At 27.9% G+C, this 55,653-nt stretch carries 64 protein-coding genes, 1 tRNA gene and 1 riboswitch (1 of these 66 running past the window's edge); of the genes, 39 read left to right on the forward strand and 26 right to left on the reverse strand.

The features are described 5' to 3' along the window. From ACNSOS_RS06115 to ACNSOS_RS06155, 9 genes are all read left to right on the forward strand, one after another. Nucleotides 1-452, forward strand: partial view of a branched-chain amino acid transaminase gene (locus ACNSOS_RS06115; protein ID WP_418184586.1) — the 3' end only. Its footprint begins 469 nt before the window's first position; 452 of the gene's 921 nt are visible here — the last part of the coding sequence; its start codon lies beyond the left edge, outside the window; the stop codon is at nucleotides 450-452. A gap of 45 nt (nucleotides 453-497) precedes the next feature. Beyond that, entirely contained in the window at nucleotides 498-1,583 is a 1,086-nt protein-coding gene (locus ACNSOS_RS06120; protein WP_113894812.1) for a prohibitin family protein, read from the forward strand. A 38-nt stretch (nucleotides 1,584-1,621) separates the two neighbouring features. Continuing rightward, nucleotides 1,622-1,888, forward strand: coding sequence for a hypothetical protein (locus ACNSOS_RS06125; RefSeq protein WP_113894813.1), 267 nt, complete (start codon nucleotides 1,622-1,624; stop codon nucleotides 1,886-1,888). Continuing rightward, nucleotides 1,888-2,568, forward strand: coding sequence for a bifunctional phosphoribosyl-AMP cyclohydrolase/phosphoribosyl-ATP diphosphatase HisIE (gene hisIE / locus ACNSOS_RS06130; protein WP_418184587.1), 681 nt, complete (start codon nucleotides 1,888-1,890; stop codon nucleotides 2,566-2,568). The genes ACNSOS_RS06125 and hisIE overlap by 1 nt, the downstream gene beginning before the upstream one ends. A gap of 91 nt (nucleotides 2,569-2,659) precedes the next feature. Next, nucleotides 2,660-2,917, forward strand: coding sequence for a DUF2116 family Zn-ribbon domain-containing protein (locus ACNSOS_RS06135; RefSeq protein ID WP_113894815.1), 258 nt, complete (start codon nucleotides 2,660-2,662; stop codon nucleotides 2,915-2,917). A 26-nt stretch (nucleotides 2,918-2,943) separates the two neighbouring features. Beyond that, nucleotides 2,944-3,288: a MerR family transcriptional regulator gene (locus ACNSOS_RS06140; RefSeq protein WP_418184588.1), complete on the forward strand. Its 345-nt coding sequence runs from the start codon at nucleotides 2,944-2,946 to the stop codon at nucleotides 3,286-3,288. Between the two features lie 183 nt (nucleotides 3,289-3,471). Then, nucleotides 3,472-3,951, forward strand: coding sequence for a diaminobutyrate acetyltransferase (ectA, locus tag ACNSOS_RS06145; RefSeq protein WP_418184589.1), 480 nt, complete (start codon nucleotides 3,472-3,474; stop codon nucleotides 3,949-3,951). Next, a complete protein-coding gene (gene ectB / locus ACNSOS_RS06150) occupies nucleotides 3,948-5,228 on the forward strand; it encodes a diaminobutyrate--2-oxoglutarate transaminase (protein ID WP_418184590.1) in 1,281 nt (426 codons plus the stop codon). Before ectA ends, ectB begins: the two co-directional genes overlap by 4 nt. A gap of 1 nt (nucleotide 5,229) precedes the next feature. After that, nucleotides 5,230-5,622, forward strand: a complete 393-nt coding sequence (locus tag ACNSOS_RS06155) for an ectoine synthase (protein ID WP_418184591.1) — start codon at nucleotides 5,230-5,232, stop codon at nucleotides 5,620-5,622. A gap of 32 nt (nucleotides 5,623-5,654) precedes the next feature. On the opposite strand, the gene ACNSOS_RS06160 is transcribed toward ACNSOS_RS06155, so the two are convergent. The 3 genes from ACNSOS_RS06160 to ACNSOS_RS06170 all read right to left on the reverse strand — a co-directional run bounded on the left by ACNSOS_RS06160 (nucleotide 5,655) and on the right by ACNSOS_RS06170 (nucleotide 8,801). Beyond that, nucleotides 5,655-6,827: a P-loop NTPase gene (locus tag ACNSOS_RS06160; RefSeq protein WP_418184592.1), complete on the reverse strand. Its 1,173-nt coding sequence runs from the start codon at nucleotides 6,825-6,827 to the stop codon at nucleotides 5,655-5,657. Between the two features lie 62 nt (nucleotides 6,828-6,889). Then, on the reverse strand, nucleotides 6,890-8,242 hold the full coding sequence (gene thiC, locus ACNSOS_RS06165; protein ID WP_418184593.1) for a phosphomethylpyrimidine synthase ThiC: 1,353 nt from the start codon (nucleotides 8,240-8,242) through the stop codon (nucleotides 6,890-6,892). 10 nt (nucleotides 8,243-8,252) lie between these two features. After that, nucleotides 8,253-8,801: a spermidine synthase gene (locus ACNSOS_RS06170; protein ID WP_418184594.1), complete on the reverse strand. Its 549-nt coding sequence runs from the start codon at nucleotides 8,799-8,801 to the stop codon at nucleotides 8,253-8,255. A 120-nt stretch (nucleotides 8,802-8,921) separates the two neighbouring features. Further along, a riboswitch (TPP riboswitch) is annotated at nucleotides 8,922-9,022 on the reverse strand. A 102-nt stretch (nucleotides 9,023-9,124) separates the two neighbouring features. Here ACNSOS_RS06170 and ACNSOS_RS06175 point away from each other — a divergent pair. The 4 genes from ACNSOS_RS06175 to ACNSOS_RS06190 are packed head-to-tail and all read left to right on the forward strand — an operon-like array spanning nucleotide 9,125 to nucleotide 12,495. Continuing rightward, entirely contained in the window at nucleotides 9,125-9,946 is an 822-nt protein-coding gene (locus ACNSOS_RS06175; protein WP_418184595.1) for an HDOD domain-containing protein, read from the forward strand. 58 nt (nucleotides 9,947-10,004) lie between these two features. Further along, complete coding sequence (locus tag ACNSOS_RS06180) at nucleotides 10,005-11,129, forward strand: bifunctional 2-C-methyl-D-erythritol 4-phosphate cytidylyltransferase/2-C-methyl-D-erythritol 2,4-cyclodiphosphate synthase (RefSeq protein WP_418184596.1); 1,125 nt, start codon at nucleotides 10,005-10,007, stop codon at nucleotides 11,127-11,129. Then, the gene (locus tag ACNSOS_RS06185) at nucleotides 11,126-12,016 is read left to right on the forward strand and encodes a response regulator transcription factor (RefSeq protein WP_113894824.1); all 891 of its coding nucleotides are present in this window, start codon (nucleotides 11,126-11,128) and stop codon (nucleotides 12,014-12,016) included. The genes ACNSOS_RS06180 and ACNSOS_RS06185 overlap by 4 nt, the downstream gene beginning before the upstream one ends. Nucleotides 12,017-12,018: 2 nt before the next feature. Further along, nucleotides 12,019-12,495: a phosphatidylglycerophosphatase A gene (locus ACNSOS_RS06190; RefSeq protein ID WP_418184597.1), complete on the forward strand. Its 477-nt coding sequence runs from the start codon at nucleotides 12,019-12,021 to the stop codon at nucleotides 12,493-12,495. A gap of 39 nt (nucleotides 12,496-12,534) precedes the next feature. Here the strand turns inward: ACNSOS_RS06190 and ACNSOS_RS06195 are convergent, their stop codons facing one another. The 5 genes from ACNSOS_RS06195 to ACNSOS_RS06215 are packed head-to-tail and all read right to left on the reverse strand — an operon-like array spanning nucleotide 12,535 to nucleotide 17,396. After that, nucleotides 12,535-13,632 carry a carbamoyl phosphate synthase small subunit gene (locus tag ACNSOS_RS06195; RefSeq protein ID WP_418184598.1) on the reverse strand — a complete coding sequence of 366 codons (1,098 nt, stop codon included), beginning with the start codon at nucleotides 13,630-13,632 and terminating at the stop codon, nucleotides 12,535-12,537. Next, on the reverse strand, nucleotides 13,632-14,183 hold the full coding sequence (locus ACNSOS_RS06200) for a DUF507 family protein (protein ID WP_113894832.1): 552 nt from the start codon (nucleotides 14,181-14,183) through the stop codon (nucleotides 13,632-13,634). The genes ACNSOS_RS06195 and ACNSOS_RS06200 overlap by 1 nt, the downstream gene beginning before the upstream one ends. Before the next feature lie 4 nt (nucleotides 14,184-14,187). Continuing rightward, nucleotides 14,188-15,438 (reverse strand): adenylosuccinate synthase, encoded by a 1,251-nt coding sequence (locus ACNSOS_RS06205; RefSeq protein ID WP_113909333.1) that lies wholly within the window; start codon nucleotides 15,436-15,438, stop codon nucleotides 14,188-14,190. Between the two features lies 1 nt (nucleotide 15,439). Continuing rightward, complete coding sequence (locus ACNSOS_RS06210; RefSeq protein WP_113894865.1) at nucleotides 15,440-16,285, reverse strand: ATP phosphoribosyltransferase regulatory subunit; 846 nt, start codon at nucleotides 16,283-16,285, stop codon at nucleotides 15,440-15,442. Nucleotides 16,286-16,289: 4 nt separating this feature from the next. Beyond that, on the reverse strand, nucleotides 16,290-17,396 hold the full coding sequence (locus ACNSOS_RS06215) for a pyridoxal-phosphate-dependent aminotransferase family protein (RefSeq protein ID WP_418184599.1): 1,107 nt from the start codon (nucleotides 17,394-17,396) through the stop codon (nucleotides 16,290-16,292). 125 nt (nucleotides 17,397-17,521) lie between these two features. On the opposite strand from ACNSOS_RS06215, the gene ACNSOS_RS06220 reads away from it, so the two are divergent. The 8 genes from ACNSOS_RS06220 (at nucleotide 17,522) to ACNSOS_RS06255 (ending at nucleotide 23,005) form a co-directional block, all read left to right on the forward strand. Next, complete coding sequence (locus tag ACNSOS_RS06220) at nucleotides 17,522-18,103, forward strand: YceI family protein (RefSeq protein WP_418184600.1); 582 nt, start codon at nucleotides 17,522-17,524, stop codon at nucleotides 18,101-18,103. A 65-nt stretch (nucleotides 18,104-18,168) separates the two neighbouring features. Continuing rightward, nucleotides 18,169-18,717, forward strand: a complete 549-nt coding sequence (locus tag ACNSOS_RS06225) for a YceI family protein (RefSeq protein WP_418184601.1) — start codon at nucleotides 18,169-18,171, stop codon at nucleotides 18,715-18,717. Between the two features lie 118 nt (nucleotides 18,718-18,835). Further along, the gene (locus ACNSOS_RS06230; RefSeq protein WP_418184602.1) at nucleotides 18,836-19,288 is read left to right on the forward strand and encodes a MarR family winged helix-turn-helix transcriptional regulator; all 453 of its coding nucleotides are present in this window, start codon (nucleotides 18,836-18,838) and stop codon (nucleotides 19,286-19,288) included. Between the two features lie 52 nt (nucleotides 19,289-19,340). After that, the gene (locus ACNSOS_RS06235) at nucleotides 19,341-19,907 is read left to right on the forward strand and encodes a YceI family protein (protein WP_113894838.1); all 567 of its coding nucleotides are present in this window, start codon (nucleotides 19,341-19,343) and stop codon (nucleotides 19,905-19,907) included. Nucleotides 19,908-19,930: 23 nt separating this feature from the next. After that, a complete protein-coding gene (locus ACNSOS_RS06240; protein WP_418184603.1) occupies nucleotides 19,931-20,701 on the forward strand; it encodes a DODA-type extradiol aromatic ring-opening family dioxygenase in 771 nt (256 codons plus the stop codon). Between the two features lie 17 nt (nucleotides 20,702-20,718). Then, nucleotides 20,719-21,222: an NADPH-dependent FMN reductase gene (locus tag ACNSOS_RS06245; RefSeq protein ID WP_418184604.1), complete on the forward strand. Its 504-nt coding sequence runs from the start codon at nucleotides 20,719-20,721 to the stop codon at nucleotides 21,220-21,222. 2 nt (nucleotides 21,223-21,224) lie between these two features. Further along, a complete protein-coding gene (locus ACNSOS_RS06250) occupies nucleotides 21,225-21,920 on the forward strand; it encodes a pirin family protein (protein ID WP_418184605.1) in 696 nt (231 codons plus the stop codon). Between the two features lie 59 nt (nucleotides 21,921-21,979). After that, nucleotides 21,980-23,005 (forward strand): glyceraldehyde 3-phosphate dehydrogenase NAD-binding domain-containing protein, encoded by a 1,026-nt coding sequence (locus ACNSOS_RS06255; protein WP_418184606.1) that lies wholly within the window; start codon nucleotides 21,980-21,982, stop codon nucleotides 23,003-23,005. 27 nt (nucleotides 23,006-23,032) lie between these two features. Here the strand turns inward: ACNSOS_RS06255 and ACNSOS_RS06260 are convergent, their stop codons facing one another. The 6 genes from ACNSOS_RS06260 to purM all read right to left on the reverse strand — a co-directional run bounded on the left by ACNSOS_RS06260 (nucleotide 23,033) and on the right by purM (nucleotide 28,373). Further along, nucleotides 23,033-23,386, reverse strand: a complete 354-nt coding sequence (locus tag ACNSOS_RS06260; protein ID WP_418184607.1) for a DUF1641 domain-containing protein — start codon at nucleotides 23,384-23,386, stop codon at nucleotides 23,033-23,035. Between the two features lie 9 nt (nucleotides 23,387-23,395). Continuing rightward, nucleotides 23,396-24,586 (reverse strand): NAD(P)/FAD-dependent oxidoreductase, encoded by a 1,191-nt coding sequence (locus ACNSOS_RS06265; protein WP_418184608.1) that lies wholly within the window; start codon nucleotides 24,584-24,586, stop codon nucleotides 23,396-23,398. An 89-nt stretch (nucleotides 24,587-24,675) separates the two neighbouring features. Continuing rightward, complete coding sequence (locus tag ACNSOS_RS06270; RefSeq protein WP_418184609.1) at nucleotides 24,676-25,359, reverse strand: response regulator transcription factor; 684 nt, start codon at nucleotides 25,357-25,359, stop codon at nucleotides 24,676-24,678. Nucleotides 25,360-25,361: 2 nt separating this feature from the next. Continuing rightward, entirely contained in the window at nucleotides 25,362-26,780 is a 1,419-nt protein-coding gene (locus ACNSOS_RS06275; protein ID WP_418184610.1) for a PAS domain-containing sensor histidine kinase, read from the reverse strand. Between the two features lie 61 nt (nucleotides 26,781-26,841). Further along, on the reverse strand, nucleotides 26,842-27,348 hold the full coding sequence (locus ACNSOS_RS06280) for a ClbS/DfsB family four-helix bundle protein (protein WP_418184611.1): 507 nt from the start codon (nucleotides 27,346-27,348) through the stop codon (nucleotides 26,842-26,844). Between the two features lie 29 nt (nucleotides 27,349-27,377). Further along, nucleotides 27,378-28,373 (reverse strand): phosphoribosylformylglycinamidine cyclo-ligase, encoded by a 996-nt coding sequence (gene purM, locus ACNSOS_RS06285; protein ID WP_418184612.1) that lies wholly within the window; start codon nucleotides 28,371-28,373, stop codon nucleotides 27,378-27,380. A gap of 83 nt (nucleotides 28,374-28,456) precedes the next feature. Here purM and coaE point away from each other — a divergent pair, with 83 nt between their 5' ends. Continuing rightward, on the forward strand, nucleotides 28,457-29,050 hold the full coding sequence (gene coaE, locus ACNSOS_RS06290) for a dephospho-CoA kinase (RefSeq protein WP_418184613.1): 594 nt from the start codon (nucleotides 28,457-28,459) through the stop codon (nucleotides 29,048-29,050). A 21-nt stretch (nucleotides 29,051-29,071) separates the two neighbouring features. Here coaE and ACNSOS_RS06295 read toward each other — a convergent pair whose 3' ends face one another. Then, the gene (locus ACNSOS_RS06295; protein ID WP_418184614.1) at nucleotides 29,072-30,091 is read right to left on the reverse strand and encodes a thioredoxin fold domain-containing protein; all 1,020 of its coding nucleotides are present in this window, start codon (nucleotides 30,089-30,091) and stop codon (nucleotides 29,072-29,074) included. Between the two features lie 176 nt (nucleotides 30,092-30,267). Here ACNSOS_RS06295 and ccoG point away from each other — a divergent pair, with 176 nt between their 5' ends. The 3 genes from ccoG (at nucleotide 30,268) to recJ (ending at nucleotide 34,939) form a co-directional block, all read left to right on the forward strand. After that, complete coding sequence (gene ccoG / locus ACNSOS_RS06300; RefSeq protein ID WP_113909325.1) at nucleotides 30,268-31,650, forward strand: cytochrome c oxidase accessory protein CcoG; 1,383 nt, start codon at nucleotides 30,268-30,270, stop codon at nucleotides 31,648-31,650. Nucleotides 31,651-31,757: 107 nt separating this feature from the next. Next, nucleotides 31,758-33,374 (forward strand): CTP synthase, encoded by a 1,617-nt coding sequence (locus ACNSOS_RS06305; RefSeq protein WP_113894847.1) that lies wholly within the window; start codon nucleotides 31,758-31,760, stop codon nucleotides 33,372-33,374. Beyond that, the gene (recJ, locus tag ACNSOS_RS06310; RefSeq protein WP_418184615.1) at nucleotides 33,374-34,939 is read left to right on the forward strand and encodes a single-stranded-DNA-specific exonuclease RecJ; all 1,566 of its coding nucleotides are present in this window, start codon (nucleotides 33,374-33,376) and stop codon (nucleotides 34,937-34,939) included. The genes ACNSOS_RS06305 and recJ overlap by 1 nt, the downstream gene beginning before the upstream one ends. On the opposite strand, the gene ACNSOS_RS06315 is transcribed toward recJ, so the two are convergent. Together ACNSOS_RS06315 and ACNSOS_RS06320 are read right to left on the reverse strand one after the other, a co-directional pair. Beyond that, nucleotides 34,934-35,536, reverse strand: a complete 603-nt coding sequence (locus ACNSOS_RS06315) for a FlgO family outer membrane protein (RefSeq protein WP_418184616.1) — start codon at nucleotides 35,534-35,536, stop codon at nucleotides 34,934-34,936. The two genes, recJ and ACNSOS_RS06315, sit on opposite strands and share 6 nt — an antisense overlap. A gap of 4 nt (nucleotides 35,537-35,540) precedes the next feature. Continuing rightward, complete coding sequence (locus ACNSOS_RS06320; RefSeq protein ID WP_113894849.1) at nucleotides 35,541-36,182, reverse strand: FlgO family outer membrane protein; 642 nt, start codon at nucleotides 36,180-36,182, stop codon at nucleotides 35,541-35,543. A gap of 115 nt (nucleotides 36,183-36,297) precedes the next feature. Here ACNSOS_RS06320 and ACNSOS_RS06325 point away from each other — a divergent pair, with 115 nt between their 5' ends. The 4 genes from ACNSOS_RS06325 (at nucleotide 36,298) to ACNSOS_RS06340 (ending at nucleotide 41,533) form a co-directional block, all read left to right on the forward strand. Beyond that, nucleotides 36,298-36,840, forward strand: coding sequence for a DJ-1 family glyoxalase III (locus ACNSOS_RS06325; RefSeq protein ID WP_418184617.1), 543 nt, complete (start codon nucleotides 36,298-36,300; stop codon nucleotides 36,838-36,840). Nucleotides 36,841-36,933: 93 nt separating this feature from the next. Continuing rightward, complete coding sequence (dnaE, locus tag ACNSOS_RS06330; RefSeq protein ID WP_418184618.1) at nucleotides 36,934-40,494, forward strand: DNA polymerase III subunit alpha; 3,561 nt, start codon at nucleotides 36,934-36,936, stop codon at nucleotides 40,492-40,494. Continuing rightward, nucleotides 40,469-41,257, forward strand: coding sequence for a 5'/3'-nucleotidase SurE (gene surE, locus ACNSOS_RS06335; protein ID WP_113894852.1), 789 nt, complete (start codon nucleotides 40,469-40,471; stop codon nucleotides 41,255-41,257). The genes dnaE and surE overlap by 26 nt, the downstream gene beginning before the upstream one ends. Before the next feature lie 12 nt (nucleotides 41,258-41,269). Beyond that, nucleotides 41,270-41,533: a hypothetical protein gene (locus ACNSOS_RS06340; protein WP_113894853.1), complete on the forward strand. Its 264-nt coding sequence runs from the start codon at nucleotides 41,270-41,272 to the stop codon at nucleotides 41,531-41,533. 6 nt (nucleotides 41,534-41,539) lie between these two features. On the opposite strand, the gene ACNSOS_RS06345 is transcribed toward ACNSOS_RS06340, so the two are convergent. After that, nucleotides 41,540-41,803 (reverse strand): YbeD family protein, encoded by a 264-nt coding sequence (locus ACNSOS_RS06345; RefSeq protein ID WP_113894854.1) that lies wholly within the window; start codon nucleotides 41,801-41,803, stop codon nucleotides 41,540-41,542. After that, the gene (gene moaC / locus ACNSOS_RS06350) at nucleotides 41,800-42,270 is read right to left on the reverse strand and encodes a cyclic pyranopterin monophosphate synthase MoaC (protein WP_418184619.1); all 471 of its coding nucleotides are present in this window, start codon (nucleotides 42,268-42,270) and stop codon (nucleotides 41,800-41,802) included. The genes ACNSOS_RS06345 and moaC overlap by 4 nt, the downstream gene beginning before the upstream one ends. 115 nt (nucleotides 42,271-42,385) lie before the next feature. Here moaC and rpsU point away from each other — a divergent pair, with 115 nt between their 5' ends. Then, nucleotides 42,386-42,598 carry a 30S ribosomal protein S21 gene (rpsU, locus tag ACNSOS_RS06355; protein ID WP_004511155.1) on the forward strand — a complete coding sequence of 71 codons (213 nt, stop codon included), beginning with the start codon at nucleotides 42,386-42,388 and terminating at the stop codon, nucleotides 42,596-42,598. Between the two features lie 74 nt (nucleotides 42,599-42,672). Then, complete coding sequence (locus ACNSOS_RS06360; RefSeq protein WP_113909319.1) at nucleotides 42,673-42,885, forward strand: PLDc N-terminal domain-containing protein; 213 nt, start codon at nucleotides 42,673-42,675, stop codon at nucleotides 42,883-42,885. 146 nt (nucleotides 42,886-43,031) lie between these two features. Here the strand turns inward: ACNSOS_RS06360 and ACNSOS_RS06365 are convergent, their stop codons facing one another. The 6 genes from ACNSOS_RS06365 to mqnP all read right to left on the reverse strand — a co-directional run bounded on the left by ACNSOS_RS06365 (nucleotide 43,032) and on the right by mqnP (nucleotide 48,149). Next, complete coding sequence (locus ACNSOS_RS06365) at nucleotides 43,032-44,897, reverse strand: TonB-dependent siderophore receptor (RefSeq protein ID WP_418184620.1); 1,866 nt, start codon at nucleotides 44,895-44,897, stop codon at nucleotides 43,032-43,034. Between the two features lie 280 nt (nucleotides 44,898-45,177). Then, nucleotides 45,178-45,384, reverse strand: a complete 207-nt coding sequence (locus tag ACNSOS_RS06370; protein WP_418184621.1) for a hypothetical protein — start codon at nucleotides 45,382-45,384, stop codon at nucleotides 45,178-45,180. Between the two features lie 156 nt (nucleotides 45,385-45,540). After that, nucleotides 45,541-46,500: a FecR family protein gene (locus ACNSOS_RS06375; protein WP_418184622.1), complete on the reverse strand. Its 960-nt coding sequence runs from the start codon at nucleotides 46,498-46,500 to the stop codon at nucleotides 45,541-45,543. Between the two features lies 1 nt (nucleotide 46,501). After that, nucleotides 46,502-46,978, reverse strand: coding sequence for an RNA polymerase sigma factor (locus ACNSOS_RS06380; RefSeq protein ID WP_113894618.1), 477 nt, complete (start codon nucleotides 46,976-46,978; stop codon nucleotides 46,502-46,504). Nucleotides 46,979-47,152: 174 nt separating this feature from the next. Further along, nucleotides 47,153-47,229 (reverse strand) — tRNA-Arg (locus ACNSOS_RS06385). Between the two features lie 44 nt (nucleotides 47,230-47,273). Next, complete coding sequence (gene mqnP, locus ACNSOS_RS06390) at nucleotides 47,274-48,149, reverse strand: menaquinone biosynthesis prenyltransferase MqnP (RefSeq protein WP_418184623.1); 876 nt, start codon at nucleotides 48,147-48,149, stop codon at nucleotides 47,274-47,276. 76 nt (nucleotides 48,150-48,225) lie between these two features. Between mqnP and ACNSOS_RS06395 the strand changes: the two genes are divergently transcribed. The 8 genes from ACNSOS_RS06395 (at nucleotide 48,226) to ACNSOS_RS06430 (ending at nucleotide 54,549) form a co-directional block, all read left to right on the forward strand. Further along, entirely contained in the window at nucleotides 48,226-48,423 is a 198-nt protein-coding gene (locus tag ACNSOS_RS06395) for a hypothetical protein (RefSeq protein ID WP_418184624.1), read from the forward strand. After that, nucleotides 48,420-49,295: a tRNA (adenosine(37)-N6)-dimethylallyltransferase MiaA gene (gene miaA / locus ACNSOS_RS06400; RefSeq protein ID WP_418184625.1), complete on the forward strand. Its 876-nt coding sequence runs from the start codon at nucleotides 48,420-48,422 to the stop codon at nucleotides 49,293-49,295. The genes ACNSOS_RS06395 and miaA overlap by 4 nt, the downstream gene beginning before the upstream one ends. Nucleotides 49,296-49,373: 78 nt before the next feature. Beyond that, complete coding sequence (gene rpmE, locus ACNSOS_RS06405) at nucleotides 49,374-49,577, forward strand: 50S ribosomal protein L31 (protein WP_113894602.1); 204 nt, start codon at nucleotides 49,374-49,376, stop codon at nucleotides 49,575-49,577. Between the two features lie 9 nt (nucleotides 49,578-49,586). Further along, nucleotides 49,587-50,408 carry a 16S rRNA (cytidine(1402)-2'-O)-methyltransferase gene (gene rsmI / locus ACNSOS_RS06410; protein WP_418184626.1) on the forward strand — a complete coding sequence of 274 codons (822 nt, stop codon included), beginning with the start codon at nucleotides 49,587-49,589 and terminating at the stop codon, nucleotides 50,406-50,408. After that, a complete protein-coding gene (rlmB, locus tag ACNSOS_RS06415; RefSeq protein WP_418184627.1) occupies nucleotides 50,405-51,094 on the forward strand; it encodes a 23S rRNA (guanosine(2251)-2'-O)-methyltransferase RlmB in 690 nt (229 codons plus the stop codon). Before rsmI ends, rlmB begins: the two co-directional genes overlap by 4 nt. Before the next feature lie 15 nt (nucleotides 51,095-51,109). Further along, nucleotides 51,110-51,916: a hypothetical protein gene (locus tag ACNSOS_RS06420; RefSeq protein ID WP_222718418.1), complete on the forward strand. Its 807-nt coding sequence runs from the start codon at nucleotides 51,110-51,112 to the stop codon at nucleotides 51,914-51,916. Between the two features lie 4 nt (nucleotides 51,917-51,920). Then, complete coding sequence (locus tag ACNSOS_RS06425; protein WP_418184628.1) at nucleotides 51,921-53,132, forward strand: LL-diaminopimelate aminotransferase; 1,212 nt, start codon at nucleotides 51,921-51,923, stop codon at nucleotides 53,130-53,132. A 154-nt stretch (nucleotides 53,133-53,286) separates the two neighbouring features. Beyond that, nucleotides 53,287-54,549 (forward strand): homoserine dehydrogenase, encoded by a 1,263-nt coding sequence (locus tag ACNSOS_RS06430; RefSeq protein WP_418184629.1) that lies wholly within the window; start codon nucleotides 53,287-53,289, stop codon nucleotides 54,547-54,549. Nucleotides 54,550-54,554: 5 nt separating this feature from the next. Here ACNSOS_RS06430 and ACNSOS_RS06435 read toward each other — a convergent pair whose 3' ends face one another. Next, the gene (locus ACNSOS_RS06435) at nucleotides 54,555-55,625 is read right to left on the reverse strand and encodes an isochorismatase family protein (protein ID WP_418184630.1); all 1,071 of its coding nucleotides are present in this window, start codon (nucleotides 55,623-55,625) and stop codon (nucleotides 54,555-54,557) included. Between the last annotated feature and the right edge of the window lie 28 nt (nucleotides 55,626-55,653).

Here is a 55,653-nt window from a genome sequence, read left to right on the forward strand (position 1 = left end):
AAGCAAAAGCTGTTGCAAACTATTTAAACTCTCAAATGGCAAAATATGAAGCAGTTGAAGCTGGATATGATGAAGCTTTACTAAGAGATGATCAAGGATATATTGCTGAAGCATCTGGAGCTTGTTTCTTTATAGTAAAAGATGGAAAACTTATAACTCCACCAAATGATAACTCTTTAGAGTCAATTACGCAAGCAACAGCTATTGAGTTAGCAAATGATTTAGGAATTGAAGTTGTTAGAAGAAGAATAACAAGAGAAGAAATTTATGTAGCTGATGAAGCATTTTTCACAGGAACTGCTGCTGAAATAACTCCAATTAGAGAAGTTGATGCAAGAGTTATTGGTTGTGGTTCAAGAGGTGAAATAACAGAAAAAATCCAATCTGCATATTTTGATGTAGTAACTGGTAAAAATCCAAAATATACAAAGTATTTAACATATATTAACTAATATAAATTATTATATACGACAAAAAATTTAATTTGAAGGAAAAATATGCCAATAGATAACGACTATTTTAAAAACAGGCAACAAGGTAATAAACCAAATAACGGAGGAAATGGTGGAGGTGGAAATTTCCAACCACCTTTTGAAACTCCAGAGTTCTTTAAAAATTTTGGGAAAAAAGCTGGAATGCTTTATGCTGTAATTATTATCATTGGAGCTTTATTTTTATTTAAGCCTTTTGTTATTATTGAATCTGGACAAGTTGGTATCAAGGCAACAACAGGAAAATATGATGAAACTCCATTAAACCCAGGGTTTCACTTCTATATTCCAGTAATACAAAAAGTTATTGTAGTTGATACAAAAGTAAGACTTTTAAACTATAGAAGTGTTGAAGAAATAAGTGGATTTGACCCAAGTATCAAAATAAATGGAGCAATTAGTGTTTTAGATAGTAGAGGTTTACCTGTTTCTATTGAATTAACAGTTCAATATAGACTTACAGCTTCTGGTGCACCTGCAACGATTGCAACTTGGGGACTTTCTTGGGAAGATAAAATTGTAAATCCAGTTGTAAGAAATGTTGTAAGAAATGTTGTTGGAGGATATAACGCTGAATCTTTACCAATGCAAAGAAATGAAGTAGCTTCGCAACTTGATACTTTAATAAAAGAACAAGTAAATGAACTAGCTGATGGTTCTGTTAGTATCGAATCTGTGCAATTAAGAGAAATTGTTTTACCTGAAAAAATCAAGGAACAAATTGAAAGAGTTCAAGTAGCAAATCAAGAGGCTGAAAGAGTAAGATATGAAGTTTTAAGAGCAAAACAAGAAGCTGAAAAAAGAGCTGCTCTTGCAAGTGGAGAAGCTGAAGCTAGAAGAATTGAAGCTCAAGGTAGAGCAGATGCAGTTACAATAGAAGCAAAAGCACAATCTGTTGCTAATAAAGTGATTGCAGATTCTTTAACACAAAACTTACTTCAAATGCAACAAATTGAAGTTCAAGGTAAATTCAATGAAGCTTTAAGAGAAAATAAAGATGCGAAGATATTCTTAACTCCAGGTGGTGCAACTCCAAATATTTGGGTTGATACAAAAGATAAACCTAGAGATACAATAATAAATCAAAAATAGATAAGAGCTTAAGCTCTCATCTATATGGAGAGTATAATATGAGATTTTATTCAATATTTTTTATAATTATTTTACTTTTTAGCTCTTTGTTTGCAAAAAATATAGAATCTGTCTTAAAAATAAAACCTCCTATAAAATATCATCTCAATCACAAATATAAAGAAATTTTCATATATAAAGATCCTAAGTTAGAAAAAGAAGAGAGTAAATATGATTTTGGTATTGATTTAGATATAAACAAAGAACTTATGACTATTGATAAACTAAAAATTGATGTAGGTACAAAATTTAAAGGAATAAACTAATGAAAGAACTTGAAATTGTAGATTGGAAAAAAATGAATAATTTAGTTCCTGTTATTACTCAAGATAGTACATCTAATAATGTTTTAATGCTTGGATATATGAACAAAGAAGCTTTAGAATTGACTCTTAAAACAAGGTATGCACACTATTTTAGTAGAAGTAAAAATAGAATTTGGAAAAAAGGTGAAAGTTCAAACCATACTCAAAAAGTTATTGATATTTTTTTAGATTGCGATAATGATACAATTTTACTAAAAGTCATTCAAGAAGGTGTTGCTTGTCATACTGGAAGAAAATCTTGTTTCTTTACAAAACTTGAAAATAACACGATAATTGAAGATATAAAAATAGATACTTCATCTGCCTATGGAGTTGTTGATACTTTATATCACACAATTCAAAGTAGAAAAAATGATGATATTGAAAAATCATACACAGCTAAACTTTTAAATGGTGAACAAAATTCTATGCTTAAAAAAATTGTTGAAGAAGCAGGAGAGTTTTGTTTTGCTATTAAAGATAACAATGAAAACGAAGCAATATACGAAGCTGCCGATGTTACATATCATATTTTAGTAGCACTTGCTAGTAAAAATATAAGCCCTGATAGAGTAAAACAAGAGTTAGCTAGAAGATTTAATATTTCTGGAATAGAAGAAAAGAATTCACGAAAAGTTTAGTAAATTATTAAAATTCCTTATGCAAATAAGTTGCATTTAATAATCACTTGTTATAATGCACCAATTTAAAACTTGCTTTAAAGGAGTTAAAATGACAAATACTTGTCAATACTGCTCTAAGAAAATACCAATTTCAAAGGTTTTCTGCTCTCCGACTTGCAAAGAAAGTTACTTTCAAAAAATTGCGATATCGGTACCAAAACCTTTTATAAAAAAATTGTACTTTTTTTGTACAAAAGAAGAAAAGGATTATGAGATTAAATCATTCGCCCAAAGACATAATTGGCATGAAGATCTTGTATTAGAAAAAGTTGAAGAGTTATTTCAAGAGTATTATAAGTGTGGGTAATTCCACACTTTTTTTAAAGTAAAAATATGGCACTTTTAAATAATCAAAAAAATGTTTTACCACTTAGTAGTATTTCTGAACTTTTAGATACAAAAACAAGAACTCTAAAAATATATGAAGAAAAATTGCTATTACCACAAAACCAAGATAAATCAATTAAAAAACTTTATTCAATAGATGATATACAAATGATTGCATTTGTCCATTATCTTGCAAGTATAAAAAAGATAAATTCCAATGGTATAAAATATATTTTAGAAATTCTTGAAGAAAATATGGATGATAACCATAAAAAAGAGTTTTTAAATATTATAGAAACAAAGCTAAAATCAATATCTACAAAAGATGTACAAGAACTAAGTAATTTCTAATTTCATAAAATAAATCCCTATAAATTCCACATATTATTGTAATAAATATCAAAATTCAATATGTATTGTATGCATTGTTAAGTTTTATTTAAAATTTTTATGTTAAATTACTACTCATTTTGTGTAAATATTTTACATATTATATGTAATATTTTTACATAATTTAATATTTAAAGGAGAATAATGCTGACCAATCTTATTTACAGAAAACCCGTCAAGAAAGACTCAAAAGATATAGTAAATATCATAAAAGAATGTAGAGTTTTAGACTTAAACTCAGAGTATTTATACTTACTTCAAACTACTCATTTTAAAGAAAGTTGTTGTGTTTTAGAATATAACAACAAAATTATAGGCTTTGTATCAGGATATTATCTTCCAGAAGACCCAAAAACACTTTTTATTTGGCAAGTTGCTGTTGATGAACAATATAGAGGTAAAAATCTTGCCTTTAGTATGATAAAGGATATCATAGATAGAAGAGAAATAGATTTTTTAATTTCTACTGTTTCTCCATCAAATACATCATCAACAAAAGTTTTTGAAAAAGTTGCACAATATTTTAATACAAAACTTGAAAAAAAAGCTCTATTTACACAAAATGACTTTTGTGAGTTTCATGAAGATGAAGTACAATTTACAATAAAAAAGGAGATATTATGAGAATATTTGAAAATTTTGAATCAGAGGTTCGTGGATATATAAGAAGTTTTCCAACAATATTTAAAAAAGCAAAAGGTTCTATTTTAACAGACGAACAAGGAATAGAATATATAGATTTTTTTGCAGGAGCAGGAACATTAAACTATGGACATAACAATGAACATATTTCTCAAGCTTTGATAGAATATATACAAAATGATGGTATTGTACATGGTCTTGATATGGCAACAACTGCAAAAAAAGAGTTTATTCAAACTTTTCATGAACTTATACTAAACCCTAGAAATTTAGAATATAAACTTCAATTTACAGGACCTACTGGAACAAATGCTGTTGAAACAGCATTAAAATTAGCACGTCTTGTAAAAAAAAGAAGTAATATTATTGCATTTACAAATGGTTACCATGGACTAAGCCAAGGAAGTTTAGCAGTAACAGGAAATAATCAATATAGAGATGAGAGTTATATTAGCAGAACAAATGCTACTTTTATGCCTTATGATGGCTATTTTGGAGATTTCAATACATTAAAATATCTTAGAAAATTTATAGAAGATAGTAGTAGTGGTGTTGATTTACCAGCTGCTATTATACTTGAGACAATACAAGGAGAAGGTGGTATAAATGTCGCTTCAAAAGAGTGGTTACAAGAACTTGATTCTATTTGCAAAGAGTTTGATATTTTACTAATAATAGATGATATTCAAGTTGGGAATGGAAGAAGTGGAGAATTCTTTTCATTTGAATTTGCTGGAATTAAACCAGATATGGTTACTTTATCAAAATCTATTGGTGGAGGGTTACCTATGGCTTTACTTTTATTCAAACCTGATTTAGACCAGTGGAAACCAGGAGAACATACAGGAACTTTTAGAGGAAATAATCTAGCTTTTGTTGCTTCAAAAGTATCTTTAGAACATTATTGGAAAAATGATGATTTATCAAATGCAGTAAAATATAAAGAGAATATTTTGAAAACAAAACTTGAAGAAATAGCAAATAAACATAGAGATATTTGTACAATAGATGTAAGAGGCAGAGGATTAGCTTATGGTTTTGAGATAAAAAATGATACAAATATTGCTGGAGAATTATCAAGTTATTGTTTTAATGAACAATTAATAATCGAAACTTGTGGTTCAGTAGGACAAGTTGTAAAATTTTTACCTCCACTTTTAATAAGTGAAGATTTACTAATAGAAGGTCTTAATAGATTTGAAAAGGCATTTGATAAACTACTAAAAGATAAAGCAAATAGATTAAATAAGGAGTATTAAAATGATAGTAAAAGATATAAAAAACATTATTCGTACTTCAAAAGAAATACATGCAAAAGATGGACAATGGTGTAGTAGAAGAATGCTTTTAAAAGATGATAAAATGGGGTTTTCTTTTCATGAAACAATCATAAAAGCAAATACAAAAACACACATTCACTATAAAAACCATCTTGAAGCTGTTTATTGTGTAGGAGGAAATGGAAAAATTGAAGATTTGAAAACAGGAACTATACACGATATTTATGATGGAATTATGTATGCTTTGAATAATAACGATGAACACTACTTATATGGTGGTAGTGTTGATATGAGGCTTATTTGTGTGTTTAATCCACCACTAGCTGGATTGGAAAATCATGACGAAAATGGTGTTTATTCACTAATAAATTAAATTTTGAATAGGAATCCCTATTCAAAATATTTTTAGTGACAACCACATCCAGTCCCACATCCACCACTTTTTTTAGCTTCATGTTCTGCTTTTATTTTTTGTCCTTCAGTTGAACAAGCACTAACACCTGCTGGCATAATTGGTTGAATATCAGCATTTGAAACCTCATCTTGGCTATCCAAAATAGAGATCAATTTATCTGCAGCTATCATATATCTTTTTGCTGTAATTGACTCTGGTTCAAAATAAACAATTGGTTTTCCACTATCTCCACCTTTTCTAATAGCTGGTTCTATAGGAAGATTTCCTAAAACTTGAGTATTGTACTCTTTTGCCAAATCTTCACAAGTTCCCATACCAAAAATATCACTTTCAGTATTACAATTTGGACAAATAAACCCACTCATATTCTCAACTATTCCAGCAACAGGAATATGAAGTTTTTGAAACATATCTAAACTTCTTCTACTATCATCAAGTGCAACATGTTGAGGAGTTGTTACATTTATTCCAACACTTACTGGGACACTTTGAGCTAAAGTTAGTTGAGCATCACCTGTTCCTGGAGGCATATCAATAAATAATATATCCAATTCTTCCCATAAAATATCTGTTAAAAGTTGCTGAATTGCTTTCATTATCATAGCTCCACGCCAAATAACAGCTTCTCCCTCTTTCATCAAAATACCCATTGACATAACATCAACACCATAGGCATTCAAAGGTTTTGCTTTATTCCCTAAAACTTCAACTTCCATCCCATTTACACCCATCATTCTAGGTATATTTGGACCATAAATATCAGCATCTAAAATACCAACTTTTTTACCTTGCATAGCACTAGCTACTGCTAAATTTACAGTTGTAGTTGATTTTCCAACTCCACCTTTTCCAGAACTCACCATAACAATTTTTTTAATCTGTGGAGCAATATTTTTTCCACTTACACTATTACTTTGTTGAGTTTGTTCTTTTGGTTTATTAAAATTTATTGTTAAATGTAAACCAAAAGAGTTTAAACAGGCTGAAATATCTTTTCTTAATTCTTCTTCAACATCTTTTGCAGTTGATGTAATATCCAACAAAATTGTACAATTTTTATCATCAAGTAAAATATCCTTTACAAATCCAAATTCAACAATTGATTTTGAAAAGTTAGGATATTTAACACTTTCTAAAGCTTTTTTAATATCTTCTATTCTCATTTTAAATCCTTTTTATTTGAAGCAAGGAATTATATTTTAATTAGGATAATTTTTGTCTTAAATTATCCTGCCATATTATCTATTGCTTCTCCATGAGTTTTTACAATCTTCTGTGTAATTTTATACGAACAAAACTTAGGACCACACATAGAACAAAACTCTGCTTCTTTAAATACATCTTGAGGTAATGTTTCATCATGGAACTCTCTTGCTCTATCAGGATCAAGTGCTAGTTCAAACTGTTTGTTCCAATCAAAAGCATATCTTGCATCACTCATCTCATCATCTATATCTCTTGCACCTTTTCGCCCTCTTGCAATATCAGCACTATGAGCAGCAATTTTATATGCAATTATTCCATTTCTTACATCTTCAGCATTAGGAAGTCCTAAATGCTCTTTTGGAGTAACATAACAAAGCATACTTGCCCCATGCCATCCACCAACAGCAGCACCTATTGCACTACTTATGTGGTCATATCCAGCACCAATATCTGTTGTAAGTGGCCCTAATATATAAAATGGAGCTTCGTGGCAATACTCTCGCTCTAATTTCATATTTCTTTCAATTTGATTTAAAGGAACATGTCCAGGACCTTCAATCATAACTTGAACATCTTTTTCCCAAGCTCTTAAAGTTAATTCTCCAAGAACTTTTAACTCTCTTAATTGTGCTTCATCACTAGCATCTGCTAAGCATCCAGGTCTTAAACTATCCCCTAAAGATAATGATACGTCATATTTTCTACAAATATCTAAAATATCATCAAAAGCTTCATAAAATGGATTCTCTTTATGATAGTGCATCATCCAAGCAGCCATTAAACTTCCACCTCGACTTACTATTCCCATTTTTCTTTTTGCAATATGTGGCATAAATTCCAATAAAAATCCTGCATGAATTGTAAAATATGAAACACCTTGTTGTGCTTGTTTTTCTATAACTTCAAGCATTTTCTCTATTGTTAAATCTTCAATCTTATCTTTTACATCATGTAGTATTTGATACATAGGAACAGTACCAATAGGAACTGTCGAGTGTTCGATTACAGCTCTTCTTATCATATCTAAATCACCACCCGTACTTAAATCCATAATAGTATCTGCACCATATTTCAAACAAACATCAACTTTCTCAATTTCTTTACTTACATCACTTGCCAATGCTGAGCTTCCAATATTTGCATTTATCTTACAAGATGATGCCATTCCAATAGCCATAGGAGTTAAATGTTTATGATTAACATTTGCTGGAATTATAAGTCTTCCACGAGCAATTTCAGCTCTTACAAGTTCTGGTTCAAGCTTTTCAACTTTTGCAACATATTCCATATCTGGAGTTATAATTCCCTGTTTTGCATAGTACATTTGTGTTCGTACTTTATCATTTTTGTTATTATCTAACCAAGTTCTCATATCTTTTCCTTTATCTTTTTGCTATACCAGTTAATTCTTTGTGTTCCTTTGCAGGGAAAACAAAAGATGCCATATGAATTTCAGAAGAGTAATACTCTAAATTATCCAATAAATCTGCTCTTTGTAAGTTTATATCAGCTGTTGGATGATATTTTTTAGATGCTATTATTGAAGTATTATGACCAAATCTAAATGGCATAGCTATCCAAAATTTCTCTCCTACAAGTTTTAAATCTGAAATTAATCTATCTTTATCTTTTGAAAATGCTTTTGTAGAAAAAGTAATAAGTGCATCATTTTTCAATACTCTTGAAATATTTGCTAAACTTTTTAAATCAAGTTTTACATCTGTAAAAATGATAGCATCAACTGATTTATCTTCTTTTGTAAATACAAAATCTAAATCCCCATACTCAATATTTGAAATTTTAGAGTGTTTATTTGCTTCTTGTTTTATAGCTTCATCAACTGTTCCAATAATCAAAACATTTTTAGCCTCTTGATGAGTGCAAAGAGAAATATGAACCATCATCTCTGCAAAAACATTACTATCTTTCATTGTTAAATCCTTTTTGATTGTTATGTTTTTTTATTGTTAGCTGGATTTTTGAGTAAAAAAAAGGGTACTTTCTTAAAGAAAGCACCCTTTTATATTAAATTTATTATCAAGTTTATTAAATTTAATTTTAAAATCGCTTCCTACTCTGGTGTTAACCAACAGGTTCAAAGGGTCAGGTTTTAACCTTCTCAACGCTAAATAGCGTCCCCCCGCAATAAAAAAAGTATTCTATCATAAACAATGTTTAAAAGTATAGTTTTTAAACTATAAGTTACAATTGCATATAATATTTAACAATTCATATTCAGGGATTCTAATTTAAGATGATAAAAAATTTAACAAAATATATAAATAATCTTCAAAAACTTCCAGATATTATTATTGAACTTGATAGTTTTAGAAAATCTAAAAATAAAAATTCTAAACATCTAGTAATGCTTATAAAAAAAGATAAAAATATTCATCAAGATATTCTAAAAATTATGAATTTTAATATTTTTGATTTTGGTACAAAACCACAAAATATTACAAATTTTATAGCTATTACAAATTTAGAATTTGTTACGACTTTGGCAACAGCCTTGTCAATTACAAAAAGCATAAATTTAAATTTATTTTCTTATGCTGTTACAATAGATGATTTTTTATATTCAAATGTTTTAGCAATGAGAATTACAGATATTTGGATAGGGAAAATTGATAAATCTTTAAAAAATGAACTTTTACTTTTAACTTTTTTACAAAATATTTCAAAGCCTATAATATCTTTAGCAGTTAGTGAAAATAAACTAACAGAAAAATTTTTAAATGATATTTCAAATAGTGATGATTTATCGCAAAGTGAAGAAAAATTTACTGGTTATAAAACAGGAAGAATAACTGCAAATATATTAAAACAATGGGATTTAAGCTATAAAATAATACTTCCTATTTTATTTGTACAAGATTTATTAAACTGCCCAGAAGAGTTTAGATTGAAAGCTGTGATTCTAAATGTAATAAACCAAATTTGTAATTTAAGAGACCCATTATGCGATAAAAATATACACAAAGCTTTAGAAGATTTAGCTTTATTTGATTTTGATATAGATATTTTTTTAGCTTCGATTGATGAAATAAAAAATATTATTAATAAGACAATTTAACTCTTCTATAAGTAACATTTAGTTAGAATCTGTAACTTTTTTACTCAAAGGAATGGTATTGTTAGATGTTACTTTAGTAGTTTTATGTGCTGGAAATTCCACAAGATTTGAAAAAATGTGTAAAAAGCAGTGGTTAAGAGTTGGTAATGAACCATTGTGGCTAAATGTTACAAAAAGATTAAGTTCTTACTCAAAATTTTCTAAAACAATTGTTGTATCTCATAAAGATGAACTAAACTATATGAAAAATTTTAGCGATTGCTACACTTTTGTTGAAGGTGGAGACACTAGACAAAACTCAATCAAAAATGCTTTAAAAAAAGTTGATACAAAATATGTAATGATTAGCGATGTTGCTAGAGCTTGTGTAAATAAAGACATCGTTTTAAACCTACTAGAGAATAAAGATAAAGCATCTTGTATCGTTCCTATTTTAGATGTAAGTGATACTGTTATTTTTGAAGAAAATACTATAAATCGTGACAAAGTAAAACTTATACAAACTCCTCAACTTTCAAATACACAAGTACTAAATAAAGCCCTTGATACACCTAGAGATTTTACAGATGAAAGTAGTGCTATAAAAGCTATTAGTGAAAAAATATTCTATATAAAAGGTAATATTGAAAGTAAAAAAATAACTTTTGGTAATGAAATAGAGCAAATCCCTTGTTTAAAAAAACCTTCAAACAATTTTTTTACAGGAACTGGTTTTGATATCCATGCTTTTGAAGAAAACAAAGAGATGTTTTTAGGTGGAATAAAACTTCCTTATGAATATGGGTTTAAAGCTCATAGTGATGGTGATGTACTAATACATTCTGTAATAGATGCTCTTTTAGGTGCTATTGGAGGAGGAGATATTGGAGAGTTTTTTCCTGACACTGATGAAAAATATAAAAATATTGACTCAAAAATATTGTTAGAGAATATTGTAAATTTTATTTACAATGTTGGGTATGAGATTGTAAATATAGATTTAACAATAATCGCTCAAAAACCAAAAATAAATCCATTTAAAATAGAAATAAAATCTTCTATGGCAAAACTTTTAAAACTTGAAAAACAGTTCATAAATGTAAAAGCAACAACTGCTGAGAAATTAGGATTTATTGGTCGTGCAGAAGGAGTTGCTGTACAAAGTATTGCTACACTAAAATATTATGATTGGACACAAAAATGAATATATTAATTATTGAAAATGAAATTTATCTAGCACAAAAGATAGTATCTAGGCTACTTGATGATGGACACAGTTGTGATTATGTTGAACAAGTAAATATTGAGAATCTTACAAAAGATTATGATATTGTTTTATTATCAACTTCACTTCCTAGTGAAGTTACAAAAGGTATTATAAAAAGATATGCTGCTAATTCTATTATACTTCTTTTAGTATCTTATATTTCAGATGAAACTGTAACAAACCCTATAAAAGATGGTGCAAAAGATTATATGATGAAACCATTTTTAATGGATGAACTTTTAAGAAAGATATATCACTATAAAGATTGTAGAAGTATGAGAAGAGAGCTTCAAGTTTTAAGAGATTATTTTAATTTTACAATGAATAATATTGATACAAGTGATGTACTGTTACCTTTATCTTTTCCTTTAATGATCGAAACAAATTTCCAAACTTATGCAGATAAACTTGTATTTGAGATATCAAATAAGCTTGATTTACCTATAAAATTTATTTCATTAAACTCTTCTTCTTGGCAAAAACAATTATTGGCAGTAAATGATAAGTCTATCATATATCTTACAGATTATCACTCTTTAAAGAAAAATATAAAAGAACAACTTTTAAAACAAATAGAAGATAAAAATTGTGTTATATGTACTCTTGAAAGTAATGAACCTTTTATGTATAAGAAAATCACTTTTAACAACGATAATAAAACTCTTGATAACACACAAATAATGTCAATCAACGATTATGTAAAAATGATGGTAACCACTTACCAAAATAGATATCCAGATACAGAATTGTCAAAAAGATTAGGGATATCAAGAAAATCTCTTTGGGAAAAGAGAAAAAAACTTGAAATAGATAAAAAGAAGTAAAAATGAATATTAGAAGATTTTTCTTAACAGTTGGATATAGTGGTCTTAGCCCAAAAGCACCTGGAACTGTTGGAAGTTTTGTGGCTCTTATTTTAGGGCTTTTTTTACTAGAATTTCTACATACTTCAACTCTATTTTTACTTTCATTGCTAATAACAGTAGTTGCTATAAAACAAATAAATATATATGAAGAAGAAGTTGGTATTCACGATGGTAGTGAAATAGTAATAGATGAACTAGCTGGAATGTGGATAGCATTAAGTATTTGTGGAATCAATAGTGAAAATGTATTAGTATTGGCTCCTCTTGCTTTTATTTTCTTTCGACTTTTTGATATATATAAACCATCAATTATAGGAAAAATTGATAGAGATGTAAAAGGTGGATTAGGTGTAATGGGAGATGATGTAGTTGCAGGAATCTTTGCTGGTATTTGTACGGCTGGAAGTTGGCAATTAATAGAGAAGTTTTTATTTTAATATATGAACCATATATTTAACTGAGGTTTAATCCTCAGTTTATTTTACAGAATTTGCAAACTCTTTATAAATTGGAGAGTTTGAAACTGGAGTAAATTCGCTACTTAAAATATCTTTATTTTTATATTTTAAAGCTACTAAACTATTATCAAATACTTTTGTATAAGTTACATCTGCTAGATTTTTTATACTATCATCTATTTTATAATCACTATTTATACCATATATTTCAACAGTTTTTTCACCTTTTACAGGATGACTTCCATATTTGATAGATTTGATTTTTTCTACTTTTGTACCATTTGCTAATGCAACTAAATAGTGCCCTAGTCCAACAGCAATTAATGGAATATTTGCATCAAGTAGTTTCTTAACTTCACTTACTATTGAAGTTAAAATATTTGGATTTCCTGCTCCACTACTAAGTGCAACTCCTCCTATTTCATTTGATTTAAATCTAGCTATTATATCATTTGCTTTTATTGAGTATGGAACAACTTCAACTTCAAGCCCAGCTTCTACAAGTTCATTTAAAAACGATTTTTTAGTTCCTAAATCTACAACTAATACTTTTTTATCACTCATACTAGCTTTATTGTACTCTTGTAAATCAGGATTCCAAGCACCAGATTTATGGATATAAATATCTTTTGTAGAGTTTTGGCTTACAAAATCTATTTCATCATATTTTTTTGCTTCGCTTAATTTTTTTGCTAGTTCATCTTTGTTAGAAATTGATGTTGAAGCAATCATCATCATACTTCCTTCTTCTCTAACAATTGTAGTTAAAAATCTTGTATCAATATCACAAATACCCATAACACCTTGTTCTTTTAAAAAGTTACTCAAACTTTGTTCTGCTCTATAACTTGAATATTCATCATGATAAGTTCTTACAAGTATTCCTATTGCATGAGACTTTGAACTTTCAAAATCAACACTATTTGCACCAACATTTCCTACCTCAACAGGTGTGAAATTGATAAATAAACCTGCATTTGATGGATCTGTAACTATTTCTTGATGTCCAAAAGTTGCATTATTGTAAACTAATTTTCCAATTGCAGTTGTATCTGCACCAAAAGATTTTGCCTCTAAAAATATTCCATTTTCTAAATAAATATATACTTTTTGCATTAAATTAATCCTCTTTTTATTAACTCTTCTTCATAAAGTCTATGATATACCAAATCATAATCTTCTGTACCAGGAATTAGTTTTCTTTTATAGTTTCTAAGCTTTGCTAAAACCTCACTGTCCGCTTTTTCAAATCCTTTTATAAAATCGTCCAAAGAACCAAATATCACATTTTTAATTTGGTTATCTGAACATCTAAAGTGTATATAGTCCTCCTCCCATAGATAATCTAATATTTTGTGAGAAATATCAGAAAATCTATCTTCATTGTTTAAGATTACTCCAAAATCATTTGCAAGTCTTTTTTTAGTCATCCAAAAAAGTTGCCGTCTATCCGCATTTAAATACTCTATTTCTTCTTCTTGAGAATCTAAAATCTCTTGAACCTTTTCATCTAAAGCTTGTTCTTTTTCTATATCTTCATCTAAAATTCTTTCGATTTCAGCTTCAATACTATTTTTTTCTTTTCTTACTTCTACAAAATCACAAGTTAGTAAATCTCTTGTGATTCTTCTTGCTACATAAGGCGTGTGATGTAATCTTAATCTCATAGTATTATCCTCTTATAATTGTGTCTGCTCTTTCTGGAGAAGTTGAAACTATTCCAACTTTTACAGAAGTTATTTCTTCTATTTTTTCTATATATTTTTTTGCATTTGCTGGAAGAGAATCATAATCTCTTATCCCAACTACACTATCCCAACCATCAATTTCTTCATAAATTGCTGTTACATTTTCCATATCTGATGGCATATAATCTATTCTTTTTCCATTAAACTCATAAGCTACACAAACTTTTATCTTAGAAAAACCATCTAAAACATCTAGTTTCATAAGTGCTAATTTATCACACCCATTTAATCTACTTGCATATCTCACTGCAACTGCATCAAACCAACCACATCTTCGTTTTCTTCCTGTTACTGTTCCAAACTCTTTTCCAACTTCTCCAATTTTTACTCCATCTTGAGTAAAATCTTCTGTAGGGAAAGGACCATTTCCTACTCTTGTACAATATGCTTTTACTATACCAATTACTTCTCCAATATCTTTTGGATTAAGTCCTAAGCCTGTACAAGCACCAGCACTAACTGTACTTGAACTTGTCACATAAGGATAAGTTCCATGGTCTATATCTAAAAGTGTTCCTTGAGCACCTTCTAGTAATACTCTTTTATTTTCTTCAAGTGCTTTCCAAACCATATTCGTTGTGTTTGTAATATATGGTGCTAAATTATTACTATAAGATTCTAACTCCTTTAATAGGTCACTTTTTTGTGGAGTTTTTATCTCTAATACATCAAAGATAGCTTTATTTTGTGCAAAATAATCTAAAATATCATCACAAAGTTTAGCTGGATTTAAAAGTTCTCCCGCTCTAAAGCCACTTCTACTTATCTTTTCAGCATAAGTTGGTCCAATTCCTTTTCCAGTAGTACCAATAGCTCTATCACCTTTAAGTCTCTCTTTTGCTTGATCAATTAGAGCATGAAATGGTAAATTTAAATGTGCTTTATCAGATATATATAGTCGTCCTTTTAAGTTATCAAATTGACTCATCTCTTTTAATATATTTTCTGGAGATACCACAACTCCATTTCCAATAATATTTATAGCTTTTGGATTTAAAATTCCTGAAGGAATAAGTTGTAGTGCATATCTTACACCATCAACCCAAATAGTATGACCAGCATTATGACCACCTTGGCTTCTACAAACCATATCATACTTTTGTGCTAACATATCAACTATCTTACCTTTTCCTTCATCTCCCCATTGAATTCCAACTATTACATCTGCTTTCATTTTATCCCTCTAACATTTTTAATAAATTATCTGTATACAATGCAAACCCTAAAGAACTTAGTCCATCAGTAGAGTACATTCCACCTTTACATAAAACTAAATTTTTATCTATTACTCTAAAATAAATATCATCATAATATTTTAGTATTCCATAATATAGTGGTGCAATTATAATATTTGAGTAGTTTACTTCTTTTGCTTTTGTAAGAAGTTTTTCTAACTCTTTTTTTAAACTATTTGGTACTACTTTTATAGTATTTTCTAAACTTTTTATATCTTTTACTCTTAGAAGAGTATTCAACCAATCACAATTTAGTTTTAAAAGTTCTGAAATTTCTCCCTTTTTAAATATCTCAATATCAATATTTAATTCAAGACTAACTAATCTTGGAATATTTATATTTGATATTTGCAAAATTGGTTCTATTTTTAAAGATTTTAAAATCTCCGCTGTTAAATTTATAATATCAGAGATATTAGTGTGCTCTATCCATTCACAACCAATTTGATAATCCTCTTTTGATGGATAAGAAAATATAGGTTGAACATAAAACCATTTTCTATGCTTTGTAGTTCTTCCTAATCTTTTTGTGATAATTCTTACAACATCTAAAGTAGAATCTGCTCTTAAAGAAACTTGCTCATTTTCTTCATCTGAAAATTTTATCAATTTTTTATCATTTTCAATTGATTGATGTTGTGAATATGAAAAATTTGGAGTTAAAATTTCTTCAAAACCATTATTCTCTAAAATTTCACAAACACTATTTTCAAGAACTCTTTTTGCTCTTGCAAGTTTTCCAAAATAGAGTCTACTTCCTTTTGGGATTTCATGTTCAAATATCATTAAATCATTTTCCTTTAAACATTGTTGTTGCAAATACTTTATTTGCAGTTCCATCAAATGTTCTAATTCCTAACTCATCCATAACTAATTCAATAGCATTTACTGCCCAAGAAGATTCAAAATCTTCAACCAATCCCATATGATTTATTCTAAAGATTTTTCCAGATAAATGGTCTTGACCACCAGCAATATCAACACTATATTTTGTTTTTAAAATTTTTCTAATCTCATTTGATTGCTCTGTATAAACTGTTGTCATGGCATTTGCTGGATTTTGTGGATATATTTCAAATCCAATAGCTTTTAACGATTCTCTTGTAGCTTTTGCTCTTAGTGCAGTCTGTGCATATAAATTATCAAATCCAATCTCTTTGAATTTTTCTAAAATAGCTTCTAATCCCATAATCAAAGTAGTTGCTGCGGTATAAGCTGTTGTATTTTTTCTTTGATTTTTTAACTCATTTGCTAAATTAAAATAATACCCAGATGCTTGCTCTTCTATTTTTTTAATTGCACTAGCTGATAAACCAATCATTGCTAATGCTGGTGGTAACATAAATGCTTTTTGACTTCCAGTAATAACAGCATCAAGATTTGAAACATCTATTTTTTCAACACCAATAGCCGTAATTCCATCTGCAATGATCATAATATCTGGATTTATTTTTTTAACTTCTTTTGCAATTTCTTCAACAGGATGTCTTAATCCTCCTGCACTTTCACAAATTTGAATAAAAATGGCATCAATAGTAGAGTCATTTTTAACTGTATTTACAACTTGTTCAACACTAACAGGAGTATTCCACTCATTTTTTATCTCTGTATATTCTATGTTGAATGCTTTACATATTTTTCCAAATCTCTCACCAAATTTTCCAGAATTTATTGTAAGAGCTTTCTTTCTTGTTAAATTTGTAATACAAGCTTCCATAGCACCAGTTCCACTCGAAGCCAACATTAAAACTTCTGGCATTCCATATAATTCAATAAGTAAATCTCTAGTCTTTCCAAAAATTGCTTCAAATTCTTTAGTTCTATGGTGTATTGTGATATCAGACATTGCTTTTCTAGCAAACTCTGGTACAGGAGTTGGACCTGGTGTCAATAACATATTCTTTATCCTTAATAAATTTTTATTCAGTAAAACAGAACATTTTATCGAAAAAAAGATTATTAAATGGTTAAACAAATATTTAATTAGCTATAATTACGACATAAATTTTAATAAGGAAAAAAATGAATCTTTTAAAAATAGCTTTGGGTACACTCATTTTAACGAGCACTTTGTTTTCAAAAGAGTATATAGTAAATAAAGACAATTCAAATGCACAATTTCAAATAAAATATCAAAAAAGTAATATTATTGATGGAACTTTTAAAGATTTATCAGGAAAAATAGATTTTGATGAACTATCTAATAATATAAAATCATTAAAAGGTGAAATAGAAATCGATTCAATACAAACTTTAAATGAAAGTTTAGAAGAGTTAATAAAAAGTGACAAAATATTAGACAATAAAAAATTCCCAAAAATCACTTTTACTGCTACAAAAATAGAAGAAAATAAAATTTTTGGTGATTTAAAAATAAAAGATGTCACTAGAAATATAGAGTTTGAACTACAAAATAATGGTATTCTTTTAGACACTTTATACCTAACTTTGACAACAAATATAAAAAGAAGTTTTTTTGATTTAAGTTGGGATGAACTTTTGGATACTGGAAGTAGTGCAACTTCGAATGAAATTCAAATTCAAATTAATATAGAAGCAAATTTACTGGATAAATTCTATTTTAAAGATAAAAAAGCAAAATAATTTTACATTAACTTTTATAAAGTAAAATTTTGACCTTTATTATTAAAATTAACAAAAGGAAAAAAATGAAAAAAATAACATTAGGATTAATCTCTGTAGCCCTTGCTACTTCTTTATTTGCTAGTGAATACAAAGTTGATGCTACAAATTCAAATGCAGGATTTACAGTAAAACATATGATGGTTTCAAATGTACATGGAAAATTTAAAGATGTATCTGGAACTTTTGAATTTGATGAAAAAACAAATGCTTTAGTTTCTTTAAATGGTGAGATTATGATAGCTTCAGTTGATACTGCCGATGAAAAAAGAGATAATCACTTAAAAGCTGACGATATATTTGATGCTCAACAATTCCCAAAAATCATTTTTAAATCTACAAAAGTTGAAAAAGATGCAGTTTACGGTGATTTAACGATGAAAGGTGTTACAAAAAATATCAAACTTGATTTGGAAAATGGGGGAGCATTAGGTAAAAAAGCTGGTTTTACTTTAAGTGGTAAAATAAATAGAAGTGATTTTGGAGTTACTTGGAATAAGGCTTTAGAAACAGGTGGTGTTGCTGTGAGTGATGAAGTTAAATTAAATATCGATATTCAAGGAAATCTTAAATAATTTAATGGTCACTCTTTGGAAAGACCATTTCTTAAAATATGTAAATTCTAAAATTTACATATTTTTCTCTTGACATCTAATACTAATTAGTAGTATAATTTCACTTATGGAGAATGTTATGAATAATAAATCGTTAAAAACTTATGGAAAAAGAACTGATAAAGCTATGAAAACTGTTGTTAGATTAGAAAAAACAAGTTTACGAATCACAAATTTAACAATTAATTATTTATCTCAACATAATCTTACGTTTAATCAATTTAAAGTGTTAGAAGTTTTATACCATTTAGGTGATTTAAACATAAGTTCAATTACAAAATTAACTATGAGTACACCAGGGAATATTACTGTTGTTGTAAAGAATCTTAAAAGAGATAGTTGGATAACATCGATAAAAGATCCTAATGATAGCAGAGCTTCAATTTTGTCTATTACTCAAAAGGGTAAAGATATTATTGAAATTGTATTTCCAAATCATTCAAAAAACTTAACTAAAATAATGGAAGTTTTAAATGATGAAGAACTTAATACTTTATATGATTTGTTGAATAAGGTTTATAAAGCAAATTGATATTTTTTTGCTTTATTTATACTAATTAGTAATATATACAAAAGGATAAAAAATGAAATTTTTAAAATTAGCGTTAGTTTCAGTAGTAACATCAAGTGCATTGTTTGCAGGAACATATGATGTGGATGCAAGTCATTCAAATGTAGGATTTAAGGTAAAACACTTAATGATTTCAAATGTAAGTGGAAAATTTGACGACTTTAGTGGAAAATTTGAATATGACGAAAAGACTAAAAAGTTAAAAAGTTTAGAAGGTAAAGTAAATGTATCTTCAATAAATACTGAAGATGAAAAAAGAGATGCACACTTAAAAGCAGCTGATTTTTTTGATGAAGCAAATCACCCTACTTTAACTTTTAAATTAGACAAAGTTGAAAAAGATGTAGCTTATGGAAAATTAACTATAAGAGGAATCACTAAAGATGTTAAACTTGATTTAGAAAATAACGGAACAGCAGTTGATCCATGGGGAAATAAAAGAGTTGGCTTAGCCTTATCAGGAAAAATCAATAGAACAGATTTTGGTCTTAACTGGAACAAAGCTTTAGAAACAGGTGGAGTATTAGTTGATGAAACTGTAAAGATAAATGTTGAAGTGGAAGGAATTTTAGCTAAATAATTTTTAGCTAAATTTTAAATACTATGTATCCAACACTATTTATTTCACATGGTGCTCCAAATATAATTTTAAGTGATTCTAAATCAAAAAGAAATTTTCAAAAGTTTGGGATTACTTTAAAAGTACCAAAATATATAATAATTGTATCAGCACATTATGTTACAAGAGATTTAAAAATTATTAGTCCTGATACAAATAAAATAATGTATGATTTTTATGGTTTTGAAGATGAATTGTATAAAGTTAAGTATGAAATAAATAGTGATAGAAATTTAACAAATAATTTAATTGAAAAATTAAAAGATGAAAATATAAATATAACAATTGATGAAAATAGAAAGAGTTATGACCATGGGGTTTGGAATGTTTTGGCACTTTTATATGAAAAATTAGATATTCCAGTATTGCAACTTAGTGTACCAATATCATATTCAGCTTCGCAGTTAATGAACTTAGGTGAAAAATTAAAAATATTTAAAGATGATGCAATGATAATTTTTAGTGGAGGAGTAACTCATAACTTAGGTGATATGAGTTATAGCAATACTCCAAAACAATATGCAAAAGAGTTTAATGAAAAGATAAAAGATATTATAGAAAAGGCTAATACAAATAGTTTATTAAATATAACATCGGATAACAATTTTTATAAAAATCATCCTTCAAGTGAGCATTTTTTACCTTTATTTATAGCTTATGGGAATGCTATTAATAAATGTGGAAAATCGTTTAATAGTGAGATGTCATATTCAAATATCTCAATGGAAAGTTTTATTTTTGATGAAACTAAATAATTTATAAAGGATTAAAAATGGTATTAATTTTTGTAGCAAGTTTAAATGAAAATATGAGCCTTGCAAATATTATAAAAGGTAAATTTGATATTAAAAATATAGATTCTAAAATAGTAAATCTTGTAGATTTAAATCTTCCTATGTATGATACTTTTAAAGAACAAAATGATGGAATACCTAAAGTTGCAATAGATTTAGCAAAACAAATGGAAGAAGCGACCGCTTATGTTTTTGTTTCACCTGAATATAATTTTGGAGTTCCACCAGTTTTAGTAAATACAATAGCATGGATTTCAAGAATAGGAGATGATTTTAGAAAATTATTTACTTTGAAAAAAATTCAACTCGTAACTCATTCAGGAAGTGGTGGACAAGATTTATTAAATTCTTTACGAAGTCAATTTACAAGACTTGGTGCAGTTGTTATGCCAAGAGAAATTATTGCAACTTATGAGAAAAAATGTAAAGAAGATAGTTTGGAGAGAATCCTTTCTCAATTTGAAACTTTTATAAAGGAGTAATTATGTTAAAAAAACTTCCAAAAGAGAATATGGGAAAATCAAATCTTGGTTGGTTGCAAAGTCGTTTTCACTTTAGTTTTGCAGAGTATAGAAACCAAAATAATATAAATTTTGGAGTTTTAAGAGTATTAAATGATGATATTATTCACCCAAAAACTGGATTTGACACACATCCTCACGAAAATATGGAGATTATTACTTATATTGTTGATGGAGAAATAACTCATAAAGATTCAATGGGAAATAGCGAAACTTTAACAAGAGGTGAAGTTCAATATTTAAGTGCTGGAGAGGGTATATATCATAGTGAAAAAAATGAGAGTGATAAATATCTAAGAAGTTTACAAATTTGGATATTTCCTCCACAAAAAAGTCTTCCAAGACTTTATGGTTCATATAAATATAAAAAAGAAGAAAGAGATAATAAATTTTTAAATGTTGTATCTTCACAAAATGGAAATAGTAAAATAAAAATTTACCAAGATATAAATATTTATGTAAGTGAATTTGATAAAACTCAAGAGTTTGAAATCCAAGAAGATAGACAAGTTTATTTTGTGCAAATTGAAGGAAAATCAGAAATAAATGGAGTTATTTTAGAAGATGGAGATGCAATGGAGATAGTTGATGAGAAAAAATTAATTATAAATCCACTTTCTAAAAGTCATATTCTATTTATAGAGATGCAAAAGAAATAAACATATAAATAAAATTAAACTATACTACGATTTACAAAATATAGTTTAGGTTAGTTTAAATGAGTACAAAAATCCTTTTAAATGGAGCAGGAAGAATAGGAAAAGCTGTTTTAAAAGAGCTTTTAGAAAACAAAGATTTTGAAATTGTTGCTATAAATGAAATAAATCCATATATTGAAAATATAGTTTATTCTATAAACTATGATTCAACTTATGGAAAATTTGAAGATAAATTTAAAATAGTTGAAAACAACTATATACAAAACTCTAAATCAAAAATAAAAATCTTAAATCATAATTCTTTGTTTGACATTGATTTAAAAAATATTGATATTATAATTGATGCGAGTGGTAAAAAAGAGGATGTAAAACTTTTAGAAAAACTTCCTATAAAAGCTATATTCTTAACTCATCCAAATATAAATGCTAATATAAACCTAATTTTAGGAGCAAATGAAGATGAACTTGATATAAATGTACATAAAGTAATTTCTACAAGTTCATGCAATGCAACTTCACTTCTTCCAGCTTTAAAACTTCTTGATGATAAAAAAGAGATAATTTGTGGTGATATAGTAACCATTCATCCATTATTAAATCATCAAAGAGTTCTTGATGGTAACTATGTAAAAAGTGATACTAGAGATGTTGATTTAAACTTTGAGTTTGGAAGAAGTTCAACTCAAAATATAATTCCAAGTCGTACTACAACTATAAAAGCCTGTTCTTATGTACTTCCTAAATTTAATAGTGAACTAATCTCTTCGAATTCTTTGCGAGTTCCAACAGATACAGTTGGAGCGATAAATGTAACACTTTTCACAAAACTTTCTTCAACAAAAGATGAAATTGTAGATATTTTTAAAGAGTTTGAGAAAAATCAAAAATTTCCAATAATTTTAAATAATTGTGAGCCTTTAGTTTCAAGTGATTTTAAAAAAGAGAAACATACAACTATAATTGACCGTAGATATTTAGAAGTAAAAAATAATATGATAAAGCTTTTACTTTGGTATGATAATGAATGGGGATATGCTTCAAAAGTTGTAGAGATTTTGAAATATTATAGAAATATTTGTTCTTAAGTTTTAAAGCTTAAGAACAAAATATATTTAAAGTTGTCTTCCTATACCTTTAGTTAAATTAAGCATAAAACTTAATCCTTTTAAAGTCTCTTCATCTTTCATCAACTTTAAAAGACCCAAAAGAGTCTGTTTATTGTTTTTTGCATTTTCTCTTTTTGCATATCTAACAGCATTGTCCATTATAAATCCTGCTGTTGCAAGATTATCAACTGTTCCTATCATTTTCTCAACCATTGGTTGAGTAGTCATTTCGATATTATCAGAAACTACTGCTAATAAATCTATAAGATTATCAATTCTTCCTGTTTTTACAAGCATAGTCATCTTATCTTCTAACTCTTGCATCTCTTTAGTTTTTAAAACTTCTACTTTTTCACTCATATTATTCTCCTATATCATTCCACGAGCAGCAGCCCAATAGATACCTTTATTGAAACCTTTTCTTACAAAACTACCCAATTTACTACAAGGAGTAGGTTTTACATCCTCTTCATAATCATACCAAAGTGGCATTCCGCAAGATAATCCCATTTGAGCGATAGCTATAACAAGTCCATCATAACTCTCTGTTGGATAACCATGTCTTAATTCCGAAGCTATATTATCAGCAACAACATCAGTTTGATTGTGTATTGTTCCACCAGCTTTTGAAACAGGTAAATCAACTGTATCACCTAAAGTATAAATGTTTTTTTGACCTTTTACTTTTAAAGTTTGTTTATCCGTAGGAAGCCAACCTTCATTATCTAAAGCTTGAGATAATCCAGAATTTCTTATAAACTCAACAGCAACAAAAGGTGGTGTAGACATAAGAATATCAAATTCAATTTCTTCACCTTCTTGTGAATATGCTATTTTTTTATCTGGATCAACTTTGTTTAATGTAAATCCTGTTCTATGTTTTATTCCAACTCCATCAAAAATTGTTGGTAAAACTTTTGAAGTTGGCTCTTGTAAAAACAATCCATTCTTTACACTTTGTGCTTCTGTTGGATAAGTATAAACTATCTCAATATCATCTCTTACACCTCTTTGTACTAAAAAGTCGTGCAACATAATAGTTGTTTCAACTGGAGCAATACCACATTGGTGTGGTATATTTGGAGTTTTTGGGAAATTAACAGTAATTAATATTCTACCTTTTTTTATTTTATGAAACTTATCAGCAAGTTTCATAGCACCTTCATAAGTATAGAATAAATCTCCACCCTCTTTAAGTCCAGGAATTTTCTCTGGTGCAGCTTCACAACCAGTTGCTAAAACTAGAAAATCATAATCAAACTTTTTCCCACTTTTTGCTTTAATAAAATTTTTCTCTGTATTTATTTCAACAGCTTCTTCAACTTCAAAATTTATTTCACTCATTAAAAGTGAACGTTGTTCTCTTACAAATTCATACCCTTCTGATTTTCCAAATGCAACATACATAGCACCTGGTCTATAATAGTGGTTTTTAGAATTAGATATTAATGTAATCTCTACTTCATCTTTATCTATTTCTGGCATTAATTTTTTTGCAAGGTTGTTTGCAGTCATAGTTCCAGCCGTTCCACCACCTACTATAAGAATTTTTTTCTTCATCTTAATTTCTCCTATATATTAGATAGAAGAAAACATTAGCTAAATTTCATAAGTTATTTATAAGATAATGATAAGTTTTGTATAAGAATTTAATCTATATCTACTTTGTATCCTATTCCTTTTATATTTTTTATCAAGGTAGAATATATTTTTTTTCTTAGGTTTGTAACAACCATTCTAATAGCATCTGCTCTTACAGGTTCTTTCCATACATTGTTTTCTATTTCTTCTATACTAACAATATTTCCATTTTTATATAATAAAAATTCTAAAAGAGAAACTTCTTTCTTTGTTAGAGAAATACTTCTTTCATCATTTTTTATAATCTTTTTATCGGAATAATATAAATAATTATTACCTAAAAACACTACTTTATCTTTTAAGATATTTTTTGAAGTAAATGTTGATATTGCTACTAATAATTCATCTATATCTATTGGTTTTTTAAAATAAAAATGTACATCTGATTCTATTGCTCTATTTATATATTCAGAAGTATTGAAAGCTGTCATTACAATTCTCATTGTTTTTGGTGATAGTAATGCTATTTTTTGTAAAAGGTGTAATCCATCAACTTGTGGCATCTCTATATCTGATATTACTATATCAAATGATTTTTCTTTAAAAACTTCAAAAGCATTTATAGCATCTTTTGCAATACTTACTTCATTAAAATATATTGATAATACTCTACTCAACCATTTTAATGTACTCTCATCATCTTCAACAATTAAAAGATTTAGTGAGTGTAATTTTTTGTGAATAATTTGCAAAATTAATCCTTTGATAGAATAATACTAAAGACAACTCCGCCTTTTATATTTTTTACTTTTAAAATACCATTCATATGGTTTTCTATTATTACTTTTGACATATAAAGTCCTATTCCATTACCCTTTTCTTTTGTAGAAAAGTATGGATCAAATATTTTTGGTATATTTTCATTTTCTATACCTCCTCCATTATCAATAACATTTATTTGTAAATGTTCTTTATATTCTTTAATATTTATTATTATCTTACCTTTTTCTATATTATTAGTGACTATTGCCACCATAGAATTATGTATTAAATTTAAAATAACTTGTCTAAATTCATTTAAAAATCCTATAACTTTTAAATTCCACTTTAACTTATTTTCTATTTCTATTTCTATATTGTTATTTTTTAACTGTACATCAATAAGCCTTATTGCATTTTTAATACTATCTAATATATCAAATTTTTCTTCTTCTTTTGTAATCCTGAAAAATGTACTAAAATCATCTATTGTTTGTGACATATAGTTTATCTTTTCCATAATATCTAACTCAATCTCTTTTAAAATATCTATATTCATTACATTTGAGGATATAATATGTCTTAAACTTTGAACAATAATACCTAAGCTATTTAATGGTTGTCTCCATTGATGAGCAATTGCATTTATCATTTCTCCCATAGCAGCAAGTCTTGATTGCTGAAATAATATCTCATACTGTTCAGCTCTTTTTGAAACTTCTATTTCTATTTGTTTTCTAAGTTTATTTTGATACTCTATCTCTTCAGTAATATCAGATGTAATCATAACTATTTCATCTTGATTTTTTAAATATGCTAAAGACATACTAGCATTTATATGCGTACCAGATTTTGTTACACAAACTTTTTTAAACTTTTTAACACTTCCATATTTAATAGCTTGTTCTACTGCTGTTTGTGAAAGTTTAGAGTATTCAGCTGATGATAAAGAGATACAAGATTCATTATATAATTCTTCCATACTATACTCCATCATATCTTGGAAAAATTGATTTGCATACAAAAATTTACCATTTCTATCAAGTATAGATATACCATTTGCAGCAAGATCAAAGACAGCTTGTAGTTCTTCTTTTTTAGAAGTAAGTTGTCTTAAGCTTTTATTTAGCTTCAATTGTATTTTGCAATAAGAAGTTATATCATAAAAATAAAAAGTATTATCTTTTATATATACTTCATATTTTCTTTTTTCCCATTTTATAATGGTAAGATTATTAACTCTTTTGGTAAGTTTTTTAAGTTTATTATATATCTTATTCCCAAAAATTGATTTTAGTTTTTGTCCACATAATAAATTTAAACCTTCTCTTCCATAAGTTTTTACGACAATTTTATGTTCAACTTTTAAAATAAAGAATTGTGATTTGTCTTTAAAAATATTTATTCTTTTCATAAATACAATGGTATCAAAGTTATGTTAAATAAAAAAAGATATTTAGCTAATAAAATAATTTTTAACTTGCCCCTCTCTTAAATTTTCTTAATCTTACTTGTGCATTTAGGTATGGAGAAGATGTGTTGAACTGTATCATTCTTCCCAATGTCCACTTTTCATACCAAGCAACTTCATAAAGTTCTTTGTTTGATTTATTTTCTATTAGAGTTAAAATATCTTCAACTTTTTTGTCTAGTTTCTCTTTTAAAGTATTGAAATCATCCTCTTTATAATCTTCATAAAATTTTTGTGCAAGTTTTCCTAGCTGATTCCATTTATACCCTGTTTCTGGAAAATCAACTTTTTCATTATTATCTTTTTTTATATTCCATTTTAAGACTAATTCTTGCCAACCAAGAAGATATGATAAAAGATTGTTTATAGACATAAAAGTACCTTTTGAATGTCCTTCTAAAACTTTTTTAGTAGTTAATTCAAGAGGTATATTTTCTAACTCTTTCTTGAGTTTATTGTAATTTTTATTTATAGTATTTAGTAGTTCTTCTTTATTTGTTGGAACTGCCATAAATTTATTTTATAAAGTATCTAAAATTCCTAGATAAACTCTACTTTTTTCTCACCTGATTTTAATTCACCAATTACATAACCATCAGTATTAGCTAAAATGGCATCAACATTTGAAGTATTTACTACAAGTATCATTCCCACACCCATATTAAATGTTCTATACATCTCTTCAAGTTCTACATGTTTACCCATAAATTCAAATATTGGTAAAACTTTGATTTTATTTCTTTCTACTACTGCTGTTAGATTTTCTGGTAGCACTCTTGGTAAATTTTCAGTAATTCCACCACCAGTTATATGTGCTAAAGCATTTATTTTATTTTTATTTGCTTTGAATTCTTTTACATAAATTCTAGTTGGTTCAAGTAAAACATCTTTTAGTTTTTTACCTTGAAAATCATCTTCTAAACTCATTCCTAATTTTTCAAGTAAAAGTTTTCTAACAAGTGAAAAACCATTTGAATGAACTCCAGAACTAGGAAGTGCAATCAAAATATCACCAGCTTGTACTTTTGAGATTCTATCAAGTTCATCTTTTTCAGCTATCCCTACACAAAAACCAGCTAAATCAAAATCACCCTCTTTATACATTCCTGGCATTTCAGCAGTTTCACCACCAATCAATGCACACTCACTTCTTATACAACCTTCTGCAATTCCTTTTACTACTTGAGTTGCTTCTTCAACTTCAAGTTTTGCTGTTGCATAATAATCAAGGAAAAATAATGGCTCCCCAAAGTTACAAAGTAAATCGTTTGTACACATAGCAACTAAATCTATTCCTACTGAATCAAACTTCTTTGCATCAATTGCAAGTTTTAATTTTGTACCAACACCATCTGTTCCAGCTAAAATAACAGGTTTTTTATATCCACTTGGTAACTCAAAAGCTCCAGCAAAAGAGCCAATTCCTCCAAGAACTCCAGGGATCATTGTTGATTTTACATAAGGCTTGATATTCTCTACGAATTGATTTCCTGCATCTATATCAACTCCTGCATCTTTGTAACTAACTGTTGCCATTATTCACCTTTTAATATTTTTCTTTTTATATATGGGCAATATTATAGCAAATGGTTTATAAATTTTTATGTTATACTTTTTATATGAATGAAAATATATTTAAAAATGCAATAGCACTAACAGGTGGAATTTCAACTGGGAAAAGCACAGTTTGTAATCTTCTAAAACTTCATGGATTTTTGATAATTGATGCAGATAAAATAGCACATAAACTATTAGATGAAAATAGTTCTAAGATAAAAGAACTTTTTGGTGAAAAGTATGTGGATAATGGAAAAGTATTAAGAAAAGAGTTGGGTAAAATAATCTTTTCAAATGAAGCAAATAAATTAAGACTAGAAGCCCTACTTCATCCTCTAATCAAAGAAGAAATCATAAAAGAATCCAAAGTTTTTGAAGAACAAAATAAACCATATATTATAGATATTCCACTATTCTTTGAGAAAATGAACTATCCAATTCCTAAATCTTTGGTTATTTATACTCCAAAAGATTTACAGATTCAAAGACTTATGAAAAGGGATAATATAGATGAAGAAGAAGCAAAACTAAAAATATCAAATCAAATGGATATTGAAGAAAAAAAAGAATTAGCTAATTTTATAATAGATAACTCAAAAGATTTAAAGCATCTACAAGATGAAGTTGAAAGTTTTGTAACAAAGATTTTAATTTAGTACCTTAAAAATATAGCGGAACTACTCCGCTACATTTATATCTACTCCTTGTTTTAATAGTTCATCTTGTCGAACTCTTAAATAATCTAAATAACTATTAGGATACTGTACATAATGTTTTCCACTAACGTATCTTAAAACTTCTTTAAAATGAAATGAAAACAATAAAGCATCAATTGTAGATATTAATTTTTCATCATCATACAATAACACTGCTGGTCGGTAATCAATATTTATTTTTTCAACAAAATTTTTAGGAGATATTTTTTCACCAGTTGGTAATATTATTTCTTTACTACTATTAGCATCTAATCTTAGTACTGTATATTTAGAAAACTCTTCTTTAACATCTTTATTTGTCAATATTTTATCGTGGAAATGCTCACATTGAACACAACTTTTATCTTCAATTATAACTGCAACAGGAGTTTTTAAATTTGATAAGTCATCTAAAGATTTAAACATTTTATTTTCTTTAAAACTATAAATCTCTTTTTTATCAACTTTACTTAAATATGTTGCTAAATCCATTTTATGATAGATTTTAGCTTGTACATATTCTACAATATTTTGAAAATCAGCTGGATTTCTGTATCCATTTACTCTTGCAACTATATTTTTATTTTCTCCAAAAATTAAAACTGTTGGACTATACTGAATTTTTAACTTTTCAGTTAATTCTTTTTCTGTTAAAATATCTCCATCTATCCAAGTAACTTCTTTACTTCCTTTTACATTTAATTCTATTACATCAAAGTTTTCTTTGATAAATTTACTAGTTTTATTGTCATCAACAAAATTTTCTTTCAACATTTTTGCACAATAAGGACAACCTTCAAAATCCAAAAATATCATAAAATGTTTGTTATTTTCTGTTGCTTCTTCAATATCATCTGATATTTCCAAAAAACTATCTTTAAACCATTTTGGTACTTCATGATTTGATGCACCTAAAACTTTTCCTTCTTTTGCACTTAAATTTGTAGTAAGAAATAGTGTCATTAAAAGGAAAACAATAATCCTTTTTAATCTATTTTTCATAAGTAATCCTTATTTATAAAGTTTAAATATATTTTATATAAAAATTGATAAAGATAACCATAAATAGGCTTTCTTATTAATATTTTTGTTTAAATTTTAGCTTTTTTTACACATATTTAAGAAATAAATATAATTTGTAGGAGTATAATAATTAAAATGTCGCGAAGGATAAAATTATGAAAGAAAAAAATGAGTTTTTAGATAAAACTCCTTATAGATATAGAAGATATATCGGTTATATAAGTGCTACTATATTTGCTTTAGTTATACCATTTATTCAAATAAATGGAAATCAATTATTTTTACTATCATTTGATAAAAAACAGCTTCATCTTTTGGGAACTGCTTTTGATATGCAAGAATTATATTTGATGCCGTTTTTATTGATGCTTCTGTTTTTAGGAATTTTTGCTGCTACTTCAATTGGTGGTCGTGCATGGTGTGGTTGGGCCTGTCCACAAACAATATTTAGGGTAATTTATAGAGATTTAATAGAATCAAAACTTTTAGGTTTAAGAAGAATTAAAAATAAACAAAAAAATCCAGATTTAAGTAAAACAGAAAATAAAGTAAAAAAAGTTATTGGTCTTATTTTATGGACTATTTTATCGCTTCTTGCTGCTTCCAATTTTATGTGGTATTTTGTCCCACCACAAGATTTCTTCTCTTATTTACAAAATCCTAGCGAACATCTATTTTTAATTGGTTTTGTTTTATGTATTGCTGGGTTTTTGATATATGATGTAGTTATGCTAAAAGAGGATTTTTGTATATACATCTGTCCTTATTCAAGAGTTCAAAGCGTTTTATATGATAATAACACATATCAAGCAATCTATTCCACAAATAGAGGTGGAAATATATACAATGAGAATAAAGAAAAAGTTGTATTTAAAGTAAAAGATCTACCAAGTGTAGAAAATGAATGTACAGCCTGTGAATCTTGTGTGACTGTTTGCCCAACACATATTGATATTCGAAAAGGACTTCAACTTGAGTGTATAAACTGTCTTGAATGTGTTGATGCTTGTACTCAAGTTATGGGAAAACTTGGAAAACCTTCACTTGTTCAATGGTCAAGTACAAATCAAGTAAAACTTGATACTCCTACAAAAGTTGTAAGAAAAACAACTGTTATGTATTTTGTAGCTTTAGCTTTAGTAATAGGATTGCTATTTGTAATGAGCGGAGAAAAAGAGTATATGCTTTTAAATGTAAATAAAGATACAGAACTTTATAAAATAAAAGAAGATAATGTGGTTGCAAACAACTATTTATTGTTATTCCAAAATACAGAGTCAAAACCTTTAACTTACCACTTAGAAGTTGATAATCCTGATTTAAAAATGACAAGATTTGAACCATTTACTTTAAGCCCTGGGAAAATGGCTAAAAAAGTTGTTATACTTGAAACTAATAAACTTTTAGTAAATGATAATACAAAAGATACTCCTATTAATATTACATTTAAAGCTTATGCACAAGAAGACCCAGAAAAAGTAAAAGTATTTAGAAATGCAACTTTCTTCTTCCCAAGAGCAGACAAACTTCAAAAATAAAGATAAAGTGCAAAAGCACTCTATCTTTAAATTGCTTATCAACTAAATTTAGATAGAATCACAGCTTATATTTTTTAAAAATTTATTATTATCTTGGAGTATTTGTAATGACAAAATTCATTTTTGTAACGGGTGGTGTTTTAAGTTCTTTAGGAAAAGGTATAACTTCTGCTTCTATTGCGGCTATATTAAAACAGTCTGGATTTAAAGTAAGTATGTTAAAAATTGACCCGTACCTAAATGTTGATCCTGGAACTATGAGTCCCTTAGAGCATGGAGAAGTTTTCGTAACTGCTGATGGTGCAGAAACAGACTTAGACTTGGGGAATTATGAGAGATTTATAGATAAAACTCTAACTAAAAAAAATAGTTTTACAACTGGACAAGTTTATCAAAGTGTAATTAAAAGAGAAAGAGAAGGTGGATATTTGGGTAAAACTATCCAAGTTATTCCTCATGTTGTTGATGAGATAAAAGATAGAGTTTTTGCAGCTGCTGATGATAATGACTTTTTAATCATAGAGATTGGTGGAACAGTCGGAGATATAGAAAGTTTACCATTTTTGGAAGCTATTCGTTCAATTCGACATGAACTACCAAAAACAAATACTATGAATATTCATGTTAGTTTAATTCCTTATATAAAAGCTGCTGGTGAACTTAAAACAAAACCAACTCAACACTCTGTTCAAGAGTTAAGAAGAATTGGTATAACACCTCATATGTTAGTTTGTAGAACTGAAAAAGAACTTCCAAAAGCATTAAAAGATAAATTGGCATTATCTTGTGATATTGATAGAAATGCAGTAATAGAAGCTGGAGATGCACAATCAATTTATCAAGTTCCACTTCATTTCATAAAAGAAGGGATTTTAAATCCTCTTTCAAATCATTTTAATATTAAAATAAAACCAAATATGGAAAAATGGGATATGTTAGTAAAAAATATCCTAGTTCCACAAGATGAAGTTACTATTGCTTTTGTTGGAAAATATTTAGGACTTAAAGAGTCATATAAATCTCTTATTGAAGCATTAATTCACGCAGGAGCTCATCTTAATACAAAAATAAACATTCATTGGTGTGATAGTGAAAATATAGAAGATTTAGGTGCTTATGAAGTAATTGGAAATGTTGATGCAATTTTAGTTGCTGGTGGATTTGGGCAAAGAGGAGTTGAAGGTAAACTAAAAGCTATTCAATATGCAAGAGAAAACAATATTACATTCTTAGGAATTTGTCTTGGAATGCAACTATCAATCATTGAATTTGCTAGAAATGTTTTAAAAATTGAAGATGCAAACTCAATAGAGTTTAATGAAAATACAAAAAATCCTATAATTTATCTAATTGATGAATTTATAGACCAAAGTGGTCATAAACAATTAAGAACTCATGAATCACCAATGGGTGGAACTATGAGATTGGGGGAATATCCATTTGAACCACTAAAAGGTTCAAAACTTCAAAAAGCTTATGGATCTGAAAAAGAGTATTTTGAAAGACATAGACATAGATATGAAGCAAATCCTAAATATAAAGAAGCTTTAGAAAAAGCTGGCATGATAATATCTGGAGAATCAAACGGTCTTATTGAAGCAGTTGAATTAAAAGACCATCCTTGGTTTGTAGGAGTTCAATTTCATCCAGAATTTACTTCTCATTTGGAAACTCCAAATCCAATAATTTTAGATTTTATTAAACAGGCCAATACTCCTAAATAATGCCTAAAATAACTAAACAAAAGCTTTTTGAAATATTGAATGCAAGGCATTTGAATAATCCTTATTCAAAACTTGCATCTTTACCATCTCCAAACAATTTTAAAGATATTGATATTGCTACAAAAAGAGTCAAATTAGCCATAAAAAACAATGAACAAATAACAATAGTTGGAGATTATGATGTCGATGGTGTAGTATCTACAACAATAGTTATAGATTTCTTTTCACACTTAGGAGTAAAAGTAAATTATATCATTCCAAATAGATTTGAACACGGTTATGGATTATCTGCTAAAATTGTAGATTTAATAGATAGTGGTTTAGTAATAACTGTTGACAATGGAATAAGTGCTTATGAAGCTAGTTTAAAATTAAAAGAAAAAAATATTGATTTAATCATAACAGACCATCATACAGTTGGAAATAAAGTTCCAATAGCTTTAGCAATAATAAATCCAAAACAAAAAGAGTGTAATTTTGAGTTTAAAGATATTTGTGGAGCCCAAGTTGCTTGGTATTTTTGTGCAGCAATAAAAAAAGAATTAAATGCAAATGTTGATATGTCATCTTATTTGGATTTATTAACTTTAGCAATAATTGCCGATATTATGCCTATGACTAACCTAAATTATACTATGGTAAAACAAGGATTAAAAAAGTTAAAGAACTCTTCAAGAGAAGCATTTAAGCTTTTAAACCAAATAATCACAAAAGAAATTTTAGTATCTGATGATGTTGGATTTACAATAGCACCAAAAATAAATAGTGCAGGTAGGATGGATGATGCTTCAATAGCTTTGGAATTTTTATTATCTAAAAATCAGTCAAATGCCTATGAAACTTTAGCTGTTTTAGATGAATTAAATAATTATCGAAAGACTTTGCAAGAAGATATAGTACAACAAGCCAAAAAACAAATCATTCACGATGAAAAAGCAGTTATAGTTTGGGGAGAAAAGTGGCACGAAGGAGTAATAGGAATAGTTGCTTCAAAGCTTTCAAACTCTCAAAAAAAACCAGCATTTATTTTTTCTATTGATAATGGTATCGCAAAAGGAAGTGCTAGAGCAAATTCAAATATAAATTTATATGAGTTAATAGAAAAAGCTTCTTCTTTACTGCTAGGTTTTGGTGGACATAAAAATGCTGCTGGATTATCTTTAAAATCTTCAAATTTAGAAGAATTTAAAAGCATCATAAATAACGAACTTGAGAAATTTGATGATACCTTACATAATGAATATATAACATTGGGGGAACTTGATGTTTCAAGTGTAGATTTGGATTTTTTATCTATTATTGAAGAGTTTGAACCTTATGGTCTTGAAAACGATAGACCAATATTTAATATATCAAATGCAGAACTTTTAAAATATGATTTAATTGGAAAAGATAAAAATCATTTAAAACTTACATTAAGTAGTGATGGATTTGTATTTGAAGCATTAAAATTTTATGACTCAAATACAAATTTATCAAAAAATCTAAATTTAATAGTATCAATTTCAAAAAATGAGTTTAGAGGAGTTATAACTCCATCATTTTTAATTCAAGAGATTTTATAAAACTAAAGGCTTATTAACTCTTTGCTTTAATTTTTCTTTTTTATCTCGTCCTTCATCTTGCCCTTCAAGAGCTAAAATCTCATCATCAAGGTCGGTTCTTGCAAAAGATGAGCTTAAGATATTACCATTGTTTATATCTATTAATTTTATAAAAAGATTTAAGCTCTTATTTGAAATAGAGTAAGTCCCAACTAAAGCATATCTTGATTGAACTTTGTTTGATAAAATTTTGCCATACTCTCTTGTAAGAAGATTAAATCCTGATGGTCCAAACTCAAACTCTTTTCCAAGTTCAATTTCTCTTATTATGATATCTAAAGACGATATCCTATCTTTTAAAATATTTGATAATAAAAAGCCTAACTGTGACCTATTTTCTAAATTATCTAAATTCACAAAATCAGAAACTAAAACAACTTCACCTAATCGTATATTCGATTTTATTTTAGGAGCTGATTTATCAACCATATCAGAAATCATAGAATGAAAGTTTGTAACTTTTGTTATAGGATTTTTATATGAGCAAGAGCTAAAAAAAAGGCTTAAGATAACAAAGCTAAAAGCTATTCTTAAACCTTTTAAAGAAAAAAAGGGCATAAAATTATTTCTCTTTTATAATTTTAATTGTTCTCATTGGTGGACAATCACCAAACATCATACAATCATGTGCTAGATTGTGTTTATATGTAGATCTTGCACTTGTTATAACTTTCCCCGTAATATTATCTATTACTCTAGCATTTAATATAACTCTTCCTTGTTGTCTTGAGTAAGTTCCTACAACAACATAAGTGCTTGGTACTTCTTTTTTAATTTCGTGAGGTTTTCTTGATAAAAAATATTCACCTTTTTCATTGATAGAAATAGCCATTTGTCCTCTAAATTCTATTAAATTAAAGCCTCTATTTGATAACTCGTCAATTAAGCTTTCACCTACAACTCTACCAAATTCTGAAGTAGTTTTAAACTGATCTAATCTTACAAAAGATGTTACAATAACAGGTTTTGTAGTATCTAATTTTTTATTTATCATCATTTGTGTAGCAAGAGAAGATATTGTTGCTTCTAAACTATTCTGAACTGTAACTCTCTCTTCTTTCATATTTGCAACACTCATCCCATCTGACATTCTTGATACTTTATCGTGTTCAGTTTGAACTTCTTTATCTTTGTAGTAGCATCCAGATAGAACCCCTAAAGAAATAGTTGTTAAAATAGCTAATTTTATGAACCCTTTAGACATTTTATAAATCCTCTTTATTAAATTCTTAAGATTTTATTTAAAAATTACTTACATATCCTTTATATAAGTTTAAATAAACCAATCTAATATATAATTTCAATAAAAAGGAGTTTTTATGGCAAAGATTCTAGTAGCAATTGCAAATGGTTTTGAAGAAATAGAAGCAGTAAGTATCATAGATATTGCAAGAAGAGCTGATATTGAAGTTACAATAGCAGGAGTTGAAGATATAAATCTTATTGGAGCTCATAATATACAAATTAAAGCTGATGTAAAAATAGAAGAGGTATCTACACAAAACTTTGATATGATAGTTTTACCAGGTGGTTTACCAAATGCTTTTACTCTAGCAGAAGATAAAAATGTTCAAAGACTTTTAAAAGAGTTTAAAGGAAATAATAAAAAAATAGGTGCTATTTGTGCAGCACCTTATGCTTTACATAAAGCTGATGTTTTGGAAGGAAATTATACTTGTTATCCATCTTTTGAAAAAAAGATAAAAGATGATGGTTACTATGATGATAAAGATGTGGTTACTGATAACAATATAATAACTTCAAAAGGACCAGCAACTTCTATATTCTTTGCTTTAGAAATAGTTAAAACTTTAAAAGGTGAAGAAGTTTATAAAGCTATAAAAGATGGACTTTTAGCTTAAAAAAGTAGATTTTAAAAATCTACTTTTTTAATAAGCCTACAATCAAACTTTAGTTAAACTATAAACTAAAAAAATTTATAAAGATTTTAAAATATGTCAATACCACAATTTACACATCTTCATCTTCATACAGAGTATTCATTACTAGATGGTGCAAACAAAATAAAACCTTTAGCAAAAAAGATAAAAGCACTCGGAATGAAAAGTGTTGCAATGACTGACCATGGAAATATGTTTGGTGCAATAGATTTTTACAATGCTATGAAAGCTGAAGGAATAAAGCCAATTATTGGAATGGAAGCATATATTCACAATAGTGAAGATATAGGAGATAAAACAAATAGACAAAGATTTCACCTATGCTTATATGCAAAAAATGAAATAGGGTACAAAAATCTTATGTATCTTAGTTCAAAAGCTTATATGGAAGGTTTTTACTACTATCCAAGAATAAATAAAAAGCTTTTAAAAGAAAATTCTGAAGGACTTATTTGTAGTGCTGCTTGTCTTCAAGGGGAAGTAAACTGGCATTTAAATACACAAAATGAAAGAAATGTAAAATTCGGTGCAAAAGGTTATGAAGAAGCAAAAAGAATAGCACTTGAATATAAAGAGATTTTTGGTGATGATTTTTATCTTGAAATTATGCGTCATGGAATAGGTGATCAACATTTTATTGACGACCAAATCTTAAAAATTGCATACGAAACTGGAATAAAGATAGTTGCTACAAATGACACTCACTATTTAGAACAAAAAGATGCTGATGCACACGAAGCTTTTATGTGTATAGCTATGAATAAACTCTATGATGACCCAAACAGATTAAGACATAGTGTTCACGAATTTTATCTCAAATCTCCAGAACAAATTGCAAAACTTTATGCTGATATTCCTGAAGCCATCGAAAATACTCAAGAAATAGCTAATAAATGCGATTTAACTATAAAATTAGGAAATCCAACTCCACCAAATTTTAAATTTACAAGAGATAAATTAAAAGATTTAAACCTAAATATTCCTGAACCACAAAATGAATATTCACTTGAAAATGACAAAGTATTATTTGGGTTTGAATGTAGAAAGGGACTAGAAGAAAGATTAAAACTAGTTCCATTAGAAAAGCATGAAGAGTATAAAAATAGACTTGAAGTTGAAATAGAAATCATAAACAATATGAAATTCCCAGGATATATGTTAATTGTTTGGGATTTTGTTAGAGTTGCAAAAGAGATGGGAATTCCTGTTGGTCCAGGACGAGGAAGTGCTGCTGGAAGTTTAGTTGCATATAGTCTTAAAATCACAGATATTGACCCTATTCCTTATGGTTTACTTTTTGAAAGATTCCTAAATCCTGAAAGGGTATCAATGCCCGATATTGATATGGACTTTTGTCAAAGCCGTCGTGGGGAAATTATTGATTATGTAGTTCAACAATATGGTCGTGCCAATGTCGCTCAAATCATAACTTTTGGTAAACTTTTAGCAAAAGGAGTTATACGAGATGTTGCTAGAGTTTTAGATATGCCTTATGCAAAAGCTGATGCTATGGCAAAACTAATTCCAGATGAATTGGGTATAAATCTTACTTCTTCTTGGGAAAAAGAACCAAAAATAAAAGAGCTTTGTGAAGCTGACCCACAAGCTGCAAGAGTTTGGGAATATGCACTTGCACTTGAAGGATTAAATAGAAATGCTGGAACTCATGCTGCGGGAGTTGTAATATCAAATGAACCACTTTGGAATAAAACACCTCTATTTAAACCAAGCGGACTTGATACTCTAGCTACTCAATATAATGGAAAATATATTGAAGATGTTGATTTAATTAAATTCGACTTTTTAGGCCTTAAAACTTTAACTGTTATTGATGAAGCTATAAAATTAATAGAATCAAGACATAATAAAAAAATTGATTTTAAAACAATAGATGTAAATGATAAAGGTGTTTATGATTTAATCCAAACTGGAGATACTTTAGGACTATTTCAAATAGAATCTGATGGTATGCAAGATTTATGTAAACGATTAAAACCATCAAATTTTGAGGATATTGTTGCCGTTCTTGCACTTTATAGACCAGGACCTATGGAATCAGGAATGCTTGATGACTTTATCGAAAGAAAACACGGACGAGCAAAAATTGACTATTTCCATGACGAACTAGAATCTGCTTTAAAACCCATTTTAGAAAATACTTATGGAGTTATAGTTTATCAAGAACAAGTTATGCAAATTGTTCAAAGTATTGGTGGTTTTTCTCTTGGTGGTGCTGACTTAGTGCGAAGAGCTATGGGTAAAAAAATCAAAGAAGAGATGGACAAGTTAAAAGATGAATTCTCTGTTGGAGCAGAGCAAAAAGGCTATACAAAAGCTTATGCTGAAGAACTTTTTGACTTAATTGTAAAATTTGCTGGATATGGATTTAATAAATCTCACTCGGCAGCTTATGCTTTAGTTACATTTTATACTTCATATTTAAAATGCTACTATCCAGCTGAATTTATGGCAGCACTTTTAACACTAGAAAAAGACAATACAGATAAAGTTGTAAGATATGTTGATGAAGTAAAAAGATTGCATTTAGACTTATTTCCACCTGATATAAATAAATCTGATATTGTATTTTCAGCAAAAAAAGTTGATGGAAAAGAAGTTGTAATGTTTGGAATGGGTGCCATCAAAGGTGCTGGAGATGTAGCAATAAATTCTATATTAAACTCAAGAAAAGATGGAGATTTTGAAAGCTTAGCAGATTTTATATCAAGAATAGATGGAAGTAAAGTAAACAAAAGAGTTATAGAAACTTTAGCAAAAGCTGGAGTATTTGATAGTTTTGGATACAAAAGAAGATCTATTATAAATCAAATAGAAAAAATTATGGATTGTGTTGCAAAAGCAACAACAGCTAAAAAAATGGCAACTGGTTCACTTTTTGGAGATAGTGCAGAACTTACAAAAATTGATGTTGAATTAGATGATTTAGAAGAATTTTCTCCAAAAGAACTTTTAGAACTTGAAAAAGCTAGTTTGGGATTTTATGTATCAGGACATCCACTAGATGAATATAAAGATAAATTAGAAAAAATAAACTATACTCTATCATCAGCAATAGATGAATTAGCAGATGGAAGCCAGATATTAATAGTTGGAAAAGTAGAAACAATAACAGAAAAAATATCGAAAAAAGGTGCTAAGTTTGGTATTGTTTCAATCCTTGACTACCACGGAACGGTTGAATTTATGCTATTTGAAGATAAACTAAAAGATTTAAGAGATAGCTTTGATTTAGAAGAACCAATAGCATTTAAAGTAAGAATTTCAAAAACAGAACAATTTACTAGAATGAGTGTCTTAAAAATAGAAACTATTTTTGATGCACAAAAAGAGAAAGTAAAAATAAAACAAAAAGAGATAATAGAACCACCTTTAACTATTGCCATTCCATATAGTGAAGATGAAATTCTAATGCATGATTTATTTGATCTTGTAGCAAACAATCAAGGTAAAAGAGAACTAAAACTTCTAATAAAATCAAAATTAGCCGATTTAGAACTAGAAACTGGATTTAAAGTGAGTTCAGATATTGAAAAATTAATACATACTATAAAAGGAGCATATATAGAAGATGTTTCAAATACTTCTAACAAATGATGATGGATATGATGCAGTAGGATTAAAAGCATTAATAGAAGCATTAAGTCCAATAGCAAGAGTTACTGTTGTAGCTCCAGCAAAAAATAAATCAGCTTGTGGTCATTCATTGACTTTAGATAGACCTCTTAGAATGATTTGTGTTCAAGATGATTTTTATAAAATAGACGATGCAACACCAACGGATTGTGTTTATATATCAGTAGGTAACCTTTTTAAAGATGGTTACAAACCAGATTTGGTAATCAGTGGTATAAATATTGGTGCGAATATGGGAGAAGATATTACATATAGTGGAACTTGTAGTGCTGCAATGGAAGCAGTTTTACATGGAATTCCTGCTATTGCTATATCTCAAGTATGCAAAAATATGTGTCAAGGTATAGAAAATGGTTGGGATTTTGAACTAGCAAAACAAACTATTTCAAAACTTGCAACTAAAATTTTAGAAGGCTCTTTCCCATTAGATGAAAGAAAGTTTTTAAATGTTAATATTCCGCCAATTAAAGCAAAAGATTGCAAAGGTTTTAAAATCACAAAAGCTGGTTTTAGAGAGTATGGTAACGATACAGATAGACATCTAAATCCAAGAGGAGAAGAGTTCTATTGGATTGGGCTTCATCCACTTATTTGGAAAAGTAGTGATGATAAATCTTGTGATTTTGAAGCAATAAAAGAAAACTATGTTTCAATAAGCCCGATAATGCTTGATATGACATCGCATAGTGATATAAAAAATTTAGAAAATTGGCTAAACAATTAAAAGGAAAATATCGTGAATTTTGAGAATTCAATAAAAAAACACATAGTAAAACTTGTAGGAACTTTAAAAGATGAAGAAGAACTACAAGAAGTTCTAAAAAGAAAATTTACAAAAAGAGAGTATAAAACTTTTGTAGCTTTTGAAGAAGGTAAATCAATAGAGGAAATAAAAGCTATTTTAAAAGAAGAAGATACTCAAGAAATAGAAAAACTATATCAAACTTCTATCAAAAAGCTAAATCAAGAGATATTTAAAAGGGAATTAGTAGATTTTTAAAATCTACTAAAGCACCATTTTTATATCACTATGTTCACCTAAAAGTCTAAAAAGTTCTTTTCTATCATCTTCATTGTGAACTAACATCTCCAAAGTATAGCTTTTAAACTTACCTTTTGAGCTAGTTTTTGATGGTTTTAGATTATGTTCTCTTTCTAAAATTATCTCTTTCACAGATTTTTTTATATTACAAGTTTCTAAAACTACAAGTTTATATTCCCAACTACAAGGATAATCTAGTTCTAGTTGTTTATCATTCAAATTTATCATCTTTTAAAATCTCCACTTTTTCCACCACTTTTACTCTCCAACTGAATATCAGAGATAATCATTGATTTATCGATAGCTTTTACCATATCATAAATAGTAAGAAGTCCTATACTAACACCTGTTAAAGCTTCCATTTCAACACCTGTTTGTCCGTTCAGTTTTGCTGTAACAAAAAGTTTAAAACTATTTTCTGCTTGATTTTCTTCAATATCACAGTTTATCCCACTTAAAAGTAAAGGATGACACATAGGTATCAACTCATGAGTTTTCTTTGTACCCATAATAGAAGCAATAACAGCTGTTTGTAAAACTGGACCTTTTTTAATATTGTTCGATATTATCGCTTCATAAGCCTCTTTAGACATAGTTATTTTACCACTTGCAACAGCAACTCTTTTTGTCTCATTTTTTTCTGAAACATCTACCATTTTTGGACGATTATTCTCATCAAGATGTGTTAAATTCAAAATATCACCTTTTTTATATTTATAAATTATTCTATTGAAATTTGGGTTAAATTGGAATTAAGAATTTTTTAAATATAATCCAAGCCTAAATTTAAAAAGAAAGAGGGTGATTTTAGTGCCAGGCATTAAAGTTAAAGATAATGAATCTTTTGACGAAGCGTATAGAAGATTTAAAAAGCAATGTGACAGAAACCTAATCGTTACTGAAACTAGAGCTAGAAGATATTTTGAACCAATGACTGAAATCAGAAAAAAACAAAAAATTTCTGCTAGAAAGAAAATGCTTAAAAAATTATATATGCTTAGAAGATACGAATCAAGATTGTAAGAGATTTGTTATTTCCAAGAAAAAGCCCAGTTCCTTTGAATTGGGCTTTTTTTATTTCTAAAAAAAGGTAAATTATGGAGATATTTGTATTTTTATCAGTATTAATACTTGCTTTAGTTGTTTTTATATTTATAATCTACACTCTTATAGATGTAGTAAGAAATGAATTTGAAACAAATACTATCAAAATAATATGGGTTCTCATCATAATACTTTTTGCTCCTCCACTTGGAAGTATCTTGTATTTTTTAGTGGGAAGACAACAAAAAACAAAAAAAGATTTTTAGCATTATATACCCTTAAGTATGAGTTCCAAAGTAAAAAGGAAAGTATATTTTTTTATCGAAATTTTAATCTCAAAATTAAATAAAAATACTTTGAAACCCATGCTTAAAAGCACAAAGAGAGCAAAAACCCTCTTTATTATACTTTCTTAAAACTCCATTTTCATAGAAAATGCAACAGTTCTAGAATCACCTAACATTGAACTACTTGTCCAATAAACCTCGTCAGTTAGATTTTGCACATTTAGATTAAAAGTTGTAGGATATTTATCAAGTTTTGTTTTATATCTAAGCCCTGCATCATATAAAGTATAACTTGGTATTACATCAGTATTTGCTTCGTCTGCATAACTTTTACCAGTATAATATGCTCCTCCAGTAATTGTTAAACCTTGAATCATAGGAATATTATATTCTGCTGAAATTTTAGCCATTTTTGATGTAGCTTCCGTTGGTTTTTTATCTTCAAATGCAGGATTTGTAACTTTTTCTAAACTTAAATCCATTAAAGTTCCACCAGCAATCACTGTAAAATTATCTGTTACTTTTCCAGTAATCCCAAGTTCAATTCCTTGATGTATTTCTTCTCCATCTTGAGTTAAAGTTGGTTTTGGAGTAGTATCAACTTCAAGTTGATTTGCTCTTTCTATTCGGAATATTGCTCCATTTAATAAAACTTTTTCATTTAAACTATATTTTGCACCAATCTCATATTGTTTACTTTTATATGGATTTAAAATTTCACCTTCATTTACATATCTATTTCCAACAGTAGTTCCAGCTTCTAAACTTTCAATATATGTAGCATATGTTGTAAGACTTTCAAAAGGTTTATAAATAAGAGATAAAGTAGGCGTTAATTTAGATTCATCATACTTTGTATTGAATGAATAACTATTATCTATTATTGTTGCATAATTCGCTCCAACTAATGCACTCCATTGATCATTAAAAGTTATATCATCTCCTAATAAAATATTATTGTATTGTGTTTTTGTAAATGGATCACGAGATGTTGTTCCCAATGTTCCAAGACTACTCCAATCTGGTTCAGATAAATTTCTAATATCATTAAAATAAAAATCATTTGGCAATTTGTAAAAAATAGTATGGTCATTACTTCTAAATCTTTTACTTATATTTGTAGAATATCCCATAGTTAAATTATGATTAATATCAAAAGTATCAAAGTTTGAATCTAAATAAACATTTGCACCATAATTTTTAATATCTTGCCATGAACCTTTACTTACATATGTTCCCCAATAAGGCGTTGCAATAACCATATCATTATTAATTTCTATATTTAAGTTATCACCTCTTGATTTCATCTTTCCATACATTAAATTAGTTCTCAATGTAAATGTGTCATTTATATTCCATTTTGTATTATTTTCTATTTTATTTAATTTTAATTCTTCTTCTATCCAATCAGGTGTATAACTTTTATTTTTTGAAATAATTGATCTATCATTTATATCACTAAAAAATACACTTTTCCCATTTCTTAGTGAATTTTTATATGTATATTCTATATCTGTATAGAAATTATCTGTTGGTTTCCAATCAAATACTAAACTAATTGCTTTTTGTTCAGTATCAGTTTCAGAAGGTAGTTTTCCATTTTGATATAAAGCATTTATTCTATACCCAAAAGTATTATTTTGATCAAATTGTCCACCTAAATCAATATGAGAGTAATATGACTCATTTCCATAACTTCCTACAGTTACATTTCTTAAATCTTTAACTGTTGGTTTTTTTGTTATATAATTAACTGCTCCTCCAACTCTTCCTCCACCATATAAAAACCCAGTTGCTCCACTGATGATTTCCACTCTTTCTATATCTTGTATCATTGGAGCACTTACATATTCATTAGAATAAGGAATACCATTTATAATTGGATTATTTGTCTGAAATCCACGAATAGTCACCCATGAAGAATCTCCTAGACCAGTAAGCCATTGTCCAGTTTCTTGAGTAGTTGGATTAATTTTAAAAATTTGATTCATATCTTTAGCTTGTACATTTTAGATAAGTTCTTGAGGTATTACAGTCATAGAATATGGTGTATCTTGTAAACTTCTTTTACCCCAAAGTCCAACACCAGTTATATTTTCAGTTAAATATCCAGCTTCTGCACTTCCATTTTTATAATTAGAACTAGAAACAGAAATTTCATCTAAAACAGTAGTATTACCAAAGTTTTGATATTTTGGTTTTTCTATTATATATATTACACCATCTTCTTGAATAGCTTTTAATTCATTTGGATTTAGTACACTATTTAAACTATCTAATACCGTACCCCCCCCCGAAACTCACTTTTTTCGAATCTATACTTTTATCTTTAAGGTTATTAGCTTTTGAAATATATGTTACATTATATTTCTTTACTATATTCTCTACTGCTTCTTGCAAACTTATATCTTTTGCATTTGCAAAAGAACTTCCTAACATCAACGATGTTACAACTGACATGAAAACTTTGTTTTTCATCTTTAATCCTTTGTATTAATTTTGAGAATTTGTTTCTCTATATAGTAAGACGATTTAAATGAAAAAAATGGACAATTTTTACAAAAGAATTTTCAAATTTATTAGCTAGAGTTACTTTTTGTAACAAATATTTGAATATTTCCTTTATAAGAAATTTTAAAATTTCTTATAAATATATGTAGTATTTGCTTTTTTATCTAATTTTATAGGATATATTTTTGTAATCGCAACCATAAATTTGTCCATATCATGTATTGAAAAAGAACCACTAACATAATAATTTTTTATATCTTTTTGCATTATCACATTTATATCTTGATATTTGTTAAATTCATTTATAGCTTTTTCCAAAGAGTAATCTTGAAAAAATAAAATCCCATCTTTCCAAGAAGCAATATTTCTTACATCTATATCTTTCAATACAACCTTGCCACTTTGTTTATCAAACGATATATGTTTTCCTTTTGTTAAGATAGCTAATTCTTTAAATTCATTATTTTTATTTTGTTGAACTTTTACTTTTCCACTTATAACATCTACTGTTATTTGATCTTTATCATTTTTGACTTCAAAATTTGTCCCTAAAACTTCTACTTTTATCATACTTGCATTTACTATAAAAGGTTTGTTGGGATTTGGTGCTACATCAAAGAAAGCTTTACCATCACTAATATTTACTTCTCTTTTATCATTGTGATATTTTATATCCAATTTTGTTTTTGCATCAACTACTACTTTTGAGCCATCTGGTAAAAATATCTCTTTTATTTCTTGATTTGTTGTATATGTATGCTTTATACCAAAATTCATATATTCATTTATAGCAAATAAACTTACAATTATCAAAGTAAAAGAGGCTGCAATTTTAAATAAATTTTCTTTTCTAAATCTTTTTCTATTTTTTATATCTTGATGAACTTTTTGTGATATATTTGATTTTATATCTTTTGGTAAAGATGAAAAAAGAGATTGAAGTTTTTCCACTTTTTCAAAAGCTTTTTTGTGTTCTATACTCTCTTCTATCCAAGTTTTAAACTCTAATTCTTGATTTCTTGTGAAACCATCTTTTTTACAGGTAAAAAAATAGGCTGCTTGTTCTTCTATACTTTTTATCATTTTAATTCCAATCTTTGTCTTCTATAAACTTTGTAATTTGTGTAGTTGCTCTTATAACATATTTTTGTACTGTATTTACATTTATATTCAACAAACTAGCAATCTGTTTTTTTTCCAATCCATCAACAAAGTGTAAAATAAAAACTTCTTTTAAATTTTTTGGTAAGATGTCTAATGCTTCTAAAAGCATATCATTTTTCTCTTTTTCCATCAAAATCTCATCTGGTTCATATTCTTTGGAGCAAAAAATCTTCTCTTCTTCATAATCTATAAAATCCTTATTTTTTTTATTCCTTGAATAATCAAAAGTCAAATTTCTAGCAACTTTGTATAAAAAAGCTCTTTGATGTTCAATATCCATCTCTTTTTGTTTTTCCAAGGTTTTTGCATAGGCTTCTTGTACTATTTCTAAAGCTAGTTCCTTATCTCCTGTCATTTTTTGGACAAATATAACTAATTCTTTGTAGTATCGTTGCATTTTTATTTCTCTTGAATTTTTTAATGAAGATTATCAAAACTACTTTTAAGTGTAACTTATTTTGGATACAAATTTAATAGAATTATTGAATATATATTATTTTTTGACACCAAATCGGCACCGAAAAAAATTTAATTGATTTGAAGATTATAAATAGCGAGTTCGATATTCTAATGGTACGCCTGGTAGGAGTCGAACCCACAACCCCTCGGGTCGAAACCGAGTATTCTATCCAGTTGAACTACAGACGCACTAAAAATTAGGACTGAAGTCTATCCTAATTTTACTTAAAATTTTAAAAGAAAGTTTTATCCAAAACTATTAAAAATAAAAAAACTATTCCTAAATATCCATTGACAGTAAAAAAGGCTCTATCAATTTTTCTAAAGTCTTTTGAAACTAAATAGTGTTCATAAGATAACATCAAAGCACTTATTAATACAGCTAAATATGCAAAATATGAGCTTTGTGAATATATGATGAATAAAAGCCAAAAAATAACTGTTAAAAAATGAAATAACTTTGATAAATTCATAGTTTTTTCCACACCAAAAATTGATGGAATTGAGTGAAGTCCTAGTTTTTTATCTACATCAATATCTTGTAAAGAGTAAAGCAAATCAAATCCAGCAACCCAAAACATAACTCCAGTACTCAACATAATAACCCAAAAAGGTATAGTTTCACTTACAGCAACTACTCCAGCAATAGGAGCTAATGCTAAAGAAATTCCTAAGATAATATGAGCAAGATATGAAAATCTTTTAAAATATGAGTAAGAACCAATTATTATTAAAATTGGTACTGATAAAATCAAAGCCAAATTATTTACAAAATATGCAACAATTATAAAACCCAAAGCATTTGCAAAAGAGAATAAAAACATAGCTTTAGGAGTTATTCTCCCATCTACATTTGGACGATTTGAAGTTCTTGGGTTAAGAGCGTCGATATCTCTATCCATAAAACGGTTAAAGCCCATAGCAAAGTTTCTAGCAGTAATTGCAGCTAAAATACCTAAAACAAAAAGTTTAAATCCAAACCAAGCAGAACCATTTATTTCATCAGAAGATACAACCATTGCTATAAAAATAAATGGCAATGCAAAAACAGAGTGTTGAAATACTACAAGTTCACTAAAATCTTTTATTTTTTTTATTATTTTTTCCATGGCAAAAATTTTATCTAAGATTAATTAAATTAAAGCTTTTTGGGTTATAATCAAAAAATCCCAAAAAAGAGTTATTATGAAAAACTATATGTTTATTATTTTTTTTGTTGCCTTTTTTTCTGCTTGTTCTACAAAGATTGATAGGTCAATAGAGCAATCAAACGTTAAAGATGTTTCAGAACTTATCTTACAACTAGCAGAACAAGAAAAAAAGATAAACGATATTATAAAAGACCTTGAACAATGTAATGCTACTAAAAAGAAAGAAGAATGAAAGAAATAGCAATCATTGGAACAACAGCTTCTGGTAAAACTTCTCTTTCTCTTGAAATTGCTTCAAAAACAAACTCTATTATCTTATCTTTAGACTCTCTTTGTGTTTATAAAGAAATAGATATTGTTAGTGCAAAACCAACAAAAAAGGAAATAGGGGATATTGTACATTTTGGAATAGATGAAGTTTATCCAAATGAAAATTTTGATGTAGTTGAATTTTTAAACTTGTATAAAAAAGCTAAAAAGTTTGCAATAGATAATGACAAAAACCTTATCATTGTCGGTGGAACTGGATTTTATCTAAAGGCTTTAATTGATGGAATTAGTATAGGAGTTGATTTAAAAGAAACTTTTAATATCAATATAGAAGAAACTTATGATTTTCTTTATAATTTAGACAAAGAGTATATGCAAAAAGTAGAAAAGAATGATAAATATAGAGTTGAAAAGGCTTATGCTATATACAAACAAACTAGTTTAACACCAACACAGTTTTTCTTACAAAATCCCAAAAACCCAATAGCACCAAATTTAAAAATATTTGAAATTTTATGGGAAAAAGAAGAGCTTCAAAATAGAATAAGTCTAAGAACAAAACAGATGATAAAAGCTGGGCTAATAGATGAAATAATATATTTAGAAAAAAAGTATAATAGAAGTCCAAATTGTATGACAAGTATTGGTATAATTGAAACTTTACAATTTTTGGATGGAAAAATTTCAAAGCAAGAATTAGAAGAAAAAATCATCTTAAATACTATGAAATTAGCAAAAAGACAAAATACTTTTAATAAAGGACAATTTGAAAATAAAACTTCAAATATAATTTCTAGCTTAAATTCAGAGATTGTTAAGTATTTTTCGATATAATCGCAAGTTCAAAGTTTGATAAAGGACTTGCGAAGACTCGCTCTTTTATCATTCGCTAATTTTTAAAAGGAAAATGGAATGAAAAAAGATATTCATCCAGATTACAAAGTATGTCAAGTTTCTTGTGCATGCGGAAATAGTTTTGAGACAAAATCAAATGTTGAAGCTTTAAGAGTTGATATTTGTTCATCTTGTCACCCATTCTTCACAGGAGAGCAAAAACTTGTTGATGCTGCTGGAAGAGTTGAGAAATTCAAAGCTAAATATAATATGGCAAAATAGTACAATATTATGTTGTGCTTAGTTCCAACACCAATAGGAAATCTTGAAGATATTTCCCAAAGGTCTTTAAAAATCCTATTGGAAGCGGAACTAATTTTTTGTGAAGATACAAGAGTTACAAAAAAGCTTCTAAATCTTTTAGGAGAGAGAAATAACTTAGATTTTTCAAACAAAGATTTCAAATCTTTTCACTCTCACAATGAAAATCAAATTTTACAAAGTTTAGATAAAAATACTTTTTCTAAAAATGTTGTTTATGTAAGTGATGCAGGAATGCCATGTATTAGTGATCCTGGTGCAACTTTGGTAGATTTTTGTATAAAAAATGATATTTCTTATGATGTACTTCCAGGAGCAAATGCAGTTTTAACAGCTTTTGCTATGAGTGGATTTAAAAATACAGAATTTACTTTTTATGGTTTTTTAGATCATAAAGGTGCAAGTAGAAATGCAAAACTTGAAGATATTTTAAGTAGCAATAAATTGGGTATTTTATACGAATCTCCACACAGACTTTTAAAACTTCTTGAAGAGTTAAAAAACAAAGATGAGAATAGAACAATATTTTTAGCAAAAGAGATATCAAAACTTCATCAAAAAACTTATAAAGATAGTGCAAAAAATCTTTATGAACTTTTTTTGAACATTGATATAAAAGGTGAGTGGGTTGTTGTGATTGAAGCAAAAGAACAAATTGGTTTCAATCTTGAATTAGATGATATTATGCCTTTAGATATAGCTCCAAAAGTAAAAGCAAAACTTATTGCAAAGCTTACAGGTTCTAGTGTAAAAGAGGTTTATCAAGAATTATTGGATAAAATCGAAAAATGATAATATACGGAAAACAGATAGTTTTATATGTGCTAGACAAACACCCAAATTTAGTAGAAGAGGTTTTTTTATCAAAAGAAGTTGATGGTAAACTATTCTCAAGATTTGTTAAATTGGGTAAAAAAATTCATAGAGTTGATAATCAAAAAGCTCAAGCTTTAGCAAAAGGTGGAAATCATCAAGGGCTTATTTTAAAGCTTAGTGAATATGAGTATACTTCATTGAAAGAGATAAAAAATATGAATTTTATCTTAGTTTTAGATGGAGTTACAGATGTTGGAAATATTGGTGCTATAAGTAGAACTGCTTACTCTTTAGGTGTTCAAGGACTTATAGCTTCAAATATAAAAACTATAAACAACTCTGGAACAGTAAGAACAAGTGCTGGGGCATTACTTGATTTACCATTTTGTATTCATCCAAGAAGTGTAGATTTGGCAAGTGAACTAATAGATGCTGGATTTACTTTAATTGGTGCAACAATGGATGGAATTGATCTTAAAAAATATGGAAAAATAGAGAGTAAAGATAAAGTTGCTCTATTTTTAGGTAGTGAAGGAGAAGGTATTTCTCCAAAAGTTGCTAAAAAACTGGATTTAAAAGTATCTATAAATATGGAACGTGAGTTTGATTCATTGAATGTATCAGTAGCAGCTGGAATATTAATATACAATTTAAAAAAATAAATGATGGAGAGTATTATGAAAAAGATATTATTAAGTATTGCTTTATGTATAGGTTTAAATGCAGACATTAACCAAGCAGTACAAGGAATAGTAGGTAATTCAGAATATAATACTCATAGAAATTTAATAAATCACGTTTTCAAAAATGAAAGTAATTTTTATACAAATGGAAGCCTAGATTATACAAAAGTATCTCAAGCACTCCAAGGAAATAATCTTTTAAAATTAAATCTAGGATCTACACAGACTATTGATGTTACATTTATCTTCAATTCAAATCCTAAAATTTCGTTTAGAAATATAAATGATATTTTAAAAGCTATTGGACAACAAAATTTTATAACTACAAATCAGGTTTCATTGGATAATCAACTAAAATGGAGTATAAAAGTACAAACAGCAGCCGCCATAAACCCTCTCAGATTATCTCAAGAATTACAAAATACCAATAGTAAAATCGTAGATATAAAAAGAGAGGGCAATAATAAATGGAGTTACTATATAGACTCTAGTAAATCTTCAATCTACAAAGCTGAAGATTTAGTTACAAAGGCTTCAACAACATTAAGAAAGCCTATAAAACCATACATTATTGAAATAGCAAATACAGATAAATTGGCTATAAGTTCAAATAATGGAAGTAATTGGTATCCAAGTATTACTTTTTATGATAATGATTTTGGTGTAATTGAAGTTTTTGAAGATAGTACTTTGCATAAAAACCTAAAAGTTGATGTGCCAAATAATACACGATTTATAAAAATTGATGATTTTTATGCCCTAACAAATATAAAAAATGGGCTTACAGTTACGAAGGAGTAATAAAATGTTTCCAGAAATTGAATTTGAACGAATGAAAAGACTTCCAAACTATGTATTTGCAGAAGTAAATGCTATAAAAATGGAAGCAAGAAGAGCAGGTATAGATGTAATAGATTTTTCTATGGGGAATCCTGATGGTCCTACACCAAAACATATAGTTGATAAATTAAAAGATGCAGCAACAAAACCAAAAAACTATGGATATAGTGCAAGTATTGGTATATATAAATTAAGACTTGCAATTTGTAATTGGTATAAAAGAAAATATAATGTAGATTTTTTAGACCCAGATAAACATGCTTGTGCAACAATGGGTTCAAAAGAAGGTTATGTTCATTTAGTTCAAGCAATAGTAAATGTTGGAGATGTAGCTGTTGTTCCAGATCCAACTTATCCAATTCACTCTTATGCATTTATGCTAAATGGTGCAGCAATTCATAAATTTGAGTTGGTATTTGACAATGAGTTTAAAGTAGATGAAGAACTTTTCTTTAAAAACTTGCAAAAAACAATAGATGAATCAATTCCAAGAGTAAAATATGTAGTTGTAAACTTTCCACATAATCCAAGTTGTGCAACTGTAACACCAGAGTTTTACACAAAATTAGTAAATATGGCAAAAAAAGAAAGATTTTATATAATCTCTGATATTGCTTATGCTGATATTACTTTTGATGGATATAAAACTCCATCTATTTTTCAAGCTGAGGGTGCGTTAGATGTTGCTGTTGAGTGCTTTACTTTAAGTAAATCATACAATATGGCTGGTTGGAGAGTAGGTTTTATAGTTGGAAATGAAAAATTAGTTGGTGCATTAAAAAGAATTAAATCATGGCTTGATTATGGAATGTTTGCTCCAATTCAAATAGCAGCAACTGTTGCTTTAGATGGTCCACAAGATTGTGTAGATGAAATAGTTTCTAAATATGAAAAAAGAAGAGATGTTATGCTTAAAACATTTGCCGAAGCTGGTTGGATTATGGATAAACCAAATGCTTCAATGTTTATTTGGGCAAAAATACCACAAAAAGCTCAACATTTAGGAAGTTTAGAGTTCTCTAAACAGCTTTTAAGAGAAGCACAAGTAGCAGTTAGTCCTGGTATTGGTTTTGGACATTATGGTGACCAATATGTAAGAATTGCTCTAATTGAAAATGAAAAAAGAATTAGACAAGCTGCAAAAAATATAAAGAAATATTTAAAAACATTAGAATAAATAAGGCTTTTTTCTCTTGTGCTTTAGCACTCTCTTTGAGAAAAGCCCTTTAGAATTTTTGCTACTTTTTAGAAGATTTTAAATCTTCGTTAAAAAAGTAGAAATATATGAGTACGGTTCCTTTTAGATGGGAACCATTTAAAAGGAAGTCAATATGTTAAAAGTTGGAATTATTGGAGTTGGAACAGTTGGAACTAGTGTTGCAAATATTTTAATAGATAATAAAAATATTATAACAGCACGAGCTGGAGTTGAGATTGTTCCAACTATTGGAGTAGTTTCAAACTTAGACAAAAAAAGAGATGTTAGTATCAAACTAACTACAAATCCTGATGAAGTGTTAAATGATGAATCAATCGATATTGTAGTTGAATTGATGGGTGGAATTGAAAAGCCTTATGAAATTGTAAAAAAAGCTTTAGAAAATGGAAAAGCAGTAGTTACTGCAAATAAAGCTTTATTAGCTTATCATAGATATGAACTTCAAGAGTTGGCTAGTGATACACCTTTTGAATTTGAAGCAGCAGTTGCTGGTGGAATTCCTATAATAAATGCTTTAAGAGATGGTTTAAGTGCAAATCATATCCAATCTATTCAAGGTATTATGAATGGAACTTGTAATTTTATGCTTACAAAGATGATAAATGAAGGTGCAAGTTATGATGATATTTTAAAAGAAGCTCAAGATTTAGGTTATGCTGAAGCTGATCCTACTTTTGATGTTGGTGGTTTTGATACTGCTCATAAACTATTAATTCTTGGTTCTATTGCTTATGGTTTGGATATAAAACCTGAAGATATTTTAATCGAAGGTATTCAAAATATAAAACAAACTGATATAGAATTTGCAAAAGAGTTTGAATACAATATCAAGCTTTTAGGAATTGCTAAAAAAGTAGAAAATCAAATTGAGCTTAGAGTTCATCCTGTTTTAATACCTCAAGAAAAAATGATAGCAAAAGTTGATGGTGTTATGAATGGTGTTTCTGTTGTTGGAGATAAAGTTGGTGAAACTATGTTTTATGGAGCTGGAGCTGGTGGAGATGCGACAGCAAGTGCTGTTATAGCAAATATTATAGATATTGCACGAAAAGGTAAAGGTTCTCCTATGCTTGGATTTGAAAAACAAGTAGGATTAAGACCAATTTTAATGCCAAAAGATGAGATAAAAACAAAATACTACTTAAGACTTGAAGTTGCAGACAAATCTGGAACTTTAGCTAAAATTGCGAAAGTTTTTGGTGACAATGATATATCTATTGAAAATATGATGCAAAAAGCTAAAAAAGATGAAAAAGCAAATTTACTTCTTACAACTCATACTTGTATTGAGAAAGATATTTTAAAAGCTATAAAAGAACTTGAAAACTCTGGTGTAGTTCTTAAAAAACCAGCTATGATAAGAATAGAAGATTAAATCTTCTACTCTTTTTCGTACAAATACTCCAAAAGTGCAGTATCTTTAAAAAATTGATATTTTTTAATCAAATTATCTTCAATATCTATTAAAGCCATAAAATCTGTTTCATATATCTCTTTACTTTTCAATATTTCATATTTTAGGTAACCTTTCACAAATACACTATTTTTATTTTCTCCAATACTTTGGATTTTAAAATCTAAAGTTTTATAATATTCATTTAAATGAGTAAAAAACTCTAATAACTCTTTTTTATTACTATATTTTCCATATAGCTCTGGCAAAGTTGGGCTAGTTTCTTTTACAGCTAAATACTGTATATTTTCATCAACTAAAGATAAAGCTTGATTTATATCTTTTTTTCCTAAAGCTTTATAAAAACTATTTACAATCTCTTTTTTATCCTTAGATATTTTTGAATTTATAAAATTCTTTGTAGAAATATTTGCTCCGAAGTGATGAACAATATTTTTTATAAAAAACTCTTTTTCTTCTTTTGTAAAACTACTTGTTGCATCATCAATCACAATAGAGTTATATCCTTTATCGTGAGCTTCTCTAAAAGTTGATTCTACACAAACATTTGTAGCATAACCTGTCATATACAAAGTTTTTATGCCATTATTTCTTAAAATTGAATCTAAATTTGAACCAGCAAAACCACTAGCACCCAATCTTCCACTTACTACAAATTCATTTTCTTTTGGGGCAAAATCCTTATGAAAATCTTTACTTTTTCCTTGCCAAGTCTTAACTTGTGGAATAACTGCTCTTAATCCATATTGCCCATCTCCAAACTCTTTATAGTCATCACTTAAAATCAAAGGTATATGAACCACTTTCATACCTATTTTTCTTGCAAATTCTAAAGCAATTTTTGAGTTTTTGATAGACTCTTCAAACTGCTTTTTATCTTTCATAAGCTTGTAAAGTTTAGAATTTTCATCTAGCCACTCATTTTGGTACTCAATTAGCACCAAAGCTGAATTTGATATATCAATCTCTTCAATTTTTATATCCTTTGAATAAAGATTTAACACTAAAAACAGTGTTACTAAAAATACTTTTGTCATATTATCTTCCTTTTTTGTAGATTAGTTG

The organism is Aliarcobacter vitoriensis, from assembly GCF_048320235.1.
GTDB lineage: Bacteria > Campylobacterota > Campylobacteria > Campylobacterales > Arcobacteraceae > Aliarcobacter > Aliarcobacter vitoriensis.

What these genes read in the sequence shown, in the direction of transcription:
- ACNSOS_RS06225 (WP_418184601.1), top strand. Translation starts at nt 18,169, where the DNA reads ATGAAAAAAATAACATTAGGATTAATCTCTGTAGCCCTTGCTACTTCT.
- ACNSOS_RS06395 (WP_418184624.1), top strand. Translation starts at nt 48,226, where the DNA reads ATGAAAAACTATATGTTTATTATTTTTTTTGTTGCCTTTTTTTCTGCT.
- hisIE (WP_418184587.1), top strand. Translation starts at nt 1,888, where the DNA reads ATGAAAGAACTTGAAATTGTAGATTGGAAAAAAATGAATAATTTAGTT.
- ACNSOS_RS06220 (WP_418184600.1), top strand. Translation starts at nt 17,522, where the DNA reads ATGAATCTTTTAAAAATAGCTTTGGGTACACTCATTTTAACGAGCACT.
- ACNSOS_RS06360 (WP_113909319.1), top strand. Translation starts at nt 42,673, where the DNA reads ATGGAGATATTTGTATTTTTATCAGTATTAATACTTGCTTTAGTTGTT.
- ACNSOS_RS06345 (WP_113894854.1), bottom strand. Translation starts at nt 41,803, where the DNA reads ATGATAAATTTGAATGATAAACAACTAGAACTAGATTATCCTTGTAGT.
- ACNSOS_RS06155 (WP_418184591.1), top strand. Translation starts at nt 5,230, where the DNA reads ATGATAGTAAAAGATATAAAAAACATTATTCGTACTTCAAAAGAAATA.
- ACNSOS_RS06240 (WP_418184603.1), top strand. Translation starts at nt 19,931, where the DNA reads ATGTATCCAACACTATTTATTTCACATGGTGCTCCAAATATAATTTTA.
- ACNSOS_RS06365 (WP_418184620.1), bottom strand. Translation starts at nt 44,897, where the DNA reads ATGAATCAAATTTTTAAAATTAATCCAACTACTCAAGAAACTGGACAA.
- ACNSOS_RS06275 (WP_418184610.1), bottom strand. Translation starts at nt 26,780, where the DNA reads ATGAAAAGAATAAATATTTTTAAAGACAAATCACAATTCTTTATTTTA.
- ACNSOS_RS06375 (WP_418184622.1), bottom strand. Translation starts at nt 46,500, where the DNA reads ATGATAAAAAGTATAGAAGAACAAGCAGCCTATTTTTTTACCTGTAAA.
- purM (WP_418184612.1), bottom strand. Translation starts at nt 28,373, where the DNA reads ATGGCAACAGTTAGTTACAAAGATGCAGGAGTTGATATAGATGCAGGA.
- ACNSOS_RS06295 (WP_418184614.1), bottom strand. Translation starts at nt 30,091, where the DNA reads ATGAAAAATAGATTAAAAAGGATTATTGTTTTCCTTTTAATGACACTA.
- ACNSOS_RS06230 (WP_418184602.1), top strand. Translation starts at nt 18,836, where the DNA reads ATGAATAATAAATCGTTAAAAACTTATGGAAAAAGAACTGATAAAGCT.
- ACNSOS_RS06255 (WP_418184606.1), top strand. Translation starts at nt 21,980, where the DNA reads ATGAGTACAAAAATCCTTTTAAATGGAGCAGGAAGAATAGGAAAAGCT.
- ACNSOS_RS06235 (WP_113894838.1), top strand. Translation starts at nt 19,341, where the DNA reads ATGAAATTTTTAAAATTAGCGTTAGTTTCAGTAGTAACATCAAGTGCA.
- mqnP (WP_418184623.1), bottom strand. Translation starts at nt 48,149, where the DNA reads ATGGAAAAAATAATAAAAAAAATAAAAGATTTTAGTGAACTTGTAGTA.
- ACNSOS_RS06160 (WP_418184592.1), bottom strand. Translation starts at nt 6,827, where the DNA reads ATGAGAATAGAAGATATTAAAAAAGCTTTAGAAAGTGTTAAATATCCT.
- thiC (WP_418184593.1), bottom strand. Translation starts at nt 8,242, where the DNA reads ATGAGAACTTGGTTAGATAATAACAAAAATGATAAAGTACGAACACAA.
- ACNSOS_RS06305 (WP_113894847.1), top strand. Translation starts at nt 31,758, where the DNA reads ATGACAAAATTCATTTTTGTAACGGGTGGTGTTTTAAGTTCTTTAGGA.
- ACNSOS_RS06175 (WP_418184595.1), top strand. Translation starts at nt 9,125, where the DNA reads ATGATAAAAAATTTAACAAAATATATAAATAATCTTCAAAAACTTCCA.
- ACNSOS_RS06140 (WP_418184588.1), top strand. Translation starts at nt 2,944, where the DNA reads ATGGCACTTTTAAATAATCAAAAAAATGTTTTACCACTTAGTAGTATT.
- ccoG (WP_113909325.1), top strand. Translation starts at nt 30,268, where the DNA reads ATGAAAGAAAAAAATGAGTTTTTAGATAAAACTCCTTATAGATATAGA.
- ACNSOS_RS06425 (WP_418184628.1), top strand. Translation starts at nt 51,921, where the DNA reads ATGTTTCCAGAAATTGAATTTGAACGAATGAAAAGACTTCCAAACTAT.
- surE (WP_113894852.1), top strand. Translation starts at nt 40,469, where the DNA reads ATGTTTCAAATACTTCTAACAAATGATGATGGATATGATGCAGTAGGA.
- rsmI (WP_418184626.1), top strand. Translation starts at nt 49,587, where the DNA reads ATGTTGTGCTTAGTTCCAACACCAATAGGAAATCTTGAAGATATTTCC.
- ACNSOS_RS06195 (WP_418184598.1), bottom strand. Translation starts at nt 13,632, where the DNA reads ATGCAAAAAGTATATATTTATTTAGAAAATGGAATATTTTTAGAGGCA.
- ACNSOS_RS06380 (WP_113894618.1), bottom strand. Translation starts at nt 46,978, where the DNA reads ATGCAACGATACTACAAAGAATTAGTTATATTTGTCCAAAAAATGACA.
- ACNSOS_RS06435 (WP_418184630.1), bottom strand. Translation starts at nt 55,625, where the DNA reads ATGACAAAAGTATTTTTAGTAACACTGTTTTTAGTGTTAAATCTTTAT.
- ACNSOS_RS06185 (WP_113894824.1), top strand. Translation starts at nt 11,126, where the DNA reads ATGAATATATTAATTATTGAAAATGAAATTTATCTAGCACAAAAGATA.
- miaA (WP_418184625.1), top strand. Translation starts at nt 48,420, where the DNA reads ATGAAAGAAATAGCAATCATTGGAACAACAGCTTCTGGTAAAACTTCT.
- rlmB (WP_418184627.1), top strand. Translation starts at nt 50,405, where the DNA reads ATGATAATATACGGAAAACAGATAGTTTTATATGTGCTAGACAAACAC.
- coaE (WP_418184613.1), top strand. Translation starts at nt 28,457, where the DNA reads ATGAATGAAAATATATTTAAAAATGCAATAGCACTAACAGGTGGAATT.
- ACNSOS_RS06430 (WP_418184629.1), top strand. Translation starts at nt 53,287, where the DNA reads ATGTTAAAAGTTGGAATTATTGGAGTTGGAACAGTTGGAACTAGTGTT.
- ACNSOS_RS06205 (WP_113909333.1), bottom strand. Translation starts at nt 15,438, where the DNA reads ATGAAAGCAGATGTAATAGTTGGAATTCAATGGGGAGATGAAGGAAAA.
- ACNSOS_RS06315 (WP_418184616.1), bottom strand. Translation starts at nt 35,536, where the DNA reads ATGCCCTTTTTTTCTTTAAAAGGTTTAAGAATAGCTTTTAGCTTTGTT.
- ACNSOS_RS06420 (WP_222718418.1), top strand. Translation starts at nt 51,110, where the DNA reads ATGAAAAAGATATTATTAAGTATTGCTTTATGTATAGGTTTAAATGCA.
- ACNSOS_RS06260 (WP_418184607.1), bottom strand. Translation starts at nt 23,386, where the DNA reads ATGAGTGAAAAAGTAGAAGTTTTAAAAACTAAAGAGATGCAAGAGTTA.
- ACNSOS_RS06320 (WP_113894849.1), bottom strand. Translation starts at nt 36,182, where the DNA reads ATGTCTAAAGGGTTCATAAAATTAGCTATTTTAACAACTATTTCTTTA.
- ACNSOS_RS06200 (WP_113894832.1), bottom strand. Translation starts at nt 14,183, where the DNA reads ATGAGATTAAGATTACATCACACGCCTTATGTAGCAAGAAGAATCACA.
- ectB (WP_418184590.1), top strand. Translation starts at nt 3,948, where the DNA reads ATGAGAATATTTGAAAATTTTGAATCAGAGGTTCGTGGATATATAAGA.
- ACNSOS_RS06210 (WP_113894865.1), bottom strand. Translation starts at nt 16,285, where the DNA reads ATGATATTTGAACATGAAATCCCAAAAGGAAGTAGACTCTATTTTGGA.
- ACNSOS_RS06370 (WP_418184621.1), bottom strand. Translation starts at nt 45,384, where the DNA reads ATGAAAAACAAAGTTTTCATGTCAGTTGTAACATCGTTGATGTTAGGA.
- ACNSOS_RS06215 (WP_418184599.1), bottom strand. Translation starts at nt 17,396, where the DNA reads ATGTTATTGACACCAGGTCCAACTCCTGTACCAGAGTTTGCTAGAAAA.
- dnaE (WP_418184618.1), top strand. Translation starts at nt 36,934, where the DNA reads ATGTCAATACCACAATTTACACATCTTCATCTTCATACAGAGTATTCA.
- ectA (WP_418184589.1), top strand. Translation starts at nt 3,472, where the DNA reads ATGCTGACCAATCTTATTTACAGAAAACCCGTCAAGAAAGACTCAAAA.
- ACNSOS_RS06280 (WP_418184611.1), bottom strand. Translation starts at nt 27,348, where the DNA reads ATGGCAGTTCCAACAAATAAAGAAGAACTACTAAATACTATAAATAAA.
- ACNSOS_RS06125 (WP_113894813.1), top strand. Translation starts at nt 1,622, where the DNA reads ATGAGATTTTATTCAATATTTTTTATAATTATTTTACTTTTTAGCTCT.
- recJ (WP_418184615.1), top strand. Translation starts at nt 33,374, where the DNA reads ATGCCTAAAATAACTAAACAAAAGCTTTTTGAAATATTGAATGCAAGG.
- ACNSOS_RS06120 (WP_113894812.1), top strand. Translation starts at nt 498, where the DNA reads ATGCCAATAGATAACGACTATTTTAAAAACAGGCAACAAGGTAATAAA.
- ACNSOS_RS06325 (WP_418184617.1), top strand. Translation starts at nt 36,298, where the DNA reads ATGGCAAAGATTCTAGTAGCAATTGCAAATGGTTTTGAAGAAATAGAA.
- ACNSOS_RS06245 (WP_418184604.1), top strand. Translation starts at nt 20,719, where the DNA reads ATGGTATTAATTTTTGTAGCAAGTTTAAATGAAAATATGAGCCTTGCA.
- ACNSOS_RS06190 (WP_418184597.1), top strand. Translation starts at nt 12,019, where the DNA reads ATGAATATTAGAAGATTTTTCTTAACAGTTGGATATAGTGGTCTTAGC.
- ACNSOS_RS06250 (WP_418184605.1), top strand. Translation starts at nt 21,225, where the DNA reads ATGTTAAAAAAACTTCCAAAAGAGAATATGGGAAAATCAAATCTTGGT.
- rpmE (WP_113894602.1), top strand. Translation starts at nt 49,374, where the DNA reads ATGAAAAAAGATATTCATCCAGATTACAAAGTATGTCAAGTTTCTTGT.
- ACNSOS_RS06170 (WP_418184594.1), bottom strand. Translation starts at nt 8,801, where the DNA reads ATGAAAGATAGTAATGTTTTTGCAGAGATGATGGTTCATATTTCTCTT.
- ACNSOS_RS06265 (WP_418184608.1), bottom strand. Translation starts at nt 24,586, where the DNA reads ATGAAGAAAAAAATTCTTATAGTAGGTGGTGGAACGGCTGGAACTATG.
- ACNSOS_RS06135 (WP_113894815.1), top strand. Translation starts at nt 2,660, where the DNA reads ATGACAAATACTTGTCAATACTGCTCTAAGAAAATACCAATTTCAAAG.